The sequence below is a fragment of the Marinomonas dokdonensis genome (genome assembly GCF_052747885.1).
In genome coordinates, this window is sequence record NZ_JBRAND010000002.1 from 667699 (window position 1) to 718015 (window position 50317).

Consider the following 50317-nt stretch of genomic DNA (forward strand, 5'->3'; position numbering starts at 1 on the left):
GGATGCAACCAATACTGTTGATGCTAGCGATATTGCTGCAGTGGTAACAGGCAGCGTAGACGCGACGGATGTAGATGGCGACACGCTTTCATACGAATTGGTTGAAGCCGTTGCAGGCTTCACGCTTAACCCTGAAACAGGCGAATGGAGCTTTGATCCAAGCGATGAGGCTTATGCTGAACTTGCCCTAGGCGAAGAAGCTGAAGTAGTGGTTTCCGTTGTGGTATCTGACGGCAACGGCGGTACCACTCAACAAGACATTACGTTGAACCTTGTTGGTACGAACGATGCCCCAGTGGCGGATGCAACCAATACTGTTGATGCTAGCGATATTGCTGCAGTGGTAACAGGCAGCGTAGACGCGACGGATGTAGATGGCGACACGCTTTCATACGAATTGGTTGAAGCCGTTGCAGGCTTCACTCTAAACCCAGAAACCGGTACTTGGACGTTCGACCCAAGCGATGACGCTTATGCAGAACTTGCTCTAGGCGAAGAAGCAGAAGTCGTCGTGTCGGTTGTGGTATCAGACGGCAACGGCAGCACCACGCAACAAGACATTACGTTGAACCTTGTTGGTACGAACGATGCCCCAGTGGCCGATGCAACCAATACTGTGGATGCCAGTGATATTGCTGAAGTGGTAACCGGCAGTGTGGATGCGACCGATGTAGATGGCGATACGCTAGCTTATGCCTTGGTTGAAGAAGTTGCAGGCTTTACCCTTGATGCTGAAACAGGCGAATGGAGCTTCGATCCAAGCGATGAGGCTTACGCTGAACTTGCGGTCGGCGAAGAGGCTGAAGTTGTCGTATCGGTTGTCGTATCAGATGGCAATGGCGGTACGACGCAACAAGACATTACGTTGAACCTTGTTGGAACAAACGATGCCCCAGTGGCCGATGCAACGAATACTGTTGATGCCAGTGATATTGCTGAGCTTGTAACCGGCAGCGTAGATGCCACCGATGTAGATGGCGATACGCTAGCTTATGCCTTGGTTGAAGAGGTTGCAGGCTTCACTCTAAACCCAGAAACGGGCGAGTGGAGCTTCGACCCAAGCGATGACGCTTATGCTGAACTTGCGGTCGGCGAAGAGGCTGAAGTTGTGGTTTCCGTTGTGGTATCTGACGGCAATGGCGGCACCACGCAACAAGACATTACCCTAAACCTTGTTGGTACAAACGATGCGCCAGTGGCGGATGCAACCAACAACATAGATGTCAGTGATATTGCTGAGCTTGTAACCGGCAGTGTGGATGCCACCGATGTAGATGGCGATACGCTAGCTTATGCTTTGGTTGAAGAAATTGCAGGCTTCACTCTAAACCCAGAAAACGGTACTTGGACGTTTGACCCAAGCGATGACGCTTATGCAGAACTTGCTCTAGGCGAAGAAGCAGAAGTCGTCGTGTCGGTTGTGGTATCAGACGGCAACGGCGGCACCACACAACAAGACATTACCCTAAACCTAGTTGGCACAAACGATGCCCCAGTGGCCGATGCAACCAATACTGTTGATGCCAGCGATATTGCTGAGCTTGTAACCGGCAGTGTGGATGCCACCGATGTAGATGGCGATACGCTAGCTTATGCTTTGGTTGAAGAAATTGCAGGCTTCACTCTAAACCCAGATAACGGTACTTGGACGTTTGACCCAAGCGATGACGCTTATGCAGAACTTGCTCTAGGCGAAGAAGCAGAAGTCGTCGTGTCGGTTGTGGTATCAGACGGCAACGGCGGCACCACGCAACAAGACATCACGTTGAATCTTGTTGGAACAAACGACGCCCCAGTGGCGGATGCAACCAATACTGTTGATGCCAGTGATATTGCTGAGCTTGTAACCGGCAGTGTGGATGCCACCGATGTAGATGGCGATACGCTAGCTTATGCCTTGGTTGAAGAGGTTGCAGGCTTCACTCTAAACCCAGAAACCGGTACTTGGACGTTCGACCCAAGCGATGACGCTTATGCAGAACTTGCCCTAGGCGAAGAAGCAGAAGTCGTCGTGTCGGTTGTGGTATCAGACGGCAACGGCGGCACCACGCAACAAGACATCACGTTGAATCTTGTTGGAACAAACGACGCCCCAGTGGCGGATGCAACCAATACTGTTGATGCTAGCGATATTGCTGCAGTGGTAACAGGCAGCGTAGACGCGACGGATGTAGATGGAGACACGCTTTCATACGAATTGGTTGAAGAAATCGACGGTTTCACTCTAAACCCAGAAACCGGTGCTTGGACGTTTGACCCAAGCGATGACGCTTACGCTGAACTTGCGGTCGGCGAAGAAGCAGAAGTCGTCGTGTCGGTTGTGGTATCAGACGGCAACGGCGGCACCACGCAACAAGACATTACCCTAAACCTTGTTGGTACCAACGATGCCCCAGTGGCGGATGCAACCAATACGGTAGATGCCAGTGATATTGCTGAAGTGGTAACTGGCAGTGTGGATGCCACCGACGTTGATGGCGACACGCTTTCATACGAATTGGTTGAAGCCGTTGCAGGCTTCACGCTTAACCCTGAAACAGGCGAATGGAGCTTCGACCCAAGCGATGAGGCTTATGCTGAGCTGGAAGCCGGAGAGACGGCTGCAGTTTTAGCTTCCGTTCTTGTTTCGGATGGCAATGGCGGCACTGTTCAACAAGATATTACTTTAAATATTGCTGGTGAAAATGATGCACCTGTTGCAGTCGATGATAGAAACACTGTAACTACTGGCTTAGTAGGTGAGTATTACGGCACTAACGCTCAAATAAATAATATTGCAGACTTTAGAAGTGTTGTTGAGAGTAAAGAGCCCGATGCTACGTATATTGCGGCTAATATTGATTATGCGATTGGTAGTGGTGGCATAGCTACCGGTACAAACCTACAAGAGTTTTTAGGAGTCGACAGCCTTACGATTAACACCGACCCATCGGATTACACTGATGGTGGCTTGCATTTACAAGGCTATATCTACCTAGAGGCGGGTAGCTATAACTTTAAAGTTTATGCGGATGATGGCTATCAAATTCTAGTGAATGGTGAGGACGTTGCATCGGTCGATCACAATCAGGCGCCAACAACAGATGTCTTTAGCGAATTTACGGTTACTGAGAGTGGTTACCAATCTATAGATATGGTGTGGTGGGATCAAGGTGGCCGTTACGTGTTTCAGCCAACTTTAAGCTCAGATGGTGGACAGACTTATACTGTTATTGATGAATCAATCTTAAGCAGCTCTAATCAATCACCCTTGATCACAGAGATGGGCCAGGCGATAGAAATTAGTCAGGAAAGCTTGTTGGCTAATGACAGCGACGCTAATGATGATTCTTTGTCTATTGTTAGTCTCTCAAATGCAACCAATGGATATGCCTATATAACCGCAGCAGGGGTGATTAATTTTATCCCTTCGGCAGATTTTAGTGGAGAGGGCAGCTTTGACTATACGATTACAGATGGCAATGGTGGTTATGACACGGCTACAGCTGTGATCGCGATAGAAGACAATAGTGTTTTACCAACAGTAACGGTACAAGTATCAGAACAAAACTCCTATGGACTGTGGAATGGTTTCAGCTCAGCTAGCGAGGCTGACTACGCCTACGAAAACTATTCGAACTATCAGAACTTTAGTAACACGGACAACAAGATTTATGTTAATCAAAATGTTAATGCATCCCTAAATCTGAAGGCTGGAGATGACAGTGTTGATATCGGAGAAGATGTTAACTCTGGCGGCTATATCGATCTAGGCGGCGGCAATAACAATATGATTGTTGGCGGAAGTGTTTACCATAGCATTGCTGCAGGTTCTGGTAATGATCAATTACAAATAGGTGAGGATTTATCCGCTTCGATTAACCTAGGTGGTGGCGACAATTACCTGGTAATAGGAGGAAATGTTAATTCTGGCGCAAGTATTAATTTGGCTGGAGGGAATGATCAAGTTCGTATCGGCGGAGATGTGAACAGTGCTATTAATTTAGGAAATGGCACAAATACTTTAGTCATCGGCGGTAGTGTAAGTGCCAGCGTACAAGCTGGTTCAGGTGACGATAGTATTAGCATAGGTGGTGATGTAAACAATTACATTAACTTAGGCAGTGGTGACAATACTCTACAAATAGCTGGTAACTTATACGCTGGTATTGGCTTGGGTAACGGAAGTGACTTTATTGTTCTAGAGGGCTTTAAAGATAGCGATGTCTATGTGGATGCTGGCAGCAATGGAACAGATTCAATCGTACTAAATGCTTACTCTTTAGAGGATTACCAGCAAAACAAAGATAATATACAAACTAAACTTGTTGGCTTTGAAAACATCAAACTGAGTGATGGTTTTGTTGAGGGCAGTGAAGAGGCTGTTTTTGATGACTACCTTGCAAATGGTTTGAACATTGGATCAGGAGGCGATAGCTCAAGCTATGAGTATGATCTTTCACTTAGCTTAGATGAAACAGAAGCTACGGTTGCTGCAACTGGCTTAACGTTAAGCTTAATAGGTATTCCAGATTCAAGCGATGTTTCCCTAATGTACTCAGGTGAGGAGCTTACTGCAGGTTCTGACGGTACTTACGATATTTCATTGGAAGAAGGCCAGACCTCAGTAGATAACTTGATCCTAGTAAGCAATGTAGAGCTGACTGACCTTGAAGTAGAAGTGGTGGCGATCTCTACAACTAACGACGAAAATGCTATCGATGGTGTACTTGAAGGGACAGATGGTCTGGATGTGTTAGTCGGCGGTTTAGGTCAAAACGTCTTATTTGGTGGGGATGATGACGCGGCCGATACCTTAACGGGTGGGTCAGGTAGTGATGTCTTTGTGCTGAACAAGGTATCAAGTGAAGACGGTTTGGATACCATCACTGACTTTAACGCCGCCGAAGACTCGTTAGACCTAACAAGCCTATTAGTAGGTTTGGAAGGACAGCCTGATGACAATGCTGACCAAGACACTATCGCTGCGTTTATTGCGGATCATGTGCAAGCGAGCCAAGATGGTACCGTAACGGTAGATGATGAACGTGTGGCAAATTTCACAGAAGAACCCTCAAGTTTCGATGCTAACCAAGACGGTGAAGTTAATACGTCCGATGCGATACGAGTGGTTTATAACAACATAGAGTACAGTATTAATGTTGATGGTTAATTGATGGGTAAATAAGCCTAAATTATAAACAGTGCAGAGATAAATGGCCGGTAGCATAGCTTCCGGCCATTTTTTTTGGGCTATACATCATCAATGCTCAGAATAGATGGCGATATGTGTTTTACACAGTATTCCTATCTGAGAGGTTGTGCTCGGAGGTCACAATGATACCGTGATTAGCTTTATGTGCATCGTATGCTAGTTCTTCATTATCTTCTCATCAGTGAAAGGAGCGTAGCGCAAAGCAATGAAGCATTCGTTGTGGGAAATAGGTTGTGGAATATAAGTTGAGAGGGGTGACTGACATGGTAAGGGAGAGAGCCACTCGAGGGGTGGAAAGAACTAGGAAACTTGAGTTGAGCATAAGAGTTGAATTGAACATAACAGAAGAGGGTGGCTTGTACAGGAATAAAAAAACCACCTAGTGGGCACTAGGTGGTTTATATCAAAGCGATAAATTGGGGAAAGACAATTAGTATCGAGTTGTATAACTGTAAGTTGTATTTTTATCTACGCTGTAGATAGTCCAGCGTTCTTGAACTTGTTGCTCTTTAGCAAAGACTTCTGCAACAACACGACGGTTTTTCTCGCGTCCAGCTTCTGTATCATTACTTTCGATCGGACGAGTCTCACCAAAACCAATACCTTTAACTCGGAACTCTCTGATTCTGAAGCTATCAACTAAAACATCTGCGATAGCGTTCGCACGTTGCTGAGACAGAGACTTGTTAAGCACATCTGAGCCAACATTGTCTGTATGACCTTCAATAACAACAGAGGCGCTTGGGTTAGCGTTTAGAAAATCTGCTAACTCCTTTAACTCTGGGTAAAAGCGAGGTTTAACAATCGTTTTACCAGAGTCAAACAGTACATTCAATTGAACGGTAAAAAGCTTTTCAGTGACTGCTGTGCAGCCTACATTATCGACTCTCGCGCCAACTTTAGTATTTGGGCAACGATCGCGAGCATCAATGACACCATCTCTATCTGAGTCAAGTAAGCGTGTCTGCGGGTTGCTGCTGTATAAGCTTTCTGCAAAAGATAATGAGCAAAAAGTTAAAATGCTCATCAAGCCAATTGTTTTTAGTAAGGTAGTCATGATGTTTCCCCATACATTTACCTATTAATATGGATCTATTTTAGGTGAGATAGGAAGGAGACCCAATACGCTTTATGTAGCGTTATAATAACAAACCTGACTTTTGTAACGGTGTGTAATTATTGGTTTTTTAAATGATAATAAATACTATTTATATTTGTTTCTAAAGGATCGAGGTTGGATTAAATTCTTAAAAATTAGTCGTATGTTTTAGAGAGTTTTTTGAATAAATTTATTATAAGTTATTGTTTTTAAATCGTTTTGATTGATGTCTCTGTGCTTTTTGACCAGAGGGGGAGAAATAGTAAATAGAGTGCCCAGTGATAAGGGCCATTAGCTGGGTGAATTGCTCCGGGTAACACGTAGTTACGAAAAAGCCGAAGCATTAAAGAAAATTATCTTTGTAAGCCTGAAAAAAGTGTCTTTTTGGGAAAATGTGCACCATTTAAGGTGTCATATTGATACAAAAGATACTTAGGATGCTGCAGAAATGCTGCGATTACGGCCTTCTCTCTTGGCGCGATAGAGAGCTTTGTCTGCTGAATCTAATAGTTCTTCAATACTAATCATTTCTTCAGCTTTACTTGCCACGCCAATAGACACTGTGATTTGCCCAACTTCATCAAAGGTTTCTTCCGCAATGGTTTCTCTAAGGCGCTCTGCAACCAACATAGCATCTTGCATATGGCTGTCCTGTAGCAATAAGATGAACTCTTCACCCCCAGTTCTGGCAACCATGTCGTAGGCCCTAGAGAAACGGTTCATTACCTGTACGAGTTGTTTTAATACTTCATCACCTGTGCCGTGGCCGTACGTGTCATTGACATTTTTAAAATGGTCTACGTCCACACAAAGAACAGAAAAGACAATGCCTTGCTGATCTAGTTCCTTAAGTCGTAATTCAAACGCTCGGCGGTTGTTGGCTCCAGTCAGAGGGTCAGTATCAGCGTCAACTTTGAGCTTGCCAATTTGGGTTTGGAAGGTTTTTACCTTGCTGAGCACTGCTCGTTTCAGTTCTAAGCTTTCAGAGTACCAAGAGTTAATCTTATCAATCTCACTGTTGACGATATAGCCATCAAAACGTTTAACCTGTTTTGCTAGTTGTTGGAGAGGGCGAGATATTGCCCCAGCAAATAACCAGATAAACAGGAAGACGCCAATAGCTAAAGGAAGGCTGCGCAAAATAACCTTTTCCATGATGTTAGAAAGAGGGGTTAAAGAAGTATCGATTGGACTTTGAGTGACGACCACCCAACCTGTGCTAGGTATGGTTGCAAAGCCAGCAAGGGTTGCTGCTTGAGAGGAGCCGTCCATGATCATCCCCCCTTCCTTTTCAAGCAGAATCTTACTGATGTCGTCATCTCGCTGAACAGGTCCACCGATTAGGTCTGGGTTTGGGTGGTACAAAATGTTCTTATTCTTATCAACGACACTGATAAAAGAACCATTGTAATAATGATGGTCTCCTAAGATGTCACGAATGATACTGTCGTCTTTTAAATAAATAGTTCCCGCTAGGTAGCCTTTGTATTGTTTCTGGCTGTCCCAGATAGGTGATGAGATGACGACGAGTAAATTATTTGCTTGTGAAAGGAAAGGTTCGCTAACGAGTGGGATTTTTTTCTCGCGCGCCTCGATACTGCTAGGGGAAGATAACTGTACTCCTTTCAAACTTATTGTCTCGGGAGAAACAGTCCTAACCACCCCTATTTCACTGGTAATAACGACGGAGTTAAAACTATTGGTTTGAAATTTTAAACGATCCGTTTCTTGTTGCAGAAATTCTTCATCATCAAAATGACCCTGTAGTCTTTTCGCTGTATAAGCGAGCTGTTGTTTTCCAGAGCGGATGAAAACCTCTGACGTCTCGGCCAATTTCTTTGCATAAGCCTTATTGATATCAATTGTCTGCTTAATTAGTTGTTCTTTTTGTACTTCATAAATCGAGTAGAAACTGTTTAAAAAGGTTGTGATGGTGGCAGACAAGGCGAGTACAAGAATTAAATGATTTAGCTTCAAGTACTTGGTTTTAAAGGTTTCCATGTGAAATATCCATCGTGTTTCAGGCTATAGAGGCACTATCAGCTTGAGTACTTATAAAAATGGACATCATTATATGCCTTTAGACGGAGCTTTTGTATGATGTTAAGCAGATATTTACATTTCGCTCGCGAGTAGAGGTGAGCTGAATCATATAAATTATATAGAACAGAACAATAGCTCCTTAATGGCGCTATTGTTCTATAAGGGGCTATTGTCGCTCGGGGCTATTTCGTTGCGATTAGGATTTTACGGACAATATCTAAGGTTAAATCGCCAGTTTCAGATAAAGCTGTTAGCCCCATTTTTTCCATATTCGTTATGATGCTTTCAATGCCATCATTGTCAATACCATAGTGGGTAAGATTAGTGACAATGTCTAAGGAGTTAAAGAAAGCTTCTGTTTTATCAATGGCCAAAGCAATCTTTTGATCATCACTTCCTTCTTTAATATCCCATACTCGCTCCGCAAACTGGATCAATTTAGCGCGCTTTTTATCCTTACGCTCCCTTAATAAGTTGGGCAGGATAATGGCTAATGTACGTCCGTGAGCAATGCCGAATTGTGCGGTCATCTCGTGACCAATCATATGAGTTGACCAGTCCTGTGGTACGCCTGCCCCAATGATGCCATTAAGCGCGTTGGTTGCTGACCAAATGAAATTTTTACGAGCATCCATGTTTTCGTTATCAGCTAAAGTGACCGGACCATCTTCGATTAGAGTTTTTAGTACACCTTCACCAATTCGATCTTGTACTTTGGCATTGGTATCTTGAGTGAGGTATTGCTCAATAACATGTATAAAAGCGTCTGCGATACCGTTTGCAATTTGCTCTTTTGGTAAGGTCTTTGTTAAATCTGGGTCTAGGATAGAGAATTTTGGAAAGGCCAGTGGGCACATAAACGGATATTTTTGTGCCATGTAGGTAATGACGCCCCCCATATTCATTTCGGAACCCGTCGCGGGCAATGTGGCAACACAACCAAGTGTTAAAGCATCGCTCGCAGGTACAGGGGAGAATCCATGGAATAGAATCTCTTGATATTGGTCTGAAGGGTGTTTAGCGGCTAAAGCAATAAACTTGGTGCCATCCATTACCGAACCGCCACCGACAGCCAGTACAAAATCGACTTGCTCGTCTTTACATATTTTGACAGCTTTTACTAAGGTATCGTATTGAGGGTTTGGCTCAATACCACCAAATTCGATGATTTCTCTTTCTATTAGCGCTGCTTTTACAGTATCGATTGTGCCGTATTTTTTGGCACTTTGACCGCCGAAGGTGATCATTACTTTAGCGTTTTTAGGAATAAGAGTGTCCAGTTCCCCAAGACGATCTTGGCCAAAAACAATGTGTGTAGGATTGTAGTAATCAAAGTTATTCATAGTGCTGCCCTCACTAGGTTTAATTTTAGTGTATGCACTATAGGGTTATTTAAAGAGGAAAAGCATACATAAAATACCATTTATTATGCCTTATCGTTCAGCCTGTATTTAAAGTGTGCAGGAATTATGGTTTTTAAAAAAAGCCTCCCCTTTATTGTAAAGGAGTCCCTAAAGAGGAGGTCTGGAGGAGGGCTATACCGATTTTGTTACTTGGAACTGCCCAATGAGTGAATTGAGTTTCAGGGCTGACAAACCCATCCGTGAGGATCTGAGTTGTAATGCCTGAATAGAGCGTTTCATCTGTTCGGTTGCTGCGCCCATTTCCTGAACGGTGCTGGCATTTTCTTCATTACTATTGTTGAGTAGGTTCATTGCATTGAAGATGGTGTCCACTAGTTCGTATAAAGCCTCATCGCCTGCGTTGGCTTGCTCATTCGCGTGCAGATTTTTATCAACATTTGCCGCACCTTCTTCCATAAAGCTAACAGCGTTACGGGTTTCTTGTTGAATATTTTCTAGCATGTTTTGTATTTCTTCAGCGGCTGAGGCTGTTTTAGACGCAAGACTACGTACTTCATCTGCGACAACGGAGAAACCGCGTCCATGTTCCCCTGCTCGGGCAGCTTCTATAGCAGCATTAAGTGCCAGCAAGTTAGTTTGATTGGTGATGTCTGTGATGGTTGTTATGATGCCAGCGATTTCATTGGTTTTCTGGTCAAGGGATTTTACGGAGTCTGACGTGGTTCGAACAACGTCACGGATTTCTTGGGTGCCTTTTTTAGCATCCACTAATCGCTGTTGACCTTCTTCAACCACTTGGTCCATGGTTTGTTTCAGTGTTTGAGCAGTGCTGGACGCTGTATTAATTTCATTTACCTGTTGCTTAAAAGCCTGCAGCATACTGTCAACGGAGGCGGCAAGGTAAGTCGAAGCTTGGCGAGCTTCTTCATTGGTATTGACCATGAAATCATTAGAGCGTTTAACGTTGCTGCTGGCCGAAATGACTTGGCCTATAGTGTTATCCAGATTGTCGATAAAACTGTTCATCCAGCGACCCATATCACCGGTTTCGTCATTGCTCAAGTTATCGTCTAAACGTTGTCTTAAATTCCCTTCACCTTCGGCAATGGTTTGAATGACTTCGGTCATTTGGGTCATGTTGCGGCTGATTTTTTTCGTCACTAATTTGTGATAAAGGCTTGCTGTGATGCCTAAACTCAAAAGGGTGGCTGTACTGATCAAGGTTTCAGAAAGCTGGGTATATGAGTGAAGGCTAATATTTAAAGCGAAAGGTAGGGCTGATGCAGTGAAAAAGCCTTTCATTAAATTAATGCTGATAGAGCGACGTCGGTACACTTCCTCTAAATCGCCTTCACACATCATTCCCCAGCGATCAGGGCTACCTTTCAATTGAAAAGTCACGCCTTTACCGATTACAGGAATATGGCGATAGTCAGAATAACCAGGGTAAGTCACAAATAAGTTACTACTATTTTTAATGGTCTCGCGAACACCGGGATGTAACTCTTTCGTGGCAGGGTCAGTAAAGCGAATTTCAAATTCCGTATGGTTTTGTACCTTAACCGTGCCCCATTGGGTGTTTACGCCACCTTTTAAATTTTCTCCGTGACTAAAAGTGTCATCTTCAAATCGTGAACGGGACAATGCAGTGCCTGGTAAGATGCTGCGATCAAAGTTAGAAGACACCATGAATAGATAGTTGTCTCCAGACTCTTTGTAGATATGACCGGCCTCACGTTGAATTAAATCGCCTAAAACATCGTTGGGAATACGAGCGCAGATAGCGCCAACACTCTGACCATTTTGTTTAATTGGTAGATATAACATCAATGTGACGGCATCGTGAAACTTAGAGCTTGATGCTCCTATCTTGACAGTGTTTTGATCCACAAATGGCCCGTGAAGAAAATTATCTTGTAAACCTGCTTTAACAGCGTTCGGGTCTAAATCTTGTTTACCGATTCTAGCTTGATAGGTTGAGTCAAGAACGTAGCCTTGATGGTCAATAACAAAGTACTCACTGACATCTAAAACCAGACCTTTTCGTTCTGCTAGGGACTGTGATGGAATGTTAGGGAAGGTGCCTTGAATATTATCGAGTAGGACTTCTAGTTGTGACCACTGATTGTTAACCCAGTTTTCAAGCAGTTTCACACGGGTATTGGCAATGCCTTCAAAGGTTTTTTCAACATTTTGGTAGGTTTGTTTATTTAGATAACAAGACCAAAATAATGAAAGTTTATTATTGTTACCGAACCATGGTAACCAAGATTTTTCTTGTTTCGATAAAGACATCAAATTGCTTTTCAAATTCATATTCAGAGCCTACTCCGTTGCAGTTAGATTTATGAATGCTGCAAATAAGAGCAAAAACCTTGCCTATATAGGGGCGGTGGTTTGTAAATGGTGCAATCTGCTGAGCCTTCAAGATAAATCTGAATTATCCACTAGGTCATATAGACCTAATAGTGTTATCCATTGTGTCGTTTTGTTTCTGTTTGTAAGTTAATGGTTGTTTACTGTAAACGTCGTTGAGTTTTTGTTTGGTTGTGGTGCAATCATGCGGGATGATTTTCTGGGTGTCTCAATATGGTGCGCATGAGAATTAGTTAAGGAAGTCATAATTATCAGCTGGTGTTGAAAAAAGCATCAATGAGCGGCTTATGGAACAAGTATCTTAGTAACCAATGTAACCTAAGGGGAGGTTTGTTTATAATAAGCTATATAAACTCTCCCTCGTCACCCTTATAAAAGAAGTGTCTAATGACTCATAAAATTCAATGTTTTAACGATTATGTGAATCAGCTCTTACTAGGAGATGGTTATGCTGAGTTAAATATTAAAGGTGTTGGGGTCTTTCAAGCGTCTCAACGGCAAGCAAAACGGCATGCATTTTATGAACCGCTTATATGTTTAATGGGACAAGGCGCGAAAAGGTGTCATGTTGGTGACAGTGCTTTCACATACCAAGCTGGTGATTTTTTTATTAATTTTTTACCTATGCCAGTTTCTACAGAGGTGGTACAGGCTGAAAAAGACAAGCCTTTGCTGTCTGCATCCTTAGCAATTGATCTTGTACGGCTAGCGGATATGGTGTTACGTATCGAGCGCATAGAGGGGAGAAGCAAAGAAAATGCAAATGAAAGGTCTTCTAGTTTAGTGATGGGCAAGGCCGACGATGAGCTGGTGGATTTGTTTATTAAATTGTTAAAACTTAGCAGAAATCCAATGGATGCAAAAATTCTAGGAGAGTCTGTGATAGATGAAATCTACTACCGAATATTAACCAGTGAACATGGCTATGCGTTGCGTACCTTGTTGAGTCAATATGGTGGCATACAGCCTATTTCACGAGTGGTCGGCTACATTCATGAAAATACCGAGAAAAGCATTCAAATACAGGAATTAGCAAATATCGCTAACATGAGTAAAACCAGCTTTTTTAATGCTTTTAAGCAGATAATGCATGTCCCACCTATGCAGTATATAAAATCCAGTAAATTGCAAAAAGCCCAAACTTTACTGATTCAAGGAATGAGTGCAAATGAAGCGAGTTTCCAGGTGGGCTATAACAGCTTTTCTCAATTTAGTCGCGAATATAAACGCTTTTTTGGCTATCCACCGTCCCATACGCAGCGTGCTGCCTAAGTATTATACTAGAAAGTTTTGTAGGCTCTGGCATGGGGTCTACTGAGTAGGCGGGTGGTGGCCCGCCTTCAGGAGGAAATGCCTCATTACTTTTAAGTTATGAGACATTTTATGTGAACTCTACCAGCTGCCTGTATTTTCCATGGAAAACCATGGCTCTTGAGGTGCTAAGTTTTCACCTACTTGCAATAATTCAATGGAGATACCATTTGGATCTTTGATGAAAGCCATATGCCCATCCCGTGGCGGGCGCAAAATAGTCACACCTAATGATTGTAGTGTTTCACATGTCTTGTAAATATCCTCCACAGCGAATGCTAGGTGGCCGAATTGATCGCCATTAGTGTACTTTCTGTCGCCCCAATTATGAGTAAGTTCAACCTCTGGCTCGCCCATCGCACTTGCATAGTATATAAGCGAGAATTGCCCTTTCTCACTGTCCATTTGGCGGGTTTTAATTAGGCCTAAACCTTTAGTATAAAAAGTATGACTTTCTTCTGGTTTGTCTGTGCGAATCATCGCATGTAAATATTTAGTACTCATAAACTCTCTCCTTAATATGGTGAGTATGCCAGCGGTTAAGGTGGGTTGGCTAGTCTGATATTGGATTAGGTGTTCGTCTGACTGTCGAGAAGTTTTTGGGAGGAAGGAATAAAAAAGCCTACATGAAAGTAGGCTTTAATTCGATATCAAAAAGATAGATTAGTAGCTTTTGTAGGCAGTGCTGCTATTTTGGTCAACGCTATAGATGGTCCAGCGTTTTTGTTCTGCTTCTTGTCTTGCGAAAACTTCAGCTACAACACGGCGGTTTTTTTCGCGACCTTCCGGAGTATCATTACTTTCGATGGGTCTGTCTTCACCATAACCAATGCCTTTAACACGGTTTTGACGAATTCGGAAACTATCTACTAGTACATCTGCAATAGCATTGGCACGCTTTTGAGATAAGCTGTGGTTAAGTTCACTGGAGCCAACATCGTCAGTATGTCCTTCGATGACTACAGAGCTCGCTGGGTTAGCGTTTAAGAAATCTGCAAGCTTTTTCAATTCTGGATAGAAGCTTGGCTTTACGATGGCTTGGCCGGAATCGAATAAAATATTGAGCTGTACGGTTAATAATTTCTCAGATACATCAGGGCAGCCATAATTATCAACAGCAGCGTCTTTTTCTGTATTCGAGCAGCGATCACGAACATCTATAACGCCATCGCCATCCGAATCAATAAGGCGCGCCTGCATATTGATACTATATAAGCTTTCAGCATGAATGCTGGAGCTCATAGCAAGCAATACACCAAAGGTGCTTATTGTTTTGAATAAGATGCTCATAAAGAGTTCTTCCCGTTTGTTTATTTAATAGCCAGTATACTAAAGCAAAGGTTAGCTTAAACCAATGTCAATTAGAGACTTTACTTAATTTAATCAATTAATTGTATTGCGCTGCTTATTTGATTGCAAGTTTTTACGTGAAAAAGTGGATATTTAGTTTGCAAAAGAGTTTTCTCAGTGATATGGATGGCTGTTTTAGGGCTTAATAGAGGCTTAATTTACTTAAAATTCGTTGTATTGATGGTCTTGTTAAGTTGTTTTTAAGAAACTTTAAAGCTCTCAATAGACTTTAGTCTTCCCACACCCATCGCAATGGCTCCCCGAAATCATCGTAAAGCATTTTCTTTATAGGTCTTTTAGAGGTTGAGGTTTTTTGTGGCGCCGGAGTGTGTTTGCGTTCTTGGATAGCCGCCACGACATGGGGAAGAGGGGTGCGTTGTTTTTTAGGCTCGCTAAAGCCAATATGAGTCGTGTTATACTTGCCATCAACAAGACCAGACTCACCCATATCTACTTGCTGAATTTCGCCTTTAGCCTTGATAAATTCATCTACCAATGATTCCAGCTCTTTGCGCGTGTCTTTTTTGGTAGTTTTAGGTTTAAGCATAGTATTTAGGGTAGAAGCCTTCTTTGAGGAGTTTGGTACAAAAATTAATCGCAATTTAATATAGTAAACGGAAGAGGTAGCGAGTGTCTATTAGCAACTTGATTGTGCATGAGATCCAGAAACATGAAGGTGAACGTAAGGCAATTTTAATTGCTCGCCCTAATGAAAACCCAATAGATAGCCAAGCGCTTGCGTTATCGGAACAGGTGACCAACCTTTTTAATCGTTCAGGCATGAATACTGGACGCTTTTCAAACCCACAGGGCAGTGAAGAGGGGAGTCAACTACCTGCATTGCTATATAAACACTTTAAAGACAACAGCTTTCACGATTTTTCAGTCTTTTCTAAGGACTGTGCCGCAGAGTTTGTGAAGTTCATCGAGCCGGTAGAAGAGGTAGAAGGTGGCCTCCTATGGTTCAATCACTATGAATTGCATGATACGCATTTTTTATATGTTGTTTTACTTAAACGTAAGCAAGGAATAGGTCTGGGTGCGGACTTGAGCCTTTCTCAGGTCGAGCAGATCGAAATGGAAAAACTGCATATGGCTTTACGTATTAATCTTACGGCTTGGCAGGCAGAAGATGAAGGTCGCTACATAGCCTTTCGTTTTGGGCGAGCACCGAAAGTGGAAAGTGATTACTTTACTCAGTTTATCGGTTGTGACGAGCCCAAAGTCGCCTCGAAAGAAACCCGCAAACTGGTTGATCTGACTTCTGCATTCTGTCAGTCGGAAGGCATGCCAGCTAAACAAGCAAATGAATTCAAAAAAGTAGTTTCAGAGCATTGTAAGACTAAAGCGGAAGAGCGTGAGCCATTGGCCATGCAATCATTAGCCACAGAAGTAGAGTCTCGTTTTTCGATTGAGCAAGCGAATAAGTTTTTGGAAATTGCTGATTCAGAAAACTTTAAGATGGAGAAAGAGATTTTTGTTGAGAAAGCTGCCCTTAAAAAGTTAACCCGTCTTTCCGGTAGTAGCCGAGCTCTGACCTTAAGTTTCGATAGCGATTTGTTAGGCGACTCTGTGGTGTTTGATGCAGATTCGGGAAGCCTAACCATCAAGGAGCTTCCACGGAGTCTACTGAAACAGCTGCAAGCAAGCAGTAATGATTAGGGGTTAAGCTTTAATAGCTCGATCAATTCATACATGGTTTTAAAACAGACCGAGGCGCCAGCTTCGGTTTGTTTTTTTGCGTCCATGGTGCCGCAATACGCTAATACCGTCATGCCTGCGGCTTTGCCTGCTTTTATACCGGCAATAGAGTCTTCAATGACTAAACAATCTTTAGGTGAAACGCCTAGTGCCGCTGCCGCTTTCAAATATAAGTCTGGTGCCGGTTTACCATGAGCGACATCATCCAGGGCGAAGCGAACAGAGAAGGTATCGAGTAATCCTATTTTACTAAGCTTCTCGTTCATTTCTACACGGTTGGCATTGGTTGCCATGGCAATTGGGCATTGGATACGCTGGAGTAGTTCGACGACACCCTCAATAGGTTCAAGGTGTTCTTCAATGTGTTGTTTGAAGCGAGCTTTATAGTCGGCTTGGAAAGTTTCAGGTAAGGGGCGACCAAGCATTTTTGTCGCGGTAGCAAGATTGCTTTTTGTAGTAAAACCACTAAATTTTTCATGAAGAACATCTGAATCAAGTTCAAGCCCTAAGTCTGCCAACATGCTTTTCATGATGTTGTTGGAAAGGGTCTCAGTGTCGACAATGACGCCGTCGCAATCGAAGAGGATTGCTTGGTAAGAATAATCCATATAAAAGCCAATTAAATTAAGAATGTGGCTACATAATAGGAAGTTGTTAAGAGGAAAGGAAGGGAGGGAGTTTTATTGTTTTTCTCCCCTTATAAGTAACTTAGTACGATATAATAGTAATCAAAGGTCTGTTTGTTGGTTTCGTTGCTTATTAAGCCGCTTGTTTCAGGGTTTGTGGACGTGCTGTCGCTTTCTTGATTGCTTTGCTTAGAAAGCTGTAAGTTTGTTTAGCTAGAGTGTTTAGTTTTTGCATTCTAAGAGCACGAGCTTCGCGACGACGTTTAGCGGCTAAGCTGTTATCCAAATAGCCCCATTTTTCAAGTAATGCTTCGTATTGTTGTTGAGAATCCATAGTTAACTCCTTAGTTAAGATTGAAAAATGTTGTTTTATTACAACATTTTGAATTCTAGGAGGGATGACGATGAATAACAAACGATGCTTTTTCACACATTAGATTAGATTTTTTCATCAATTAGATGCTGAAGGTGTTATGTCTTACCGACCCTTAGAAGAGTTTTCAAAGTATTGGATATTTAAACGTGATGATCCAAAAATAGACACAGATGATCTGGCGGCCATTCGTTTGCTTAGCGAGGCCAAGGCAGCCAACATTTGGCGCGATTATATAAGTGATGGACAGATCCACCCTGATCACCTGACGGAACAAGATTGGGTCAAGTCAGACACAGCCTTGCAAGCAAAACTTGATTGGGAGAAACGTTGGGATTCAGACCGTTTAGAATTGCCCGAAGAGTCCTTAGAACACTTCTCTGCTTGGGGCGAAGATACTCTGGTGTATTTTTGTTGCCACAATGAACTGGTTTTTGAGTTGCCATGGGGCGTGTTTAAGCGCAGCTGGAAAGCTTTTTTGTTTATGGATAACGGTCCAATCCTCGTAGGCCGAAAGAAAAAGCAGGCAGCGCAATTTTATAGCAATGGTTGGATGCATTTATTGTTAAGAAATTAAGTTGTTTTAAGGGAAATTTAAGAGAAATTGACGCTTTCTAGAGGCTTTAATAAGGGTAGATTACTGAAACTATGCAAAAATAAAGGAATCAATCTTAAACAAGGGGTTAGGTTCTGTTTGTTTCTTGATAACAAGGTTAAGGTTGAGGGGTATTTTTTAGGCATAGGCAAAGTATGAGCCGTTATATCTCTCCATTTTTATATGTATTGCTAATTCTTGTTGGTTGCTCCGCTTTTATCTCCATCGCGGGCGTTCGGGTTGGCATGTTTGAGCCGATAACGGGTTTTTCTGTCCTAAAGTGGAGTGTTTTAGCCTCGTTGCTTTTGTCTTTTTTAGCGGTTGCATCCTTAGCGGCCTGTCGCAAAGAAAAAAATGTTAAAAGTAAGCGCTTCTTTTGGCTGATTTTTGCCATTTCTATTCTTTACAGTGGTTTTTGGATCGCTTTCTATCTTGAAAAATCCGCTTACCCTAACATCAATGACATTACTACCGATGCCGATATCCCTCCTGCCTACCTAAATATCAATTTTTTACGAAAATCCAGTGAAAATGGTTTGGTCTATAACAAAGAATGGGCCGAGATCCAGAAGAAATATTATCCAAACGTTAAGCCACTGTTTACCAGCGTTCCCAAAAAACAAGTGTATGAAGCTGCGGTAGCGCTTATTAATGAGCGCGGCTGGGAAATGGTTTCTGAATACCCAAAAGTTGGGGTGGTTGAAGCAACGGCTCGTACCCCAGTGTTTGGTTTTCGCGATGATGTAGTCATTCGTGTGATTCGACAAGGGGATCAAACTCGCCTTGATATTCGATCTTGCTCTAGGGTGGGCACCAGTGCCGACTTTGGTGAGAACGCCGCTCGTATTGAAAGCTTCTTAGAAGAGTTATCAAGTCGTTTGGCAGTCGATGAATAAAATGCAAAGAACTTCTTAAAACGTGTCTCTCGCGGTACACTCATGACTTAGTTTTTGGAGATTCGCGGATGGCCATCAGAAAGCAGCAAAAAGCGCAAACACGAGCTAAGATTAAGCAGGTGGCGAAACAGGCTTTTTTAAAGCAGGGCATTGATGCCACCAGTACCCGCTACCTTAGTCAGCAAGCCAACATTGCGGTTGGAACGCTATTTGTACATTTTCCAGATAAGTTAGCTCTAGTGAAGGACATCTTCTTTGATGAGATGGAAATTGCTTTGCGTACGGCTTCTCAACATCAGCAACACGTATCTTCTCCCGTGGACTATTTACAACAAATGGCCCACGTCTTGTTTATTTTCTATGATGATTACAGTGAATTCACTCAGCAGGTGCTATTGGACAGCCTAGCGCATGGTGGTTTTCATACCACGCAAATGGCCGCTGTGTACGATGGCGTGATTATGCGCTTTCAACAAGCTGGAGTGGATGAAAATGCCGCCCATGTGTTTGCGGAAAATATGATCGCCAACTATTGGTTTGTTTTGTTATCTGGTTTGCCCAAGGGCGTGCTGGGTAGGCAGGCCTTAGATCATTTAAAGCGACTCAACTTACCCTTCGAAATGTCCTATAAGAACGCTTTAAAAAGCCGCTAAAGCATTTGTTGTTCTCTTATACCAATTCTCTATGGTGATGAAGAGCTTATGCTTAATTTCAATTGCTTGGTGTGTTCATCTTCTCTAGTCTAATGAGATTCCATTTGCTTTTAGAGAGATGTATGAACGAGCATTTATGTCAATTAGAGCCATCTATAGTTTGGCGTCATTTTCAAACCTTATGTAACACCCCACGCCCTTCTTATCATGAAGCTCAGTTGCGGGATCTACTAATCCAATGGGCTGAGGACAAAAACCTAGAAAGCTATGTGGACACAGCGGGGAATCTATTGATTAGAAAGCCCGCAACGCCAGGTATGGAAGATAGGCAAGGTATTGTGTTGCAAGGACACCTAGATATGGTGGCACAGAAAAATGCGCAAACTCAGCATGATTTTACCAAAGACCCGATTTTAACCAGAGTGGAAGATGGCTGGCTTTATGCGCAAGGCACCACGTTAGGAGCCGATAATGGCATTGGTGTCGCCGCGGCTTTGGCTGTGCTGGAATCTAACGATATTGCTCATGGCCCAATCGAGGCGTTATTCACCATTGAAGAAGAAAGTAGTTTGCGTGGTGCCTTGCAATTAGAGTCAGGCATACTAAAAGGTCGTCTATTGCTGAATCTAGATTCAGAGGACAGAGGCGATGTATACATTGGCTGTGCTGGTGGAGCGGATGTTAATGTGTCCCGTGCATTCGAAGCTCAAGCTATCACAGACAATGAGGTGAGCTATGAGGTTAGGGTTTCAGGCTTGCGTGGCGGTCACTCTGGACTGGATATAAATAAAGGACGTGCCAGTGCTAATGTCATTTTAGTGCGTTTGCTGAGCTTATTGAGCCAGAGTATGAATTACTCGTTAGCTTCATTAAGCGGCGGCACATTACGAAATGCTATCGCTCGTGAAGCAACAGCGAGCATTAGCATGGATAAAAACCTTGTGGATACATTCAAGGATTTTGTCAAACACTTCACCTCAAGTGTGCTGGCGGAGTTTGCTTCGGTAGAGCAGAACCTCACCATCGAAATCGTTCCTGTGCAGCTCACTACTAGCCTTGGTGAGCAAGATACTTGCAGGCTGATTAACGCCATGACCTGTGCTCCCCATGGTGTTCATCGTATGAGTGATGCTTTGCCGGGAGTAACCGAAACCTCTTGTAACTTTGGAGTGATGAATCTGTTGGATAGTGAGTCGGGTATCAAGAAATTTGATGCCTGCTTACTTGTACGGTCATTGCTGGATGATGCTGTGGCTCACCATGGGAATCAGGTGCGTAGCGCTTTTGCGTTAATCGATGCCGAAGTTCGCGTTGAAAACGGCTACCCTGGTTGGCGTCCAAACCCCAAGGCGGGCTTGCTGAAACATTTTCTTGATGTGCACCAAGATGTAATGGGCCAGCCTGCGAATGTGAAAGTCATACATGCAGGGCTTGAGTGTGGGATTATTGGTGCAAAATATGCCGGTATGGAAATGGTGTCTTTTGGTCCAAATATTCGGGGAGCCCACTCTCCTGATGAGCGTATGGAAATAGATTCCGTGGCAGATTTTTGGCGCTTGTTATGTGCTTTGTTAGCCACAGCCCCAGTTCAATCTCAATAAGCTACAAAACCATAATTGTTCCTGTAGATATGGCATAATATCGCTCATATCTACAAGGACAATCTTATGTCATGTGAATCTCATATCGTGAAGCTAGATGGTTTGGCATACCATCTAAATGATGGTGATAATCTACTTACAGCATTATTAGCGCAATCGGTAAACCTTGCCCACGGTTGTCGGGCGGGTGTTTGCGGTGCTTGCCGACTTTATGATCTAGGCAATGATGACCCCTTGTTAAGTTGCCAAACTACCCTCAAACATAGCCTTACATTATCTCATCGCTTTCCTATGGAAGGGGATAACTTTAATGTGCTTGAAAAGAGTCAGCTTGATGATCAAAACCTTGTGCTGACTTTATTAGGTCCAAGTGATGACAGCTTTGGTGATAGGCTGACAGTGTTGCTACCAGATGGTTATGGGGAGGCAGAGCAAGAGTGTATGGCCATTAATAGCCCCGGAGAAAAAATCCAGATCCTACTGCAAAAAAATCATCTTTCCCATGAACAATGGAAGTATTTTTCTAGCCTAGAGCCTAACAGCTTGTTATCTATTTGTGTTGATCGTAGCCAGCGCAAAGGGCGCTTGCTGGTGGATTTGTCTCTATCTGACATGCCAGTGTTACTGATTGCAAGTCATGAGCATCATGCCTTTGAACCTTATTGGCGAGATGTGTTACAGCAGCTTCCAGCAGAACTGGCAGGCTTTGTCGTTTTATCTTCTAAGCAACTTGGCTGCTCGCAGAATTTATCTAAATTGACAGAGGTTTTACAACAAGCTTGCCAAAAGTTTGGCGCTGGGAAGTTGCAGATTGTTTATCATGGTAGCGGTATACCCGCTACAGATTGGGAGCCGCTGTTGCGAGAGCATAGAATCCGACTATCTCAGCTGCATTTTGTTCGTTAGTACTTTTGCCATTAGTTTTTAAGTTGGTTTATTTATGAAAATTTTACACAGCTCGGATTGGCACCTTGGTCAGCACTTTATGGGCAAAAGCCGGAAAGAAGAGCACGCAGCTTTTATCAATTGGCTCTTGGCGGTGATTGAAGAAGAAGGCATTGAGGCTCTTATTATTGCAGGGGATATTTTTGATACTGGCGCGCCACCAAGTTATGCCCGCGAAATGTATCACCAGCTAGTATTGGATATGAAGGCGCGGCATTGTCAGTTGTTTGTTGTAGCGGGTAATCATGATTCCGTTAGCATGTTGAATGAGTCGAAAAGTCTATTGGGTTATTTAGATACCCAGGTAACGAGTCAAGCCAATCGTGATCATCTTGAAGACCATGTGCTGCCCATCACAGGGAAAGATGGCAAAGTCGCGGCTTGGTTATGTGCCGTTCCTTATCTACGGCCGAAGGATGTGTTAGACAGTGTTGCAGGGCAATCTGAGCAACAAAAAAAACAGGCCCTCCAACAGCAGATTTCAGACTTTTATCAGCAGGTGTATAGAATTGCAGAGCAAAAAAACGCGCAACTTGATCAGCCTGTTGCCATTATAGGAACGGGGCATTTAACTGCAGTGGGCGGCCAATTGAGTGAGTCGGTTAGGGATCTTTATGTGGGGAGCTTGGAAGCACTGCCTACCCATGTGTTCCCCAAATTTGATTACCTTGCGCTGGGTCATATTCACCGTGCCCAAGCCATTAATAAACAGGGTAATTTCCGTTACAGCGGATCACCCATCCCATTAAGTTTTGATGAGTTAGCCCGGGAAAAATCCGTGGTTATTCTGGATACTGAACGTCTAAGCTCTGAACGTCCGAGCACAGAGCAAGCAGCGCCTGTTATCCAAGACTTATTCGCTCAACAGGACATTCGGCAAGAGGCACTTGCAGGGATCCAGATTAAGTCTATCCCAAGATTTCAGGCCATGATGAGCCTAAAAGGGCGACTGGATGATCTCTTGTCGCAGATTGCTGAGTTGCCTACTCCAGAAAGCGGAATTTTATGGTTAGAAGTTACCGTGATTGCTGATGACTATATTAGTGATGTGCAAAAACGCTTGTCTGAGGTAATTGAAGATTTGCCCATTGAGTTGTTGCGGGTAATGCGTAAAAGCACCATAGAAGCAAAGACTAGTGATCATGTGAAGCGCGAGACCTTAGCCGAGTTGACGGTGGCTGATGTGTTTGAACGCGCCATTGCAACCCAATTGGATATTTCAGAGGACGACTCTCAGGCGTTAACACAACTTTTTAATGAGTGCTTGGATGACATGAAAACCCAGCAGGCGCAGCCATCATGAAGATATGTAAGTTGCGTTTAAAAAACCTCAACTCTTTGAAAGGTGAGTGGTCAATTGATTTTTCCAAGCCGCCTTTTTCCGAAGCTGGGGTATTTGCCATTGTCGGCCCCACAGGGGCAGGTAAGTCCACCTTGTTAGATGCCATTTGCTTGGCGCTTTACCATGAAACCCCTAGGCTAAAAGTCTCGCCCAGTGAAAATGAAGTCATGACTCGTCATACGGCTGAGTGTTTGGCTGAGGTTGAATTTGAAGTAAAGGGTGAGGGGTATCGAGCCTTTTGGAGCCAAAGGCGCTCCCGTGGCAACGCCGATGGCAAGCTACAGCCAATGGTCTGTGAACTCAGTAAGCTGGATGGCACGATTCTGACCACTAAAATTAATGAGAAAATTGACTTGGTCGCTCAGTTAACTGGGCTGGATTTTTCTCGATTCACTAAATCTATGTTGTTGGCTCAAGGTGGCTTTTCTGCCTTTTTGAATGCTAAGCCCAACGAAAGGGCTTCTTTATTAGAGGAGCTAACGGGTACTGAGATTTATGGTCAAGTTTCCCAATGGGTGTTTGAAAAGCATAAGCAAGAGAAGAGCGAGCTTGCATTGCTAGAAAAGAATATCGAACAACAGACGCTGCTGACGGATGAGCAATTAGCACAATGCCAGAGCCAAGAAGCGAGCTATGAAAAAGAGAGTCAGCAACAAGGTGAGCGACTCAGGCTTCATAAAAAGCTACAGCAATGGTTGGAGCAAAAAGACGCACTAGAGCAGCAACTGAGTTCGCAAAAAATGGCCTTGGTAGGCGCTCAACAAAAAGTGGCGGAGTTTACAGACAAGCAAACAACCCTTGAATTGGCGAAAAAAGCCCAAAGTCTGCAGTCAGAATTTGATCATCAGCAAAGTTTGGTCACTAAGGTCGCTCATTTAGAGCAAGAGCGTGAGCACTCCACTCGCCAGCAGCAGGTGCTACAAGATCAATTAGCCAAAGCGCAGGCAGAGCAGTCCACAAGTCAAGATCACTTGTCTTTGCATCAGCAAGCGTTAGCGGACCTTAATGACAAAATTGAAAAGCAGATTCAGCCTTTATTGACTCAGCAGGAACATCTGGCTCAGCAACAGGTCGAGGTCCAAACCCAGCTCCATCAAGAAGAACAAAAATACGCTCAGCAGCAAGACAAATATCAAGCGCTAGAAGCACAGAGTCTAAAGCTTGGTGAGCAGAGTTTAGAAAGCAAAACTTTGCTTGAAAAGTGGCCCCATGCAGAAAAGATTCATCCGCAACTCTCCAGTTGGCAGCATAGAGCGCAACTGATTTTGGAGGGGGAGCATCAAATTGCTGTGATGGTAGAGGAAAAACAGCGCCTACAAGCCGAATGTGAAAGCGCCGAAGCCACTTTTAAGCACCAACAACAAGCATTGGCACAATTGCAAACGAATCAAGCCAATCAGCAGAAAACTGTAGATTCGACTTTGCAAGCCTTTTACCGCTTAACTGAGCAGCAAGAGCTGCAAGTTTGGCAGCAGAACTATTATCAACTTGAGCGTCAGGTGAATAGCCTGCAAGAGGCTGATCAGTTACAAGGGCAACACTTACAACTTAAGCAGAATGCCAAGCAATTAGTGCGGTCCCTTCAAGACTTAGAGGCTCAAGGGGCCGCTATTGAAGCCAAGCTACAGCAGCAGCGTAAGCTTTATCGAGATAAAAAACAGCATCACAGCCATCTAGAAAGCTTGTTATTCGCTGAGCGTCAGATTCACACGCTCATGCAATTGCGTGAGCAACTGAACCAAGGGGAGCATTGCCCTTTATGTGGCGCAGAGGAGCATGATTTTGAGCATGCTTTGCAGATAACCGAGCCACAAAGGTTGGCGGAACTAGAGCAGTTAACCGCAGAGTTGGCAGAATTAACAGAACAGGGCATGTTGATGTCTGCAGAGCAAAAGGATCTGAATAAAGATTATGAGCTTATGCAGCGTCAACATCAGCAAAGCCAGCAAGATATATCGTCTGTCTTTACAGGGTTAGAGCAAGGTATCGTCAAGTGTCAAAACCTTGGCTTAACGCTAGATAAGATTGAGGCGGATAAATGGCAGATTGAACCCTTGCTAGGCAAGCATCAGTCCTTATGGCAAGCGCAACAAGCGTTACTCCCAGAAGTGAATGACTTGCATCGTCAATGGCAAGACCATAACGCTGGATTACAAGAGCAAGCCTTGTTGGTTCAGCAAGGAGTTGAACAAGTCAATCAAGCGCAGAGCCGTTATCAGTTAACGCAGCAATCCGTCACTCAATTGCAGTCGCAATACCAGACAAAGCAAACCAGCATCGAGAGTGATAGGAAGGCGCTTTTAAGCGCTATGTCCGAGTCTGCTGTGGGAGAAGATTTCCTCCTCGAACCACTTGACCAAGCCTTGATAAAACTAAGTGATGAATTAGCACAATGGCAAGAGAGCAAAGAGAGCTTAGGGCGTTTACAACTGGAGCAGGAAAAATTGCTGGTGGAATTGTCGGCAACTAAGGCTTCCCTAAAAGAAACAGGAGTTGGCTTAGAGTCCATTAAAGCCAAACACCAAGCCTTAAGTGAAAAGAGCCTACAAACTCGGAGAGATCTTGAGCCTCTGTTGTTAGGTTCCAACGTTGTGGAACTGCGTCAAAAGACTCAGCAGCAGTTAAAAGGTAGCCAGCTATTGAATGAAAAAGCGGTTCAGCAATGTCAGCAGGTTACTCGAGACTTGGCTTCTATCGAGGCAACGATTAAGGCTCAGACAAAGGCTCATGAAAGTGTATTGCAAGAATGTCAGCAGGCGCAGTTAAGTTGGCAAAAAAGCTTGCTAGAAAAGTCTTTTGAGGGTGAGGTTTCATGGCAAGCGGCGCGGCTCGATGAAAGCAAAATAGCCGAATTAGAGGCCGAGTCAGTGGCCATCAAGGCTGAGCTTGCCAAATGTGAAGTGCGATTTGCTCAGGTGCAAGAAGCTTGGCAGGAGCATCAGGAGAGTATACTCCCCGCAACAGAATTAGCATTATTAGCCGTAACGGACATTGCTAATCTCGATTTGGCTGATTGGCAGCAAAAGGTACTGCAATTGGAAGAGCGGCAATCGAATTTGTTACGCCAGTGGGGGGTAGTTTCACAACAAGTGCGTGAAGAGTTGCAGCGTCGTGAAGAAGTGGCTAATAAGCGTTTACAGCTAGGTCAGCGTCGAGACAAATTACGGCATCTTGAACAGCTAAATTATGTGATTGGTTCTGCAGATGGGGCTAAATTCCGTCGCTTTGCTCAAAGTTTGACGTTAGAGCATCTGGTGTATTTAGCTAACCAGCACCTACATATATTGCACCGTCGTTATCAATTGGGGCGCAAAGCGGACGCACTAGCTCTTGAAGTGATTGATACCTGGCAGGCCAATACCAGTCGCGATACCAAAACGCTTTCGGGTGGTGAGTCGTTTCTGGTGAGTCTGGCGTTGGCGCTTGCCTTGTCGGATTTGGTTTCGCACAAGACCAGTATTGACTCATTATTCCTTGATGAAGGCTTTGGTACCCTTGACAGTGACACCCTAGAATCAGCGTTAGATGCGTTAGACAACCTACACGCCTCAGGGAAAACCATTGGTATTATCAGTCACATCAGTGCTTTGAAAGACAGAATTCCTGTGCAATTAAGGCTAAGCAAGCAAAGTGGTCTAGGGGTAAGTCGCTTAAGTGATCAGTTTGCTGTAAAGGAGCCCTAATGGCTTTTTTGACTTGAAGCCTGATGGTGCAAAAGTTGTCCCCAGAAAAACGGGAACAAGTGTGTAAATAAGTGTTAATATTGTTTTAAAATCAGTGGTTTAAGCGATAGTTCAGATTTGAGCACAATACCCACCACGAGCACTAGTAGGGGGCATTTTACTTAAAACTCTGCAGGCTTACATTCCTATGTGGGCTTGTTAAAATAGCTAAATCAATGGATCTATGTGGTTTAATACGCGTTAAACCTTATTTGTTTTAAATGAAGGACAGTTTGCATGACAGACTCAGGCTTCCGGCTTAAAGGAAGCGTTGTTACAACCGTATTGTTAGAGATTCAAGAATTCTCTTTAAGCAATATCATTGCTCACCTTAAGGATAAAATTGAGCAAGTGCCTCATTTTTTTAATCAAGCACCGGTGATCATAGATATCAGTAAAATGACTCAGCCAGTCGCTTATGAGGACTTTAATACTCTTGTAGTATCCGTGGGTGAGCTTGGACTGGGTGTGATCGGTTGGCGTTGTGATGCACAGCGGATCCCAGAATGGCGGGATGAGTTATCCATTCCCTTGTTGCCTGCGAGTAAGACTCGACCGATTAACCCTCCTGCGCCTATTGTGGCGCAAGAGGATAATGCCGATGTGGTGGTGAAAACCGTTGTCGAGGAGCGTATCGTTCCCCAAACAACAAAAGTCATTACTAAACCAATCCGCTCAGGACAGCAAGTCTATGCAGAGGGTGATCTTATTATCCTTACGCAAGTTAGTGCCGGTGCTGAGGTATTAGCAGATGGTAATATCCATGTTTATGGGGCATTACGTGGTCGGGCTCTGGCGGGGGTTAAAGGCGATACAAGTGCGCGGATATTTTGTAAAAGCATGGAGGCTGAATTGGTTTCCATCGCTGGGAATTTCATGCTGAGTGACGGCTTGCAAAATATCATTTGGAAAGAAAGCGCCCAGGTGTTATTAGTTGAAGAAAGTTTGGAAATACAGTCGCTTTAAACAGCTTTATAGATAGACATTTAAGATACGCTCATCGAAGTAGTATCGGAGGATATAGAATTGGCAAAAATTATTGTGGTCACTTCGGGCAAGGGTGGTGTTGGTAAAACGACATCGAGTGCCGCTATAGGGACGGGAATTGCGTTAAAAGGTTTTAAAACTGTCATCATAGATTTTGACGTAGGTCTGCGTAACCTAGATCTGATCATGGGCTGTGAGCGACGAGTGGTATATGACTTTGTAAACGTCATTAATAAAGAAGCCACACTGACTCAAGCCTTAATCAAGGACAAGCGCACGAAAGATTTGTACATATTACCTGCCTCTCAAACCCGAGATAAAGATGCCTTGACTATTGAAGGTGTGCAGACAGTTTTAGAGGACCTTGCGAAAGAGTTTGATTACATCATATGTGACTCGCCAGCGGGTATCGAGAAGGGCGCTCAAATGGCCTTGTACTTTGCTGATGCTGCCATTGTTGTTACCAACCCTGAAGTTTCTTCGGTTAGGGACTCGGATCGCATTTTGGGAATTTTGCAGAGCAAGTCTAAGCGTGCGGAAGAAGGGCGTGAGCCTATTGAAGAGCATTTACTGCTAACTCGTTACCACCCTGAGCGCGTATCCCTAGGGGAAATGTTAAGTGTCTCGGATGTGGAAGATATATTGGCTGTCCCCTTAATAGGTGTTATTCCTGAGTCGGAAGCTGTATTGAAAGCCTCTAACCAAGGTGCTCCTGTTATCTTGGATGTAGAGTCGGAAGCGGGCCAAGCTTATGTTGACGCTGTCGATCGCTTAATGGGCGAAGAAAAGCCTCTGCGCTTTTTAGACGTTCAGAGAAAGGGATTTTTTAAACGATTACTTGGGGGTTAGTTGTGGGAATTTTTGATTATTTTAAAAATAGAAGTGAGCCAAGCTCGGCCTCGGTTGCCAAGGATCGTTTGCAAATCATCGTTGCGCACGAGCGTGGCCGACGTCAGCAACCTGACTATATGCCACAAATGCAGCAAGAAATTATCGACGTGATACGTAAATACGTGAATGTTGACAGTGAAGATGTGCAGATTCAGCTAGAAAATATTGAGGACTGCTCAGTATTGGAACTGAATGTCACCTTGCCAGATCGTGCCTAACCTTTAAGGTTATTGGTTGGCAACCATCAAAGGCCGATTTGATGTATTGAAGACAGCAAGGATTTGCTAATCATGTTTTACCTTGTGTTTTAAAAGGTATGATGCGGTGTCAATTTTTAGATAGAGTAAAGTGAATGGTACGGGTGCTATTAGGGGTGGTGGGCTTAGCTTCATTGGTTGCTTGCTCCCAACCTGATCAAACGGTTGAGCAAACAAAAAAACCACGCCCCAAAGCGGAATTGCCGCTTAGCGCGACTGATCCGAAAGCGATATTAGGCTCTCAACTATTCTTTGATGAGAGTTTATCTAAAGAAGGTAATCAGTCTTGTGCGACTTGCCATGATATCGCCAATGCCTTTGTCGACAAGCGCGGTGATGTCTTGTCTGGTGCTGTTTCTCTAGGCAGTGATGGTCATTCCATTGGTACTCGTAATACGCCGACTGCCGCTTATGCGGCTTTTTCTCCAGCTTTTCATCAAATGGCAGATGGAGAATATCGCGGTGGGCAATTCTTGGATGGACGTTCTTCAAGCTTGGCGGATCAGGCGCAAGGACCATTCATTAACCCTGTCGAAATGGCGTTAGACAATGGCGATCAAGTAGTTGCTAAAGTGAAACAAAACCCAGCCTATGTTGCTCAGTTTGACGCCTTATATGGTGAGGGCGTACTGGATGACCCAGAACAAGGTTATGAGGTGGTTGCTGACGCCATTGCCAGTTTTGAAAAAACTGAATTGTTCATGCCTTTTGATTCTCGCTATGATCGAGCGTTACGTGGTGAGGTGACCTTAACGCCTGCAGAAGAGTTGGGAAAGACGCTGTTTTTTTCTCAGCAATTCACCAATTGTAATGCTTGTCATCAGCTCAACCCGTCGCCTTTCTACGATCAAGAAACCTTCACGAATTACCAGTATCGAAATATTGGCGTGCCAAGTAACCCAGCTTTGTTGGCTAAAAACAAAGGCTTCATTGATATGGGATTGCTGGATAATCCAGAGGTGGAGTCGTCATCGCAGGTGGGGAAATTTAAGGTGCCATCTTTGCGTAATGTCGCAGTGACAGGGCCTTATATGCACAACGGTGTGTTTCAGGATCTTCGCACGGTAATTTTATTTTACGATAAGTACAATAATCCAAGCAGAAAGATTAACCCGGAAACAGGTGAGCTTTGGGCAGACCCTGAAGTTGCGGAAAATATTGATTTCGAAAATTTAGAGATAGGCCCAGCCTTAACGGATCAGCGAGTAGATGCCTTAGTGGCATTCCTAAAGACCTTGACTGATCAGCGTTACGAAGCACTAATTAAAGATTAGACTTGTATGCTTCCTTATTGTTTTCACTGATAAAACTGGCCTCTAGAGGCCTTTTTTATTAGATTGTTTAGATGTATTTATGCCTGCTCTACATAGAGTAAAGTGGGTAATTTGATTAAGGATTGTTTGATGAAATATGTTCCATTGGGTCGTACCGGCTTAAATGTATCAAGAGTTTGTTTGGGGACGATGACTTGGGGGACGCAAAATACTCAAGCGGATGCCGATGAGCAAATAGAGTACGCCTTAGCAAATGGTGTGAACTTTATGGATACGGCTGAAATGTATTCTGTTCCACCGAATGCGGAATCTTACGGTAAAACAGAAACCATCATTGGTGATTGGTTATCCCGTAATTCATCCCGTCGCGAGGAGTTTGTCTTGGCGACCAAGATTGCGGGGTCTGGTTTGGCCTATGTTCGTGACGGTGGGCCAATTACAGGGCAGGCGGTTATAGATTCTGTGGAGGCTTCTTTAAAGCGTTTACAAACAGATTATATTGATTTGTACCAATTACACTGGCCGAACAGAACAACGCCACATTTTGCTAAGCATCTACCAGGCAGAGTGCGTTTTAGTGACATAGATGCGGCAGAGCATTCAGCGCAAATGCTGGATATTCTGCAAGGCATCGATGCTTGTATTAAAGCGGGTAAGATTCGTCATTTTGGTTTATCAGACGATACCACTTGGGGGATTAATGAATACCTTAAGTTGAGTGAGAGCCATAACTTGCCTAGAGTTGCTTCCATTCAAAATGAGTTCAGCTTACTGCATGCGAAAGATTGGCCTTATCTCATTGAGAATTGCTTGCACGAAGATATCGCTTATTTGCCTTGGTCGCCCTTAGCGACAGGCTCTTTGACGGGGAAATACCTTGATGACCAGCGCCCTGCGGGAAGTCGCTGGGGCTTTGCTCAGCGCCATGGTTTATTCCGTGACACAGAAAATGCCGAGAAAGCCGTACGTGGATATGTGGAAGTGGCTAAGAAGCATGGCTTAACGCCTGCTCAGCTTGCTTTGGCTTGGTGTGATCAAGTGGATGGGGTGACCTCAACTATTATTGGTGCAACCAACCTTGAGCAGCTAAAAGAAGATATGGGAGCGTTTGATCTAGCATTATCTGATGCTGTGCTAGAAGATGTTATGGCTGTCTTCAAGGAATACCCAGCACCTTTTTAATGAGCGATTAAATTCCTATAAAGAGCGCTGATAGCGCTCTTTTTTTTGCTTTGAGCACAGCTTTGAGTCTGTGATAAAAACTGAATGTATAAAAAAACCCGATGCCATTGGCATCGGGTTTTTAAGAGTTTTCGAAAATGCTTAAAGATTAAGCTTTTTCGTTTTTCTCTTTTTGTGCAGCAATAACAGTTTCTGCTACGTTTGAAGGACATGGTAGGTAGTGAGAGAACTCCATAGAGAACTGACCACGACCAGATGTCATTGTACGTAGAGAACTGATGTAACCAAACATTTCAGAAAGAGGTACGTCGGCTTTAATACGAACGCCAGTTACGCCTTTCTCTTGGTCTTTGATCATACCACGACGACGGTTAAGGTCACCGATTACATCACCAACGTGATCGTCTGGAGTGAACACGTCAACCTTCATGATAGGCTCGATCAACTGAGGACCAGCTTTCGGGATAGACTGACGGAAAGCGCCTTTAGCAGCGATTTCGAAGGCAATAGCAGAGGAGTCAACTGCGTGGAAACCACCGTCGAACAACTCAACTTCAACGTCTAGTACTGGGAAGCCAGCTAGAACGCCTTCTTCCATCATAGACTTGAAGCCTTTCTCTACTGCAGGGAAGAATTCTTTTGGTACGTTACCGCCCACAACAGAAGAAGAGAAAGTGAAGCCAGAACCAAGCTCGCCTGGTTTGATGCGGTAATCGATCTTACCGAACTGACCAGAACCACCAGATTGTTTCTTGTGCGTGTAAGTATCTTCAACTTCTTTAGTGATAGTTTCGCGGTAAGCAACCTGAGGTTGACCAACGATTAGATCTACACCGTAAGTACGCTTCAAGATATCTACTTTGATATCTAAGTGAAGCTCACCCATACCACGAAGGATAGTCTCACCAGAATCTTGGTCAGTTTCTACGCGGAAAGTTGGATCTTCTGCAACCATTTTACCGATCGCGATACCCATTTTCTCGTTACCACCTTTATCTTTAGGTGTAACAGAGATAGAGATTACAGGCTCAGGGAATACCATCGCTTCAAGTGTACAAGGGTGCTTAGGATCACATAGAGTGTGACCAGTTTGTACGTTCTTCATACCAACGATTGCTAGGATATCACCTGCTTGTGCAGAGTTGATTTCTTTACGGTCATCAGCTTGCATTTCCACCATACGGCCAACACGCTCAGTTTTACCTGTGAAGCTGTTTAGGATGGTGTCGCCTTTGTTGATCTTACCAGAGTATACACGTACGAAAGTCAAGGCGCCGAAACGGTCATCCATGATTTTAAATGCAAGTGCACGGAATGGTTCGTCAGCAGATACGATTGCTTTCTCGCCGTTTGGATTACCTTCTTCGTCAGTAAGATCCTGTGGGATAACATCTGTTGGGCTAGGTAGGTAATCAACAACAGCGTCAAGAAGAAGCTGCATACCTTTGTTTTTAAAGGCAGAACCACAGTAAGTTGGGAAGAATGCTAGATCACGAGTACCTTTACGGATACAAGCTTTAATGTCTTCCATAGAAGGCTCTTCGCCGTCCATGTAAGCCATCATTAGATCGTCGTCTTGCTCAACAGCAGTTTCGATTAGTTTCTCACGGTATTCTTCTACCTGATCAACCATGTCTGCTGGAACATCTTCGATAGCGTAGTTTTCTGGCTGACCAGAATCATCCCATACATAGGCTTTACGGCTTAGTAGGTCAACAACACCAACGAACTCATCTTCAGTACCGATAGGTAGAACCATTACTAGGGGTGTCGCACCTAGTACGTCTTCTACTTGCTTAGTAACACGGTAGAAGCTAGCACCTAGGCGGTCTAGTTTGTTTACGAAGATGATACGAGCAACTTCAGATTCGTTAGCGTAGCGCCAGTTAGTTTCAGATTGTGGCTCAACACCACCAGAACCACAGAATACACCAACACCACCGTCAAGAACTTTCAAAGAACGGTAAACTTCTACTGTGAAGTCAACGTGTCCAGGTGTGTCGATAACGTTAAAGCGGTGATCTTTCCAGAAACAACTAACAGCAGCAGACTGGATGGTAATACCACGCTCTGCTTCTTGTTCCATGAAGTCAGTCGTAGACTCACCTTCATGTACTTCACCGATTTTATGGATGATACCGGTAAGTTTAAGAATACGTTCTGTAGTAGTAGTTTTACCCGCGTCAACGTGAGCAAAAATACCGATGTTTCTGTATTTTGATAAGTCAGCCATTACATTACTCTAAATAAGTGAGGACGAAATTTGCGCGTTATTATACAAGACTTTTTAATCTCTAGTCAGGTATTTTGGCGCTATTCTATTATATTTTATGTGAATAAAGAAAGGGGTGCTGCAAAAGCATTTTAGAAAAGCTTGAATAGGCTGTTTCTGGCGCAAAAAATGCGCAGAAACAGCCTGTTTTAGAAAGGCTTTATCAGTCCCTACGCAATTTATCTGAAATCGCAATTGGGTTCGGGTAATTAAGAATGACAATATAAGTAGAGAGGGCGAAGGTGAGTATCGCTGTAGCCTGAATGACGTGAGAGGCCTCTTCGCCAATTAATCCAATATTGGCCGCAAGGTAAGCAATCAACAATGAGAATTCGCTCACTTGTCCTAAGCGAAAGCCTACTTCCCAAGAGGTGCTGGCATCCTCTTTTATCCCCTTGAGCAAAAAGCGAAACACCACGGGTTTTACGAGCATGGAGCTGATCGCCAGAATAAGTGCTGGAACAATTACTAGACCTAGTAGATCAAGGTTAAAACTGGCACCAATCGAGAAGAAAAACAGGATTAAGAAAAAGTCCCTAAGGGGTTTTAGATGGGTGGCAATGTATTGAGAGATTGGGCTGGTTGCTAGTGCAACCCCCGCAATGAATGCCCCCATTTCGGCAGACAAGCCCGCCACTTCTGCTAATACGGCCATAGATAGGCACCAGCCAATTGAAACTAAGAAGATGTATTCATGAAAGCGGTCGAAGCGGGTAATAAGCTTGAGCAGTATGTATTTGACGAATAAAAAGGCGCCGCCTATCAGCAAGGGTAGGCTTATCAATGGCATTAGATACTGCATGATGCCGTTATTTTGGGCATTAGACATGCTGTACAAAACCAGCAGCACAGCAATGGCAATAATGTCTTGTAATAAGAGTAAGCCAACCACTAGTTCACCCGTATGTTTATGGTGCAGCACTGTGGTGGGTAAAAGTTTGATACAGACTATGGTGCTGGAGAACATCATTGCAATACCAACGATGAGGCTCTCAGTAGCAGAATAACCGCAAAGGCTGGCGACCACATAGCCTAGCAATGCAAATGCCGCTGAACTGAGTAGGGCAATCCATGAGGCTTTCTTAAGCATGTTGATAAGATGGCTTGGTTGCATGTCCAAGCCCAACAGGAAGAGTAGGAAGATGATGCCTATATGGCTCATCTCATCCATGAGTTTGGGTTCGTTAATCCATGATAAAGCGGAGGGGCCTAATAGTGCGCCAAGCGCTATGTAGGCAATTATCATGGGTTGTTTGGTGTAAAGTGCCAAGGAGGCAACAACCGCTGCTCCTGCAAAAATTAAAAAGAAGGAGTGTACGATTGATGCTTCCATTGTTTCCCCTTAGTTTAGCCCCAAGAGCTATTGTTAACCTTTTTGCGGCGAGTTAATGGCAATAAGATACCTATTAAGAAACCGCCAAATAATGTTGCTGCTCCAAGCATAAACCACTTTTGATCTGTAGATTTTTGCAGGGCTAGCATAGTGTCTTGAGCCACTTGGGTTTGCGTTTTGAGGCTTTCAAGCTGGTAAGCTATGTTATCGTTTTGGGAAACGATAGTTTGTGCTTTTTCGGTAATGGCTTTGCTTTCGTCCAAGCGCTCTTGCAAAGAGGCATTGTCATCTTCAAGGGTGCTAATGGTCTGCATAAGCTCTTGCACCTTGCTTTGGCTGTCGTTGAGCTCATTTTGGGCGTTGATCTTACTCTCTGTGGCGTTAGCTAGCTGGGCTTGTAAGGTCACAACTTGATCTCGGGTAACCGCTGTTTCACTTAAGAAATAATCCGCTACCCAGCCTTCGTTGCCATCTGGGGTACGTACTTTGGTATGGCTGTCGCTGCGTTCTAATACTTCAAGTGGTGTGCCGCTTTTTAAGCCACGTTCAACCGCGCGAGTGTTGTTGCTTTGGCCTTCACGAATGGCGACAAATTGTATGTCGGAAACATAAACTGTAGCGGAGTGTGCTGTTGCAGAGAGTATTACGCCAGCGAGTAAGCTGGTTACGTGTTTAATAGGCACATTAACTTCCTTTATTAATCAATCACTTTAGCTATTAGATACGATAATCATGGGGGAAGTAATACGCAATAGAAAAAGGCCCGAAAGCGGGCCTTTTATGAGGATTTTACAAAAAACAGTCGTTTCTAGCGGCGTAGAAAGATGGGTTTGGGTTCTGCAACATCCCCTTGGTAAGCAATGGAAAAGGGCTTGTGCAATTCCAAGGCTTTTTCAAGGTTTACATCTTCATTGAATTGGAAGCTGCTAAAGCCAACACGTAATAGATAACCTAGCTGGTCTGGAATGAAGTTGCCTAGGGCGCGGACTTCACCTTCATAGTTGAATCTTTCACGTAGTAGGCGGGCATAACTAAAGCCGCGGCCATCCATAAACGCTGGGAAGTTAATGCCTATCACTGAAAATTGGCTAAGGTCAGTGTCTGCCAAAATCTCTGTGCCGTCACCTGCTTCTAGCCAGATACCTGCCACAGGGCCAATGGTATCTTGATTTGCCAACCAATGTTGTGCAGGAACAATGCTGTTTGCATCGGCTGTTTGTTCAGCGTCTTGAAGCCATTGGAAAGTGTTTTCTACAATGGCACCGTTATTAATTAGTTTTGGCATAAGCGGCCTCTTTAAATGGAGTGATGCCTACACGGCGATAAGTGTCGATGAAACGCTCGTCTTCGTGGCGAGTTTCAACGTAAACATTCATTAGCTTCTGAATGACACCGCTGATTTCTTCTTGAGCGAAAGATGGCCCAAGAATCTTACCAATGCTTGCATCATGGCCCGAAGCACCACCAATAGAAATTTGGTAGAACTCTTGGCCTTTTTTATCTACTCCAAGAATGCCTAGGTTACCCACATGGTGATGACCACAAGCATTCATACAGCCAGAGATATTAAGGTCTATCTCACCAATGTCGTAAAGGTAATCTAGATTGTCAAAAGTATCTTGAATCTGTGCCGCAATGGGAATGGACTTCGCATTCGCTAGGGCACAGAAGTCACCACCTGGGCAACAGATCATGTCTGTAAGCAGGCCTAGCGTCGGAGTTGCAAAGCCGGCAATTTTTGCAGCTTCCCAGAGTTCAACCAATTGATCTTGACGAACATCGGCCAACACGAGGTTTTGCTCGTGACTAACGCGTAGCTCGCCAAAGCTAAACTGATCCGCTAAATCTGCGGCTTTATGCATTTGCTCGGCAGTCGCATCACCAGGTGCCTGGCCAGGTTTTTTCAATGTCAAAGTGACAATGCGGTAGCCTGCTTTCTTGTGCTCAAATGTGTTGCGCTCATACCAACGTGCAAAACCTGCGCTATCCGCAAGTTTACTAGCAAGGCTATTTGGCTTATCGGCTAACTCAAGGTAAGAAGGTTCAGTGAAGAAGCCCTGTAAGCGATTGAACTCGCTCATTGGTACAGTGCTTTCTTTGCCTCGCAAATGTGCCCATTCGGCTTCTACGCGTGAACGGAACTCTTCAATGCCTAATGCTTTTACTAGGATCTTGATGCGAGCTTTATATTTGTTGTCACGACGGCCATGTTGGTTGTAAACACGGATGATGGCATCTAGGTAAGTTAAGATGTCTTCACGTGGTAAAAATTCCGTAATGGTGACGCCAACCATAGGTGTGCGGCCTAGACCACCACCAACAATGACTTTAAAGCCAACTTCGCCCGCATCATTTTTCTTAATGTGTAGGCCAATGTCGTGTACCTGAGTCGCTGCACGGTCAGCAGATTCAGTAGCATTTACCGCAATTTTGAATTTACGCGGTAAGAAGGCAAATTCTGGGTGGAAAGTAGACCACTGACGAATCAATTCACAGTATGGGCGTGGGTCAACCACTTCATCAGAGATAACACCAGCGTATTGGTCTGTCGTCGTGTTACGGATACAGTTACCACTTGTTTGTACTGCGTGCATTTGTACTTTTGCAAGCTCAGCCAAAATGTCCGGCACATCTTCAAGTTTAGGCCAGTTCAATTGTAGGTTTTGGCGCGTACTAAAGTGGCCATAGCCTTTGTCGTAGCGATTACTGATGTCAGCTAATACACGCAATTGATCGCTAGAAAGCATGCCGTAAGGGATAGCGATGCGAAGCATTGGCGCATAACGTTGTACATAGAGTCCATTTTGTAAGCGTAAAGGAAGAAACTGCTCTTCGCTAAGTTCTTCGTTTAGGTAGCGACGAGTTTGATCTCGGAACTGTGCTACACGCTCTTCAACAAGCTGTTGGTCAATTGCGTCGTATTGATACATAGAGGAATAAACCGTGTTTAGATTATATAAGTGGGCGTATCTTAGCAAAAATCCTATATTCTAAAAATGAATATTTATCTATATCTTTAGGTGTTTTACTAATAAGCCATATTGACCATTGTATGCCATTGTGAGTTAAGGATGAAATGAGTAAAAATACCTTAGTTTTTTACTTGGTCTTTGGCTTTGTCTAACATCTGCGGTAAGATAGCCTCATTCGTTGTTTTAGAAGAATTTAATAGGGTGGTTATGAACATTACGATTACTGATGGTGCCCAAGAGTATCTTGCTTCTTTGCTTGAAAAGCAGGGCGTAGAAGGAATTGCTGTACGTATTTTTATCCAGCAGCCTGGCACACCTTATGCCGAAACCTGTTTAGCTTATTGTCGTCCTGATGAAGTAAACGAAACAGATGAAATTTTAAACTTGCCAAAACTGAAAGTTTACATCGAGAAAAACTCTGTAAACTTCTTAGACGAAGCGTTTGTGGATTATGCGACGGAAAAAATGGGTGGTCAGCTGACCATTAAAGCGCCTAATGCAAAAATGCCAAAAGTGACGGCAGATAGTCCGATTGAAGATCAAATCAACTATGTTTTGTACTCTGACATCAACCCAGGCTTAGCGGCACACGGTGGTGAAGTAAGTTTGATCGAAGTGATTGATGGCGATACGGCCGTGCTTAAATTTGGCGGTGGTTGCCAAGGTTGTAGTGCCGTAGATTTGACGCTCAAAGAAGGGGTTGAGAAAACTCTTATCGAAAAAGTAGCCGGTCTAAAGGCCGTTAAAGATTCAACCGATCACAGTGTTACAGATAATGCATTCATGTAATTAGGCCAAGTGCTTAAATACGAAAAAGGCGACCTTAGGTCGCCTTTTTTATGTCTTAGAAACGCTTAGGCGCCTCGTTGACGATTAGGCAGGCTAGTGCGCAAGGCATTGGCCATATCGGTCAAAGTCTTTTCAGTTGATTCCCAATCAATACATGCATCGGTAATAGAAACGCCGTATTCAAGATCGGCCGTATTGGCAGGAACTTTCTGGTTACCCCAGCCAATATTACTTTCGATCATCAGACCCATAATAGAGTTATTGCCATCTAGAATCTGTTGCGTAGCATCTTCAGCCACACTGATTTGGCGCTCAGGTTTTTTATTGGAGTTCTCATGAGAACAATCAATCATGATGTTGTGGGTCAACTTAGCGGCCGTCAATGCTTCTTCACTTAGGGCAACGTTCGCTGCATCGTAGTTTGGCAAACCGTTACCACCGCGTAATACTAGGTGGCCGTAGGCATTCCCTTTGGTATTAACAACGCTTACCTGACCGCTTTCGTTGATGCCAAGGAAAGAGTGTGGGTGAGAAACGGATTGCATAGCATTAACAGCAACGGCCATTGAGCCATCGGTGCCATTTTTGAAACCAACAGGACCAGATAGACCAGAAGCCATTTCGCGGTGAGTCTGTGACTCTGTAGTGCGAGCGCCGATAGCAGACCAGCTGATCAAATCTTGCATGTATTGCGGTGAGATAGGGTCTAGTGCTTCGGTAGCTAATGGCAAGCCCAATTCAGCAAGATCAATAAGTAGTTTACGACCAATACGTAAGCCTTTATTGATATCAAAAGTGCCGTCAAGGTTTGGGTCATTGATTAGGCCTTTCCAACCCACTGTGGTGCGTGGTTTTTCGAAATAGGCGCGCATAATAATAAATAGAGAATCATCCAGCTTATCAGCAAGTACTTTTAGGCGTTTAGCATAATCAATCGCTGCTTGGGTGTCATGAATAGAGCATGGGCCAATAACAATGGCAAGACGGTGGTCTTTACCGTCCATGATGTTTTTGATGGTCTCACGAGATTCAGACACGTGTTGACTAATCGCATCAGTAACCGGTAACTCTGACTTAAGTTCCGTTGGTGTTACCAAGCTTGAGAAGGAGGCAATGTTTAAGTCCTCTAAATTAGTGTTGCTCATTACTGGGGGTCCTGCTTTTTGTTTGTTGTGTATGCGGCACACAATATCGCGTTTTACGATGCTTATGAACCGCTTTTGGCTGATTTCTTAGAAGAAAAGATATTTTATGCCAAAACTCATCAAGGCTGTGGCGAGAATTGGCTGTAAAACATGATTTGGGACAAAGCTTGCGATGCGGGTGCCCAAATAAATGGTTGGTATTGAGCCGATTAACAAGCCAGCTAAAAGATAGTAATCCACATTACCCAGTAGCAAGTGACCAAAGCCTGCCACCAGTGTTAAAGGTACTGCGTGGGCAAGATCGGTTCCGACAATGTTTTTTGCGCGCATAACAGGAAATAAAATCATCATGATGGCGGTGCCAAGGGCCCCTGCGCCAACCGAGGTCATGGTAACCAAAGCACCTAAAACGATGCCACAAAAGAAAATGACACGGCTGCTTTTTTGCTCGGAAAGATTGATATTGAAATGGTTGGTTAGGCGTTTTCGAAATAAAATCACCACAGCGGTAATGAGCAGCATGAGGCCCAGTGTTGCGGTAAGTATTTCCTGATAATGGTCGGGCTTCTCAAACCGCGATAAAGCCCAGACTGTTAATAGGGAGGCAGGTATACTGCCAGCGGCCATGGCGCCGACAACTTTCCAATTCACATTGCCGCGCTTGGCGTGCATGAAAACACCGGTGCTTTTCGCTATACCGGCATACATTAAGTCTGTGCCAATCGCTATGTGAGGCGGGAAACCAAACAATAAAAGTAGAGGTGTCATCAGTGAGCCACCGCCAACCCCTGTGATGCCAACAGCTAAACCCACTGCAGCACCTGCGAAAATATACCAAAGAAAATCCATTGCAACCCATCTTTAAATGATTTTAGCTGGCAACACTAGATGTTTTTCTCTATTCTATAAAGTAATATTTTCTTCTGTTTTTAACTCTTTTTCGAATAAGGTAGCCGATGAAGTTACAGCAACTTAGATATATATGGGAAGTGGCGCGACACGATTTGAACGTATCGGCTACCGCACAAAGCTTATATACCTCTCAGCCTGGGGTCAGTAAACAGATACGTTTGCTAGAAGATGAATTGGGAGTTGAAGTCTTTGCACGCAGTGGCAAGCATCTCACCCACATTACGCCAGCAGGTGAAAAAATTATTGAGTTGGCGGGTGAGATATTAAATCAAACCCACAATATTAAACGAGTCGCGAAAGAATTTAGTGATGAGCGTAAAGGTTCTTTGGATATCGCGACTACCCATACTCAGGCACGCTATGCGTTGCCTAAAGTCATTAATGAATACATTGCTGACTACCCAGATGTGGCCTTACATATGCACCAAGGGACACCTATGCAGATTGCTGAAATGGCCAACGATGGGGTGGTAGATTTTGCGATTGCCACCGAAGCGCTGGAAATGTTCGGCAACCTGGTGATGTTGCCTTGTTATAAATGGAACCGTTCTGTGGTGGTGCCGAAAGATCACCCTTTGGCCAAGGTGTCTCCTTTGACATTGGAAGCGTTAGCAGAGTACCCGATTGTTACTTATGTGTTTGGTTTTACTGGTCGCTCACAATTGGATTTGGCTTTCCAAGAGGCTGAGTTGGAGCCTAATGTTGTCTTTACCGCAGCGGATTCGGATGTCATTAAAACCTATGTGCGTTTAGGGTTAGGGGTCGGTATCGTGGCTTCTATGGCCTATGATGAAGCGCAAGACAGTGACCTGATTGCTTTAGATGCCTCTCATTTATTTGAAGACAGCTGTACTAAGATAGGGATCCGCAGTAATACTTTTATTCGCGGCTATATGTACAAATTCTTGGAATCTTTTGCGCCACACTTAACCAAAGATAGAGTTATGGCGGCAATGGAAGCGGGTAATCGACAAGATGTGGAACTACTGTTTGAAGGTATTGAGTTACCACGACATTAAATCGGCAAGCACCTTTGAATATCTTTTATTAAAAACCACAGCCTAGGATGTGGTTTTTTGCTTCTAATGTCGGATTCAGATATTAGTTTTGTAGGCTTAAAGCCAGTTGTGCAATGCGTTGCCCTTGCGCTTCGCATAGATTCTTTTCGTCTTCACTCAAGTTGCTTTCACTTTGGCTGCTGGCCAGGTGGCTGGCGCCATAGGGTGTACCGCCAGTAGTCGTTTGAATAAGTTCTTTATTGCGATACGGCAGGCCTGCCCACACCATGCCATGATGCAGAATTGGTGTCATCATGCTGTGAAGGCATTGTTCTTGACCGCCGTGCATAGTGCTGGCGCTGGTAAAGCCGCAAGCGGGTTTGTCTATTAGGCGACCTGTTAACCAGAGAGTGGAAGTTTGGTCAATGAAATGCTTTAGCGGTGCCGCCATGCTACCAAAATAAGAGGGTGAGCCCAGTGCTAAGCCCGAACATTCTGCTAGTTCTTCAAGTGTACAGTAGGGTGCGCCTTCATCAGGAATGGCTGGGCTGGCTACTGTGGTCGTGTCAGCAACGTCCGGCACTTGGCGAACTTTGGCTTCTATGCCGCTTACTTTATTAACACCGCGGGCAATATATTTGGCCATTTCCGCAATTGAGCCGTGTTTGCTGTAAAAGAGTATGAGAATGTATGGGTTTGTTTGCATTAGAAAAGTTCCAGTACGGCTTCAGGTGGGCGTCCGATTTTAGCTTTGCCTTCATGTATAACGATTGGGCGCTCAATTAGGCTAGGGTTGTTTGCCATGGCACTAATGCGCTCTTCATCACTGCTGTCTTTATTTAAGCCTAGTTCTTTGTATAAGGCTTCCTTAGTGCGCATTAGTTCAATCGGCTGGATAGCCAGCTGGTCTAGCAGGGTGTGAATTTCTTCGGTACTTGGTGGCTCTTTTAAATACAAGCGTACCTCAGCGGTAATGCTTTGGTCGGACAGTAGTTGTAACGTTTGACGGGATTTGGAACAGCGAGGGTTGTGAAAAATAACAGTCATCTTTTGCTCTCTTTGGTATGTCTAGAATGGTACTTAGGGGGAGAGTAGCTCGCCCCCTAAGCAGTCAAAGCTAGCCGCGGTTGGCTAAGATAAAGTCAACGGCTTCTGCCATTGGAACGTCTTGGTTTTCGCCTGCAGTGCGAGATTTGTATTCAAGTTGACCTTTATCAAGGCCTTTATCACCCACCACTAGGCGGTGAGGAATACCAATCAGTTCGCAATCTGCAAATTTCACCCCTGGGCGCTCTTTACGATCGTCAAGAATGACATCCAGACCTTGTGCGCTAAGCTCTTGGTAAAGTCGCTCACACTCATTGCGAACGGCTTCAGACTTATCGTAGTTCATGGCGATGATGGCGACATCAAAAGGCGCGATACTGGCAGGCCAGATAATGCCTTTGTCATCGAAGTTTTGCTCAATAGCAGCGGCCACTACACGGGATACCCCAATGCCGTAACAGCCCATTTCCATCACTTGCGCTTTGCCATTTTCATCAAGCACAGTGGCTTTCAAGGCCTCAGCGTACTGTTGACCCAGTTGGAAAATGTGACCTACTTCAATGCCACGTTTAATGACAATTGTGCCTTTACCATCTGGAGAAGGGTCGCCTTCAACTACGTTGCGAATATCAGCAACTTCAAATTCAGCACAATCTCTCGACCAGTTTAAGCCGGTAAGGTGGTAGTCATCTTTGTTAGCTCCAGCGCAAAAATCCGACATAACCGCAGCACTTCTATCAACCACAATACGGATGCCTTTTTCTGCTAAGCCTTGTGGCCCGATAGAGCCAGGTTGGCAACCGATTTGGTCGATGATGTCTTGCTCGCTGGCAAATTCAAAAGGTTCAACAATACCGGCCAGTTTTTCGACCTTAATTTCATTGATGGAATGATCGCCTCGTAATACTAAGGCAACAATCGTCCCTTGACCGTCTTCTGATTGGCCTTTCACTAGCATGGTTTTAACGGTGCTGGTGACATCAAGCTTTAAAAACTCAGCCACTTTAGTAATGGTCTTGCAGTCTGGCGTGAATACTTCGGCCACGTCTTGGGTCGCTGGGTCTGCTGCCTCTTTTAGGCAGATGGCTTCAGCCAATTCAATGTTGGCCGCAAAGTCTGATGAATCACTAAACGCAATGTCATCTTCACCTGAGTCCGCTAATACATGAAATTCGTGTGAGTGAGCGCCACCTATACTGCCGGTATCTGCCAGCACTGGGCGGAAATCAAGGCCAATGCGATCAAACACATTGCAGTATGCTTGATGCATCACATCATAAGTCTGCTGCAAAGAGTCTTGGTTAATATGGAATGAGTAAGCGTCTTTCATGCTGAACTCACGAGAGCGCATTACCCCAAAGCGTGGGCGAACTTCGTCACGGAATTTTGTCTGAATTTGAAAGAAATTCAGTGGCAGCTGTTTGTAGCTGGTGACTTCGTTACGTGCGATGTCTGTGATCACTTCTTCGTGAGTAGGGCCAAGGCAGAAATCGCGATCATGACGGTCTTTAATACGCAGTAATTCTGCGCCATATTTTTGCCAACGGCCAGACTCTTGCCACAATTCTGCTGGTTGAACCACTGGCATACTCACTTCTAAAGAGCCTGCTTTTTCCATTTCGTCACGGACGATGTTTTCCACTTTACGCAATACTCTTAGGCCAGTCGGTAGCCATGTGTACAGGCCTTTTGATACTTGGCGAATCATACCGGCTCGTATCATTAGCTGGTGGCTGGCGACCACAGCATCGGTTGGGGAGTTGCGTAATGTTGAGTATAAATAGTTGCTTGCGCGCATGATAAATAAGTCTGTTTTAATAATGAGTGATGTTTAGCCGGCGAATCTTGGTTCGATCTGGCCTTGTGCATTTACGTCTAAAGCAAAAATACCGCCCGCTTGCGGGAAGGTTTCTAGTTCTTCCGTTGTTTGAGCTGAGCGACAGGTGCTGACGAATAAAGTTTTCATATCGGGTCCACCGAACGCCACCATGGTAGGGTAAGTTGCGGGCACGCTATGTTCTTCCAGTATTTCCCCAGCAGGGCTGATTTTTACGACACGTTGACCTTGGTATAACGCACTCCAATAATTGCCGTAAGTGTCGACTGCGCCACCGTCTGGGCGACCATTGCCATGAGGGAATTGTACAAAGACACGTTTGTTAGTGGCGGCACCTGTTTCTAGATCATAATCAAATTGATAAATCACATGATTCGGTGTGTCGGAATAATACATGGTTTTGTTGTCTGGGGAAAAGGCAAGGCCGTTTGACGTCCAGGCTGCTTGATCCAGAATTTTTGTTTGCCCTTGGCTGAACTGGTAAAGCGCGCCTTTAAAGGCATCTTTTGGCGCGTACATAGTGCCGGCCATAAAGCGACCTTTTGCATCGCAGCGGCCATCGTTAAAGCGTGTGCTTACTTGATCGTAGTCGGCTAACCAATAAGGTGTCAGCTCGCCGTGGAAGTCATTGAATGTGTAAACGCCACTGCGGAAAGCGGCAATGTATCCACCATTTTGGCTGAGTGAAAAACAACCGATTTCTTCATCAAATTCACGGCTATCAAGTTGTTTTGTTACTGTGTTGTAAGCGTGAAGTTTGAATGAGTCGATATCAACAAAGTATAGTGTTTGCGTGCGCTCATCCCAACGTGGACATTCGGCGAGTTTTGCTTGTGCGTCTAAGATACATTGCACATCAGTCATGCTGGCTCCAGTTCGTTGTAGAGTTAGATTATAGGGGTGCTATAGTGCTTATGAATGCCATTTTTGTAAAGTGAGAATGTAAATATGTTTGAATTGAATGCCGTGTTGGAACGTGACTCTATTTTAGTGGGGAGCTTTCCGTTGAGTCAGCTGAGATTGATTAATGATTGCCAGTTTGTTTGGTTTATTTTAGTTCCTCAGCGAGATGAGATTACCGAGATCTATCAGCTGTGTGAAGAAGACAGGCAGCAGCTGATGGCAGAGAGTTGCCTGTTAGCGGAAACGCTTCACGATGCTTTTTCCGCTGACAAGCTAAATGTTGCCGCTCTCGGAAATCAAGTGCCGCAATTGCACTTGCATCATGTGGTCCGATATACCACGGATGCCTGCTGGCCAGGGCCTATTTGGGGGCGTTTGCCGGCTATTTCTTATACAGAGGAAGAGTTGGCAAATATATTGCAAAAGGTACATTCATTACTAGGTGATGATCTGATATTGCCTAGTGCTAAGCCGAGCTAAGGCAAACGCTCAAGCTCTTACAAAGTATCTTATGCAGTTGAATACGCTAACTTGGAAAGCATGAATATGAGTATAAGCAGAAGAAAAAAAGCCATTCAAAAAGTTGTTAAACTACTTAACTTGGCCACTTCTACCAACTCCAGTGAATCCGGTGTTGCATTACGCCATGCCGAATCATTGATTGGTCAGTACGCAATTTCCCAACGGGAATTGCCGATGTTGCAATTATGCGATCGTTCTATGTTGTACAAAGTCAGTTGGGGTAAAAATGCTTTCAAGCAAACTCCCAAAGCTGAGGCAAAAGTGAAACCTGAGTCTTCTGTTTATCAGCGCCGCTTTAGTGAAAAAACTGCATCAAGAAACTCTGTAGACAGTGCTAATGCTTACGCTTCTGCAAAAACAATTTTAGACGACCTTGAATTGCAAACCTCTGAAGAAGGCAACCTAGACGCAGACCTTTCTGAGGCGGTTGCAATGGAAGAGATGGTAACTGACGAGATTGTTGCTGAAGATGTTGTCACTGAAGATATTGTCACTGATAGCGTCTCTGAAAAAGCCGAGGCGGAGTCTTTCTCAACTGAAGAGATGTCTGCAAATGCAGAGCAGTCAGTAGCGGATCTGGATGGTTTTGCGCCACAGGAAGAGGAACTTACCATTAATGCTACCGCTGACAATGTAATCGATGCTTCACAAGCCTTCCGCCAAGCTGGTTTTGACTTCACTCAAACGTTAAAGAATCAATATGCGGCCAGTAATCCTGATGTGCCTTTTTCAGAAGACGCCTATTGGTCGGAAATAGAAGAAAAGCTTGCAGCTTTTGATGAAAGCAAAGTCCAAGCGCAAATTGATAACTTAAATGCTCAATTGGCTTTGGCGAAAGAAAACTTACAAATCAAGCGTCAGCAAAGAGCGGAGCAAGAGCAAGAAGAGGTGCTTGAACGTTCTGAGCGTGCTCGTATAGAGCTAAGTTTTGAAGAAGCCATTGAACGCGCTTTTCAAGCTCGTGCTGCTGCGTATGAAGCGTGGGAAAAAGAATGCAGCCGTATCCGAATGGATAAGTTGAAAGATGAGCAAGAAGCTGTAGAAGGTTTTGAGTGTGTTCAGCAATCATTAAAGGAGCAGCAAACGGCTCTAGAACAATATGAGCAGCGTAAGGCCGATTATCAAGCTGCTAAAATTATGCATGAGTTGCGTCATCACCTTGCTTTGGCTGCGAATGGTGAAGAGGGGGCTGAGGCATCCTTCCAAGCGGTAATTAATAGTATGTCTGAAAATGGTCTTTCCCTAAAAGATCTAGAGTTTTCGGACATTAAGAATAAGAGTTTGTTTATTCGTCTACTAGAAAGAGAATCTGCGTCTATTACTGATGTGCATGAACGAGAAGAGCATACGGAAAATATGCTTGAGAAATTTCTATCGGCGAGCTTAAAGCAACGTCAAACTCGCAAGCATGAAAATCCATTGCAAAAAATACATGCTTTGTTGGCAGTGGCAAATGAGGGTGGGCAGTTTGAGACGCAAAAAAGCCTGGAGCAGGTTGTGCATTTGATGTCGGTGAATAACATTGACGTTCGCGATATTGGTTATCAGCACATCCGTAAATACTCAGTCTTCATTCGTCTGATCAACTGGCAGGCGGAGCAAATTTCAGTTCTGTCTGAGCGTGAAAAGTTCACCGCGAAAATTCTTGAGGAATATGTTCAGTTCTCCGTAAAGCCTGCTGAGATGGAATTAAACCAACAGGCTAACTGATTATTCTTGAATTGCTTTGACTAAATATACCGCCTATTCATTTGCATGATAGGCGGTATGTTTGCTTTTAATTGCCTGAAAAGCTTTCTTTGCGCAGTCGCTTCTTTTAACATTTCGCTTTCGATTTAATTCTAGTACTCAGCAGGAGAGAGGCATGAGCATAATTAAAGAAAGTGATCTGATCGATAGTGTGGCGGACGCCTTACAATTTATCTCCTATTATCACCCTCTAGACTTTGTGAATGCGGTTCACGAAGCCTATGAAAGAGAAGAGAGTCCAGCGGCAAAGGACTCTATGGCGCAAATCTTAATTAACTCTAGAATGTGTGCCGAGGGCAAGCGGCCGATATGCCAAGACACGGGGATCGTAACCGTGTTTATTAAAATTGGCATGAACGTTCAGTGGGAAAGTTCAAAAAGCGTTGAAGAGATGATTAACGAAGGTGTGAGTCGCGCCTATACTCATCCGGATAACGTACTTCGTGCTTCTATTCTTGCAGATCCTGCTGGCGCTCGTAAAAATACCAAAGACAATACTCCTGCGGTTATTCACATGGAAGTTGTTCCTGGTGATACAGTTGAAGTGCATGTGGCTGCTAAAGGTGGTGGTTCAGAAAACAAATCTAAGCTTGCCATGCTTAATCCTTCCGATGATATCGTTGAGTGGGTTAAGAAAACTGTACCCACAATGGGCGCGGGCTGGTGTCCACCAGGGATGTTAGGTATAGGTATTGGTGGTACTGCCGAAAAAGCTATGGTGATGGCGAAGGAGTCCTTAATGGAGCCTATCGATATTCATGAGCTTAAAGAGCGCGGCCCACAAAACCGAGTTGAAGAATTGCGTTTGGCCATCTTTGAAGCGGTTAATAATCTAGGTATCGGTGCCCAAGGTTTAGGTGGTTTAACCACGGTATTAGATGTCAAAATCATGGACTACCCAACCCACGCGGCGTCTCTTCCTGTTGCTATGATCCCAAACTGTGCAGCGACACGTCACGCTCACTTTGTATTGGATGGATCAGGTCCTGCGGATCTTGTGCCGCCTTCACTTGACGATTGGCCAGAAATCACCTGGGAAGTTGGTGAGAGTGTTCGTCGTGTTAATCTTGATGAAGTAACCCCGGAAGATGTTCGTGAATGGCAACCGGGTGAAACCATTCTTCTGAATGGCAAAATGCTAACGGGCCGTGATGCAGCTCATAAGAAAATGGTCGAAATGATGGCCAATGGTGAAGAGCTTCCAGTTGATCTTAAAGGTCGCTTCATCTACTACGTAGGTCCAGTAGACCCTGTGAAAGATGAGGCGGTGGGTCCTGCAGGACCAACAACTTCTACGCGCATGGATAAATTTACTCATAAAATGCTTGAGAGCACTGGCTTGTTAGGCATGATTGGTAAAGCTGAGCGTGGCCCTGTGGCAATCGAGGCGATTAAAAAGTTCGGTGCCGTTTACATGATGGCAGTTGGTGGCGCAGCTTACCTAGTGTCCAAGGCAATTCAAAAGGCTGAAGTCGTTGCATTCCCAGAATTGGGAATGGAAGCTATCTATGAATTTGAAGTCGTCGATATGCCAGTAACAGTAGCCGTAGATTCTGTGGGTACTTCAGTGCATATTACGGGCCCTGCTGAATGGAAAGCTAGAATTGAAGCGCAAGCGCTAGAAATTAAATAGTCTGAACAATCCAATTGCGCGTTAATTAAAGCCGATAGCACAGAACCAGTGTTATCGGCTTTTTTGACTTAGATAGCACTATTAAAGCAGGTTTTTTTCATAAAATTGGTGGGGATAAAGCACTATATGTAACTTTCTTTTGTCTTTTTAATAATAGTGGTTGCGAACAAATAAAATATCTGTATTATACACGACCTCAGCCACGCACCTGACGTGGCAACGCTCTTTAAAATAGATAATCAGATAATTTGTGTGGGCGCTCGCTGGAGACTTCAGAAGATCGACTTACTGGCTTTGTTGGTAGTTTGATCAAAAAAATTGAAGTCTTACGAGACGTCAAACACGTCAATTCGCTTTATAAGTAAATTGTTAGTGTTTCGATACTTGAGTAAGCAAACTTTTTTAACTGAAGAGTTTGATCAT

At 44.2% G+C, this 50317-nt stretch carries 40 protein-coding genes; 20 read left to right on the forward strand and 20 right to left on the reverse strand.

The window, feature by feature from the left end; all coding sequences use genetic code 11:
* Window positions 1-5152 (forward strand): beta strand repeat-containing protein (locus ACUM5Y_RS07600; protein ID WP_445976258.1); only part of this gene is annotated, 5152 nt, incomplete at its 5' end.
* A 472-nt stretch (window positions 5153-5624) separates the two neighbouring features.
* On the opposite strand, the gene ACUM5Y_RS07605 is transcribed toward ACUM5Y_RS07600, so the two are convergent.
* The 4 genes from ACUM5Y_RS07605 to ACUM5Y_RS07620 form a co-directional block, all read right to left on the reverse strand.
* Complete coding sequence (locus tag ACUM5Y_RS07605; RefSeq protein WP_445976259.1) at window positions 5625-6251, reverse strand: OmpA family protein; 627 nt, start codon at window positions 6249-6251, stop codon at window positions 5625-5627.
* 474 nt (window positions 6252-6725) lie between these two features.
* Window positions 6726-8294, reverse strand: a complete 1569-nt coding sequence (locus ACUM5Y_RS07610; RefSeq protein WP_445976260.1) for a sensor domain-containing diguanylate cyclase — start codon at window positions 8292-8294, stop codon at window positions 6726-6728.
* 224 nt (window positions 8295-8518) lie between these two features.
* Complete coding sequence (locus tag ACUM5Y_RS07615; protein WP_445976261.1) at window positions 8519-9679, reverse strand: iron-containing alcohol dehydrogenase; 1161 nt, start codon at window positions 9677-9679, stop codon at window positions 8519-8521.
* Between the two features lie 192 nt (window positions 9680-9871).
* Complete coding sequence (locus ACUM5Y_RS07620; RefSeq protein ID WP_445976262.1) at window positions 9872-12016, reverse strand: methyl-accepting chemotaxis protein; 2145 nt, start codon at window positions 12014-12016, stop codon at window positions 9872-9874.
* Between the two features lie 447 nt (window positions 12017-12463).
* On the opposite strand from ACUM5Y_RS07620, the gene ACUM5Y_RS07625 reads away from it, so the two are divergent.
* A complete protein-coding gene (locus ACUM5Y_RS07625) occupies window positions 12464-13348 on the forward strand; it encodes an AraC family transcriptional regulator N-terminal domain-containing protein (protein WP_445976263.1) in 885 nt (294 codons plus the stop codon).
* A 120-nt stretch (window positions 13349-13468) separates the two neighbouring features.
* Here ACUM5Y_RS07625 and ACUM5Y_RS07630 read toward each other — a convergent pair whose 3' ends face one another.
* The 3 genes from ACUM5Y_RS07630 to ACUM5Y_RS07640 form a co-directional block, all read right to left on the reverse strand.
* Entirely contained in the window at window positions 13469-13891 is a 423-nt protein-coding gene (locus ACUM5Y_RS07630) for a VOC family protein (RefSeq protein ID WP_445976264.1), read from the reverse strand.
* Between the two features lie 159 nt (window positions 13892-14050).
* Window positions 14051-14677: an OmpA family protein gene (locus tag ACUM5Y_RS07635; protein ID WP_445976265.1), complete on the reverse strand. Its 627-nt coding sequence runs from the start codon at window positions 14675-14677 to the stop codon at window positions 14051-14053.
* Window positions 14678-14966: 289 nt separating this feature from the next.
* Complete coding sequence (locus tag ACUM5Y_RS07640) at window positions 14967-15284, reverse strand: hypothetical protein (RefSeq protein ID WP_445976266.1); 318 nt, start codon at window positions 15282-15284, stop codon at window positions 14967-14969.
* Window positions 15285-15367: 83 nt separating this feature from the next.
* Between ACUM5Y_RS07640 and ACUM5Y_RS07645 the strand changes: the two genes are divergently transcribed.
* Window positions 15368-16399 carry a nucleoid-associated protein gene (locus ACUM5Y_RS07645; RefSeq protein WP_445976267.1) on the forward strand — a complete coding sequence of 344 codons (1032 nt, stop codon included), beginning with the start codon at window positions 15368-15370 and terminating at the stop codon, window positions 16397-16399.
* On the opposite strand, the gene ACUM5Y_RS07650 is transcribed toward ACUM5Y_RS07645, so the two are convergent.
* The gene (locus ACUM5Y_RS07650; RefSeq protein ID WP_445976268.1) at window positions 16396-17046 is read right to left on the reverse strand and encodes an HAD family hydrolase; all 651 of its coding nucleotides are present in this window, start codon (window positions 17044-17046) and stop codon (window positions 16396-16398) included. The genes ACUM5Y_RS07645 and ACUM5Y_RS07650 overlap by 4 nt on opposite strands.
* Window positions 17047-17197: 151 nt before the next feature.
* Complete coding sequence (locus tag ACUM5Y_RS07655) at window positions 17198-17398, reverse strand: hypothetical protein (RefSeq protein ID WP_445976269.1); 201 nt, start codon at window positions 17396-17398, stop codon at window positions 17198-17200.
* Window positions 17399-17537: 139 nt separating this feature from the next.
* Between ACUM5Y_RS07655 and ACUM5Y_RS07660 the strand changes: the two genes are divergently transcribed.
* The 12 genes from ACUM5Y_RS07660 to ACUM5Y_RS07715 all read left to right on the forward strand — a co-directional run bounded on the left by ACUM5Y_RS07660 (window position 17538) and on the right by ACUM5Y_RS07715 (window position 31782).
* A complete protein-coding gene (locus ACUM5Y_RS07660; protein ID WP_445976270.1) occupies window positions 17538-18014 on the forward strand; it encodes a DUF2947 family protein in 477 nt (158 codons plus the stop codon).
* A gap of 173 nt (window positions 18015-18187) precedes the next feature.
* On the forward strand, window positions 18188-18928 hold the full coding sequence (locus ACUM5Y_RS07665) for a DUF1499 domain-containing protein (RefSeq protein ID WP_445976271.1): 741 nt from the start codon (window positions 18188-18190) through the stop codon (window positions 18926-18928).
* A 68-nt stretch (window positions 18929-18996) separates the two neighbouring features.
* Window positions 18997-19581, forward strand: a complete 585-nt coding sequence (locus ACUM5Y_RS07670; RefSeq protein ID WP_445976272.1) for a TetR/AcrR family transcriptional regulator — start codon at window positions 18997-18999, stop codon at window positions 19579-19581.
* A gap of 122 nt (window positions 19582-19703) precedes the next feature.
* Window positions 19704-21182, forward strand: coding sequence for an aminoacyl-histidine dipeptidase (locus tag ACUM5Y_RS07675; RefSeq protein ID WP_445976273.1), 1479 nt, complete (start codon window positions 19704-19706; stop codon window positions 21180-21182).
* A 66-nt stretch (window positions 21183-21248) separates the two neighbouring features.
* Window positions 21249-22088 carry a 2Fe-2S iron-sulfur cluster binding domain-containing protein gene (locus ACUM5Y_RS07680; RefSeq protein WP_445976274.1) on the forward strand — a complete coding sequence of 280 codons (840 nt, stop codon included), beginning with the start codon at window positions 21249-21251 and terminating at the stop codon, window positions 22086-22088.
* Window positions 22089-22122: 34 nt separating this feature from the next.
* Window positions 22123-23430: an exonuclease subunit SbcD gene (sbcD, locus tag ACUM5Y_RS07685; protein ID WP_445976275.1), complete on the forward strand. Its 1308-nt coding sequence runs from the start codon at window positions 22123-22125 to the stop codon at window positions 23428-23430.
* The gene (locus tag ACUM5Y_RS07690; protein ID WP_445976276.1) at window positions 23427-27152 is read left to right on the forward strand and encodes an AAA family ATPase; all 3726 of its coding nucleotides are present in this window, start codon (window positions 23427-23429) and stop codon (window positions 27150-27152) included. Before sbcD ends, ACUM5Y_RS07690 begins: the two co-directional genes overlap by 4 nt.
* Window positions 27153-27428: 276 nt before the next feature.
* The gene (minC, locus tag ACUM5Y_RS07695; RefSeq protein WP_445976277.1) at window positions 27429-28157 is read left to right on the forward strand and encodes a septum site-determining protein MinC; all 729 of its coding nucleotides are present in this window, start codon (window positions 27429-27431) and stop codon (window positions 28155-28157) included.
* Window positions 28158-28217: 60 nt separating this feature from the next.
* Complete coding sequence (gene minD, locus ACUM5Y_RS07700) at window positions 28218-29027, forward strand: septum site-determining protein MinD (RefSeq protein WP_445976278.1); 810 nt, start codon at window positions 28218-28220, stop codon at window positions 29025-29027.
* Window positions 29028-29029: 2 nt separating this feature from the next.
* Window positions 29030-29287, forward strand: a complete 258-nt coding sequence (minE, locus tag ACUM5Y_RS07705; protein ID WP_445976279.1) for a cell division topological specificity factor MinE — start codon at window positions 29030-29032, stop codon at window positions 29285-29287.
* Between the two features lie 134 nt (window positions 29288-29421).
* Window positions 29422-30600: a cytochrome-c peroxidase gene (locus ACUM5Y_RS07710; RefSeq protein ID WP_445976280.1), complete on the forward strand. Its 1179-nt coding sequence runs from the start codon at window positions 29422-29424 to the stop codon at window positions 30598-30600.
* Between the two features lie 129 nt (window positions 30601-30729).
* A complete protein-coding gene (locus ACUM5Y_RS07715; RefSeq protein ID WP_445976281.1) occupies window positions 30730-31782 on the forward strand; it encodes an aldo/keto reductase in 1053 nt (350 codons plus the stop codon).
* Window positions 31783-31930: 148 nt separating this feature from the next.
* On the opposite strand, the gene fusA is transcribed toward ACUM5Y_RS07715, so the two are convergent.
* The 5 genes from fusA to ACUM5Y_RS07740 all read right to left on the reverse strand — a co-directional run bounded on the left by fusA (window position 31931) and on the right by ACUM5Y_RS07740 (window position 38317).
* A complete protein-coding gene (gene fusA, locus ACUM5Y_RS07720) occupies window positions 31931-34015 on the reverse strand; it encodes an elongation factor G (RefSeq protein WP_445976282.1) in 2085 nt (694 codons plus the stop codon).
* A gap of 202 nt (window positions 34016-34217) precedes the next feature.
* Complete coding sequence (locus ACUM5Y_RS07725; RefSeq protein WP_445976283.1) at window positions 34218-35387, reverse strand: cation:proton antiporter domain-containing protein; 1170 nt, start codon at window positions 35385-35387, stop codon at window positions 34218-34220.
* Between the two features lie 14 nt (window positions 35388-35401).
* Window positions 35402-36070, reverse strand: coding sequence for a TIGR04211 family SH3 domain-containing protein (locus tag ACUM5Y_RS07730; protein WP_445976284.1), 669 nt, complete (start codon window positions 36068-36070; stop codon window positions 35402-35404).
* A gap of 125 nt (window positions 36071-36195) precedes the next feature.
* The gene (locus ACUM5Y_RS07735) at window positions 36196-36672 is read right to left on the reverse strand and encodes a DUF934 domain-containing protein (protein ID WP_445976285.1); all 477 of its coding nucleotides are present in this window, start codon (window positions 36670-36672) and stop codon (window positions 36196-36198) included.
* Window positions 36656-38317 (reverse strand): nitrite/sulfite reductase, encoded by a 1662-nt coding sequence (locus ACUM5Y_RS07740; protein ID WP_445976286.1) that lies wholly within the window; start codon window positions 38315-38317, stop codon window positions 36656-36658. The genes ACUM5Y_RS07735 and ACUM5Y_RS07740 overlap by 17 nt, the downstream gene beginning before the upstream one ends.
* A gap of 249 nt (window positions 38318-38566) precedes the next feature.
* Between ACUM5Y_RS07740 and nfuA the strand changes: the two genes are divergently transcribed.
* Window positions 38567-39148 carry a Fe-S biogenesis protein NfuA gene (gene nfuA, locus ACUM5Y_RS07745; RefSeq protein WP_445976287.1) on the forward strand — a complete coding sequence of 194 codons (582 nt, stop codon included), beginning with the start codon at window positions 38567-38569 and terminating at the stop codon, window positions 39146-39148.
* Between the two features lie 65 nt (window positions 39149-39213).
* Here nfuA and ACUM5Y_RS07750 read toward each other — a convergent pair whose 3' ends face one another.
* Window positions 39214-40293 (reverse strand): 3-deoxy-7-phosphoheptulonate synthase, encoded by a 1080-nt coding sequence (locus tag ACUM5Y_RS07750; RefSeq protein ID WP_445976288.1) that lies wholly within the window; start codon window positions 40291-40293, stop codon window positions 39214-39216.
* A gap of 87 nt (window positions 40294-40380) precedes the next feature.
* Window positions 40381-41142 carry a sulfite exporter TauE/SafE family protein gene (locus ACUM5Y_RS07755; protein ID WP_445976289.1) on the reverse strand — a complete coding sequence of 254 codons (762 nt, stop codon included), beginning with the start codon at window positions 41140-41142 and terminating at the stop codon, window positions 40381-40383.
* 107 nt (window positions 41143-41249) lie between these two features.
* Between ACUM5Y_RS07755 and cysB the strand changes: the two genes are divergently transcribed.
* Entirely contained in the window at window positions 41250-42224 is a 975-nt protein-coding gene (gene cysB, locus ACUM5Y_RS07760) for an HTH-type transcriptional regulator CysB (protein WP_445976290.1), read from the forward strand.
* A gap of 82 nt (window positions 42225-42306) precedes the next feature.
* Here the strand turns inward: cysB and wrbA are convergent, their stop codons facing one another.
* The 4 genes from wrbA to ACUM5Y_RS07780 all read right to left on the reverse strand — a co-directional run bounded on the left by wrbA (window position 42307) and on the right by ACUM5Y_RS07780 (window position 45951).
* Complete coding sequence (gene wrbA / locus ACUM5Y_RS07765) at window positions 42307-42909, reverse strand: NAD(P)H:quinone oxidoreductase (protein ID WP_445976291.1); 603 nt, start codon at window positions 42907-42909, stop codon at window positions 42307-42309.
* Entirely contained in the window at window positions 42909-43250 is a 342-nt protein-coding gene (gene arsC / locus ACUM5Y_RS07770) for an arsenate reductase (glutaredoxin) (RefSeq protein WP_445976292.1), read from the reverse strand. The genes wrbA and arsC overlap by 1 nt, the downstream gene beginning before the upstream one ends.
* A gap of 70 nt (window positions 43251-43320) precedes the next feature.
* Complete coding sequence (locus ACUM5Y_RS07775) at window positions 43321-45048, reverse strand: proline--tRNA ligase (protein WP_445976293.1); 1728 nt, start codon at window positions 45046-45048, stop codon at window positions 43321-43323.
* 33 nt (window positions 45049-45081) lie between these two features.
* Entirely contained in the window at window positions 45082-45951 is an 870-nt protein-coding gene (locus tag ACUM5Y_RS07780; protein ID WP_445976294.1) for an SMP-30/gluconolactonase/LRE family protein, read from the reverse strand.
* A gap of 84 nt (window positions 45952-46035) precedes the next feature.
* Here ACUM5Y_RS07780 and ACUM5Y_RS07785 point away from each other — a divergent pair, with 84 nt between their 5' ends.
* The 3 genes from ACUM5Y_RS07785 (at window position 46036) to ACUM5Y_RS07795 (ending at window position 49894) form a co-directional block, all read left to right on the forward strand.
* Window positions 46036-46470 (forward strand): HIT domain-containing protein, encoded by a 435-nt coding sequence (locus ACUM5Y_RS07785; RefSeq protein ID WP_445976295.1) that lies wholly within the window; start codon window positions 46036-46038, stop codon window positions 46468-46470.
* A gap of 66 nt (window positions 46471-46536) precedes the next feature.
* Window positions 46537-48222, forward strand: coding sequence for a DUF2786 domain-containing protein (locus ACUM5Y_RS07790; RefSeq protein WP_445976296.1), 1686 nt, complete (start codon window positions 46537-46539; stop codon window positions 48220-48222).
* 154 nt (window positions 48223-48376) lie between these two features.
* The gene (locus ACUM5Y_RS07795) at window positions 48377-49894 is read left to right on the forward strand and encodes a fumarate hydratase (RefSeq protein ID WP_445976297.1); all 1518 of its coding nucleotides are present in this window, start codon (window positions 48377-48379) and stop codon (window positions 49892-49894) included.
* The last annotated feature ends 423 nt before the right edge of the window (window positions 49895-50317 follow it).

Coding starts and splice junctions, on each gene's coding strand:
- ACUM5Y_RS07605 (WP_445976259.1), bottom strand. CDS start 6,251: ATGACTACCTTACTAAAAACAATTGGCTTGATGAGCATTTTAACTTTT.
- ACUM5Y_RS07610 (WP_445976260.1), bottom strand. CDS start 8,294: ATGGAAACCTTTAAAACCAAGTACTTGAAGCTAAATCATTTAATTCTT.
- ACUM5Y_RS07615 (WP_445976261.1), bottom strand. CDS start 9,679: ATGAATAACTTTGATTACTACAATCCTACACACATTGTTTTTGGCCAA.
- ACUM5Y_RS07620 (WP_445976262.1), bottom strand. CDS start 12,016: ATGAATTTGAAAAGCAATTTGATGTCTTTATCGAAACAAGAAAAATCT.
- ACUM5Y_RS07625 (WP_445976263.1), top strand. CDS start 12,464: ATGACTCATAAAATTCAATGTTTTAACGATTATGTGAATCAGCTCTTA.
- ACUM5Y_RS07630 (WP_445976264.1), bottom strand. CDS start 13,891: ATGAGTACTAAATATTTACATGCGATGATTCGCACAGACAAACCAGAA.
- ACUM5Y_RS07635 (WP_445976265.1), bottom strand. CDS start 14,677: ATGAGCATCTTATTCAAAACAATAAGCACCTTTGGTGTATTGCTTGCT.
- ACUM5Y_RS07640 (WP_445976266.1), bottom strand. CDS start 15,284: ATGCTTAAACCTAAAACTACCAAAAAAGACACGCGCAAAGAGCTGGAA.
- ACUM5Y_RS07650 (WP_445976268.1), bottom strand. CDS start 17,046: ATGGATTATTCTTACCAAGCAATCCTCTTCGATTGCGACGGCGTCATT.
- ACUM5Y_RS07655 (WP_445976269.1), bottom strand. CDS start 17,398: ATGGATTCTCAACAACAATACGAAGCATTACTTGAAAAATGGGGCTAT.
- ACUM5Y_RS07660 (WP_445976270.1), top strand. CDS start 17,538: ATGTCTTACCGACCCTTAGAAGAGTTTTCAAAGTATTGGATATTTAAA.
- ACUM5Y_RS07665 (WP_445976271.1), top strand. CDS start 18,188: ATGAGCCGTTATATCTCTCCATTTTTATATGTATTGCTAATTCTTGTT.
- ACUM5Y_RS07670 (WP_445976272.1), top strand. CDS start 18,997: ATGGCCATCAGAAAGCAGCAAAAAGCGCAAACACGAGCTAAGATTAAG.
- ACUM5Y_RS07675 (WP_445976273.1), top strand. CDS start 19,704: ATGAACGAGCATTTATGTCAATTAGAGCCATCTATAGTTTGGCGTCAT.
- ACUM5Y_RS07680 (WP_445976274.1), top strand. CDS start 21,249: ATGTCATGTGAATCTCATATCGTGAAGCTAGATGGTTTGGCATACCAT.
- sbcD (WP_445976275.1), top strand. CDS start 22,123: ATGAAAATTTTACACAGCTCGGATTGGCACCTTGGTCAGCACTTTATG.
- ACUM5Y_RS07690 (WP_445976276.1), top strand. CDS start 23,427: ATGAAGATATGTAAGTTGCGTTTAAAAAACCTCAACTCTTTGAAAGGT.
- minC (WP_445976277.1), top strand. CDS start 27,429: ATGACAGACTCAGGCTTCCGGCTTAAAGGAAGCGTTGTTACAACCGTA.
- ACUM5Y_RS07710 (WP_445976280.1), top strand. CDS start 29,422: ATGGTACGGGTGCTATTAGGGGTGGTGGGCTTAGCTTCATTGGTTGCT.
- ACUM5Y_RS07715 (WP_445976281.1), top strand. CDS start 30,730: ATGAAATATGTTCCATTGGGTCGTACCGGCTTAAATGTATCAAGAGTT.
- fusA (WP_445976282.1), bottom strand. CDS start 34,015: ATGGCTGACTTATCAAAATACAGAAACATCGGTATTTTTGCTCACGTT.
- ACUM5Y_RS07725 (WP_445976283.1), bottom strand. CDS start 35,387: ATGGAAGCATCAATCGTACACTCCTTCTTTTTAATTTTTGCAGGAGCA.
- ACUM5Y_RS07735 (WP_445976285.1), bottom strand. CDS start 36,672: ATGCCAAAACTAATTAATAACGGTGCCATTGTAGAAAACACTTTCCAA.
- ACUM5Y_RS07740 (WP_445976286.1), bottom strand. CDS start 38,317: ATGTATCAATACGACGCAATTGACCAACAGCTTGTTGAAGAGCGTGTA.
- nfuA (WP_445976287.1), top strand. CDS start 38,567: ATGAACATTACGATTACTGATGGTGCCCAAGAGTATCTTGCTTCTTTG.
- ACUM5Y_RS07750 (WP_445976288.1), bottom strand. CDS start 40,293: ATGAGCAACACTAATTTAGAGGACTTAAACATTGCCTCCTTCTCAAGC.
- ACUM5Y_RS07755 (WP_445976289.1), bottom strand. CDS start 41,142: ATGGATTTTCTTTGGTATATTTTCGCAGGTGCTGCAGTGGGTTTAGCT.
- cysB (WP_445976290.1), top strand. CDS start 41,250: ATGAAGTTACAGCAACTTAGATATATATGGGAAGTGGCGCGACACGAT.
- wrbA (WP_445976291.1), bottom strand. CDS start 42,909: ATGCAAACAAACCCATACATTCTCATACTCTTTTACAGCAAACACGGC.
- arsC (WP_445976292.1), bottom strand. CDS start 43,250: ATGACTGTTATTTTTCACAACCCTCGCTGTTCCAAATCCCGTCAAACG.
- ACUM5Y_RS07775 (WP_445976293.1), bottom strand. CDS start 45,048: ATGCGCGCAAGCAACTATTTATACTCAACATTACGCAACTCCCCAACC.
- ACUM5Y_RS07780 (WP_445976294.1), bottom strand. CDS start 45,951: ATGACTGATGTGCAATGTATCTTAGACGCACAAGCAAAACTCGCCGAA.
- ACUM5Y_RS07785 (WP_445976295.1), top strand. CDS start 46,036: ATGTTTGAATTGAATGCCGTGTTGGAACGTGACTCTATTTTAGTGGGG.
- ACUM5Y_RS07790 (WP_445976296.1), top strand. CDS start 46,537: ATGAGTATAAGCAGAAGAAAAAAAGCCATTCAAAAAGTTGTTAAACTA.
- ACUM5Y_RS07795 (WP_445976297.1), top strand. CDS start 48,377: ATGAGCATAATTAAAGAAAGTGATCTGATCGATAGTGTGGCGGACGCC.